58 protein-coding genes and 1 other annotated feature (2 of these 59 only partly in view) are annotated in these 55078 nt (G+C 56.7%); of the genes, 24 read left to right on the top strand and 34 right to left on the bottom strand.

The window, feature by feature from the left end:
* The 9 genes from btuC to thrS form a co-directional block, all read right to left on the bottom strand.
* Nucleotides 1–860, bottom strand: partial view of a vitamin B12 ABC transporter permease BtuC gene (btuC, locus tag KGP25_RS09545; RefSeq protein WP_223540312.1) — the 5' portion only. 121 nt of this gene lie to the left of the window's left edge; 860 of the gene's 981 nt are visible here — the first part of the coding sequence; it begins with the start codon at nt 858–860; its stop codon lies off the left edge, out of view.
* 103 nt (nt 861–963) lie between these two features.
* On the bottom strand, nt 964–1263 hold the full coding sequence (ihfA, locus tag KGP25_RS09540; RefSeq protein WP_003857805.1) for an integration host factor subunit alpha: 300 nt from the start codon (nt 1261–1263) through the stop codon (nt 964–966).
* Nucleotides 1264–1267: 4 nt separating this feature from the next.
* Nucleotides 1268–3655, bottom strand: coding sequence for a phenylalanine--tRNA ligase subunit beta (gene pheT, locus KGP25_RS09535; RefSeq protein ID WP_223540311.1), 2388 nt, complete (start codon nt 3653–3655; stop codon nt 1268–1270).
* A 15-nt stretch (nt 3656–3670) separates the two neighbouring features.
* Nucleotides 3671–4654, bottom strand: coding sequence for a phenylalanine--tRNA ligase subunit alpha (pheS, locus tag KGP25_RS09530; RefSeq protein WP_021241084.1), 984 nt, complete (start codon nt 4652–4654; stop codon nt 3671–3673).
* Nucleotides 4655–4716: 62 nt separating this feature from the next.
* Nucleotides 4717–4841 (bottom strand) — a sequence feature (Phe leader region).
* Complete coding sequence (gene pheM, locus KGP25_RS09525) at nt 4792–4836, bottom strand: pheST operon leader peptide PheM (RefSeq protein ID WP_001386830.1); 45 nt, start codon at nt 4834–4836, stop codon at nt 4792–4794. It overlaps the preceding feature by 45 nt.
* A gap of 117 nt (nt 4842–4958) precedes the next feature.
* Nucleotides 4959–5315, bottom strand: coding sequence for a 50S ribosomal protein L20 (gene rplT / locus KGP25_RS09520; RefSeq protein ID WP_000124850.1), 357 nt, complete (start codon nt 5313–5315; stop codon nt 4959–4961).
* A 49-nt stretch (nt 5316–5364) separates the two neighbouring features.
* On the bottom strand, nt 5365–5562 hold the full coding sequence (rpmI, locus tag KGP25_RS09515; protein WP_001124225.1) for a 50S ribosomal protein L35: 198 nt from the start codon (nt 5560–5562) through the stop codon (nt 5365–5367).
* A 97-nt stretch (nt 5563–5659) separates the two neighbouring features.
* Complete coding sequence (gene infC, locus KGP25_RS09510; protein ID WP_023616141.1) at nt 5660–6202, bottom strand: translation initiation factor IF-3; 543 nt, start codon at nt 6200–6202, stop codon at nt 5660–5662.
* 3 nt (nt 6203–6205) lie between these two features.
* Nucleotides 6206–8134 carry a threonine--tRNA ligase gene (gene thrS / locus KGP25_RS09505; RefSeq protein WP_025757343.1) on the bottom strand — a complete coding sequence of 643 codons (1929 nt, stop codon included), beginning with the start codon at nt 8132–8134 and terminating at the stop codon, nt 6206–6208.
* Between the two features lie 324 nt (nt 8135–8458).
* On the opposite strand from thrS, the gene yncL reads away from it, so the two are divergent.
* Both yncL and yniD read left to right on the top strand, forming a co-directional pair.
* Entirely contained in the window at nt 8459–8551 is a 93-nt protein-coding gene (yncL, locus tag KGP25_RS09500; protein WP_021241082.1) for a stress response membrane protein YncL, read from the top strand.
* 98 nt (nt 8552–8649) lie between these two features.
* The gene (gene yniD / locus KGP25_RS09495) at nt 8650–8757 is read left to right on the top strand and encodes a small membrane protein YniD (protein WP_008500658.1); all 108 of its coding nucleotides are present in this window, start codon (nt 8650–8652) and stop codon (nt 8755–8757) included.
* A gap of 80 nt (nt 8758–8837) precedes the next feature.
* On the opposite strand, the gene KGP25_RS09490 is transcribed toward yniD, so the two are convergent.
* The gene (locus KGP25_RS09490; RefSeq protein WP_021241081.1) at nt 8838–9596 is read right to left on the bottom strand and encodes a YdiY family protein; all 759 of its coding nucleotides are present in this window, start codon (nt 9594–9596) and stop codon (nt 8838–8840) included.
* A gap of 295 nt (nt 9597–9891) precedes the next feature.
* Here KGP25_RS09490 and pfkB point away from each other — a divergent pair, with 295 nt between their 5' ends.
* From pfkB to KGP25_RS09475, 3 genes are all read left to right on the top strand, one after another.
* The gene (gene pfkB / locus KGP25_RS09485; RefSeq protein WP_045910261.1) at nt 9892–10824 is read left to right on the top strand and encodes a 6-phosphofructokinase II; all 933 of its coding nucleotides are present in this window, start codon (nt 9892–9894) and stop codon (nt 10822–10824) included.
* Between the two features lie 106 nt (nt 10825–10930).
* Entirely contained in the window at nt 10931–11221 is a 291-nt protein-coding gene (ghoS, locus tag KGP25_RS09480; protein ID WP_008500661.1) for a type V toxin-antitoxin system endoribonuclease antitoxin GhoS, read from the top strand.
* A 105-nt stretch (nt 11222–11326) separates the two neighbouring features.
* Nucleotides 11327–12187 carry a fructosamine kinase family protein gene (locus tag KGP25_RS09475; RefSeq protein WP_008500662.1) on the top strand — a complete coding sequence of 287 codons (861 nt, stop codon included), beginning with the start codon at nt 11327–11329 and terminating at the stop codon, nt 12185–12187.
* 36 nt (nt 12188–12223) lie between these two features.
* Here the strand turns inward: KGP25_RS09475 and KGP25_RS09470 are convergent, their stop codons facing one another.
* Nucleotides 12224–12760, bottom strand: coding sequence for a YniB family protein (locus tag KGP25_RS09470; protein ID WP_048222644.1), 537 nt, complete (start codon nt 12758–12760; stop codon nt 12224–12226).
* A 148-nt stretch (nt 12761–12908) separates the two neighbouring features.
* On the opposite strand from KGP25_RS09470, the gene hxpB reads away from it, so the two are divergent.
* The 3 genes from hxpB (at nt 12909) to tcyP (ending at nt 15791) form a co-directional block, all read left to right on the top strand.
* A complete protein-coding gene (hxpB, locus tag KGP25_RS09465; protein WP_048027532.1) occupies nt 12909–13580 on the top strand; it encodes a hexitol phosphatase HxpB in 672 nt (223 codons plus the stop codon).
* A 101-nt stretch (nt 13581–13681) separates the two neighbouring features.
* Nucleotides 13682–14272: a metal-dependent hydrolase gene (locus tag KGP25_RS09460; RefSeq protein WP_032644865.1), complete on the top strand. Its 591-nt coding sequence runs from the start codon at nt 13682–13684 to the stop codon at nt 14270–14272.
* A gap of 127 nt (nt 14273–14399) precedes the next feature.
* A complete protein-coding gene (tcyP, locus tag KGP25_RS09455) occupies nt 14400–15791 on the top strand; it encodes a cystine/sulfocysteine:cation symporter (protein ID WP_111966872.1) in 1392 nt (463 codons plus the stop codon).
* Between the two features lie 48 nt (nt 15792–15839).
* On the opposite strand, the gene cedA is transcribed toward tcyP, so the two are convergent.
* Entirely contained in the window at nt 15840–16079 is a 240-nt protein-coding gene (gene cedA / locus KGP25_RS09450) for a cell division activator CedA (RefSeq protein WP_045336128.1), read from the bottom strand.
* A gap of 203 nt (nt 16080–16282) precedes the next feature.
* Between cedA and katE the strand changes: the two genes are divergently transcribed.
* A complete protein-coding gene (gene katE / locus KGP25_RS09445; protein WP_223540310.1) occupies nt 16283–18532 on the top strand; it encodes a catalase HPII in 2250 nt (749 codons plus the stop codon).
* Between the two features lie 88 nt (nt 18533–18620).
* On the opposite strand, the gene chbG is transcribed toward katE, so the two are convergent.
* The 7 genes from chbG to osmE all read right to left on the bottom strand — a co-directional run bounded on the left by chbG (nt 18621) and on the right by osmE (nt 24470).
* Nucleotides 18621–19370 carry a chitin disaccharide deacetylase gene (gene chbG, locus KGP25_RS09440; RefSeq protein WP_223540309.1) on the bottom strand — a complete coding sequence of 250 codons (750 nt, stop codon included), beginning with the start codon at nt 19368–19370 and terminating at the stop codon, nt 18621–18623.
* A gap of 11 nt (nt 19371–19381) precedes the next feature.
* Nucleotides 19382–20737 (bottom strand): 6-phospho-beta-glucosidase, encoded by a 1356-nt coding sequence (locus KGP25_RS09435; RefSeq protein ID WP_223540308.1) that lies wholly within the window; start codon nt 20735–20737, stop codon nt 19382–19384.
* Nucleotides 20738–20846: 109 nt separating this feature from the next.
* The gene (gene chbR / locus KGP25_RS09430; protein ID WP_029740446.1) at nt 20847–21665 is read right to left on the bottom strand and encodes a transcriptional regulator ChbR; all 819 of its coding nucleotides are present in this window, start codon (nt 21663–21665) and stop codon (nt 20847–20849) included.
* Nucleotides 21666–21694: 29 nt separating this feature from the next.
* Complete coding sequence (chbA, locus tag KGP25_RS09425; protein WP_032639846.1) at nt 21695–22042, bottom strand: PTS N,N'-diacetylchitobiose transporter subunit IIA; 348 nt, start codon at nt 22040–22042, stop codon at nt 21695–21697.
* Between the two features lie 46 nt (nt 22043–22088).
* Complete coding sequence (gene chbC / locus KGP25_RS09420; protein WP_023311283.1) at nt 22089–23447, bottom strand: PTS N,N'-diacetylchitobiose transporter subunit IIC; 1359 nt, start codon at nt 23445–23447, stop codon at nt 22089–22091.
* A gap of 79 nt (nt 23448–23526) precedes the next feature.
* On the bottom strand, nt 23527–23844 hold the full coding sequence (gene chbB, locus KGP25_RS09415; protein ID WP_008500676.1) for a PTS N,N'-diacetylchitobiose transporter subunit IIB: 318 nt from the start codon (nt 23842–23844) through the stop codon (nt 23527–23529).
* A 284-nt stretch (nt 23845–24128) separates the two neighbouring features.
* Nucleotides 24129–24470, bottom strand: a complete 342-nt coding sequence (gene osmE / locus KGP25_RS09410; RefSeq protein WP_008500677.1) for an osmotically-inducible lipoprotein OsmE — start codon at nt 24468–24470, stop codon at nt 24129–24131.
* A 221-nt stretch (nt 24471–24691) separates the two neighbouring features.
* Here osmE and nadE point away from each other — a divergent pair, with 221 nt between their 5' ends.
* Together nadE and cho are read left to right on the top strand one after the other, a co-directional pair.
* Nucleotides 24692–25516, top strand: coding sequence for an ammonia-dependent NAD(+) synthetase (gene nadE, locus KGP25_RS09405; RefSeq protein ID WP_023292679.1), 825 nt, complete (start codon nt 24692–24694; stop codon nt 25514–25516).
* 115 nt (nt 25517–25631) lie between these two features.
* Nucleotides 25632–26510: an excinuclease Cho gene (gene cho / locus KGP25_RS09400; protein WP_223540307.1), complete on the top strand. Its 879-nt coding sequence runs from the start codon at nt 25632–25634 to the stop codon at nt 26508–26510.
* Here cho and ves read toward each other — a convergent pair.
* The 7 genes from ves to KGP25_RS09365 all read right to left on the bottom strand — a co-directional run bounded on the left by ves (nt 26488) and on the right by KGP25_RS09365 (nt 34199).
* Nucleotides 26488–27045: an environmental stress-induced protein Ves gene (ves, locus tag KGP25_RS09395; protein WP_021241069.1), complete on the bottom strand. Its 558-nt coding sequence runs from the start codon at nt 27043–27045 to the stop codon at nt 26488–26490. The two genes, cho and ves, sit on opposite strands and share 23 nt — an antisense overlap.
* Before the next feature lie 297 nt (nt 27046–27342).
* Entirely contained in the window at nt 27343–27837 is a 495-nt protein-coding gene (gene spy, locus KGP25_RS09390; RefSeq protein ID WP_008500682.1) for an ATP-independent periplasmic protein-refolding chaperone Spy, read from the bottom strand.
* A 338-nt stretch (nt 27838–28175) separates the two neighbouring features.
* Nucleotides 28176–29141 (bottom strand): succinylglutamate desuccinylase, encoded by a 966-nt coding sequence (gene astE / locus KGP25_RS09385; RefSeq protein WP_223540306.1) that lies wholly within the window; start codon nt 29139–29141, stop codon nt 28176–28178.
* 10 nt (nt 29142–29151) lie between these two features.
* Complete coding sequence (gene astB, locus KGP25_RS09380) at nt 29152–30477, bottom strand: N-succinylarginine dihydrolase (protein WP_223540305.1); 1326 nt, start codon at nt 30475–30477, stop codon at nt 29152–29154.
* The gene (astD, locus tag KGP25_RS09375) at nt 30464–31951 is read right to left on the bottom strand and encodes a succinylglutamate-semialdehyde dehydrogenase (protein ID WP_223540304.1); all 1488 of its coding nucleotides are present in this window, start codon (nt 31949–31951) and stop codon (nt 30464–30466) included. The genes astB and astD overlap by 14 nt, the downstream gene beginning before the upstream one ends.
* Nucleotides 31948–32982 carry an arginine N-succinyltransferase gene (gene astA / locus KGP25_RS09370; RefSeq protein ID WP_008500686.1) on the bottom strand — a complete coding sequence of 345 codons (1035 nt, stop codon included), beginning with the start codon at nt 32980–32982 and terminating at the stop codon, nt 31948–31950. The genes astD and astA overlap by 4 nt, the downstream gene beginning before the upstream one ends.
* A complete protein-coding gene (locus tag KGP25_RS09365; protein WP_223540303.1) occupies nt 32979–34199 on the bottom strand; it encodes an aspartate aminotransferase family protein in 1221 nt (406 codons plus the stop codon). Before KGP25_RS09365 ends, astA begins: the two co-directional genes overlap by 4 nt.
* A gap of 433 nt (nt 34200–34632) precedes the next feature.
* Between KGP25_RS09365 and xthA the strand changes: the two genes are divergently transcribed.
* The 6 genes from xthA (at nt 34633) to KGP25_RS09335 (ending at nt 40808) form a co-directional block, all read left to right on the top strand.
* Nucleotides 34633–35439, top strand: coding sequence for an exodeoxyribonuclease III (gene xthA, locus KGP25_RS09360; protein ID WP_032667291.1), 807 nt, complete (start codon nt 34633–34635; stop codon nt 35437–35439).
* Nucleotides 35440–35445: 6 nt separating this feature from the next.
* On the top strand, nt 35446–36129 hold the full coding sequence (locus tag KGP25_RS09355) for a TVP38/TMEM64 family protein (protein ID WP_223540302.1): 684 nt from the start codon (nt 35446–35448) through the stop codon (nt 36127–36129).
* Nucleotides 36130–36135: 6 nt separating this feature from the next.
* Nucleotides 36136–37305 carry an ABC transporter substrate-binding protein gene (locus KGP25_RS09350; RefSeq protein WP_063621407.1) on the top strand — a complete coding sequence of 390 codons (1170 nt, stop codon included), beginning with the start codon at nt 36136–36138 and terminating at the stop codon, nt 37303–37305.
* A complete protein-coding gene (locus KGP25_RS09345) occupies nt 37278–38807 on the top strand; it encodes a thiamine ABC transporter permease (RefSeq protein ID WP_223540301.1) in 1530 nt (509 codons plus the stop codon). The genes KGP25_RS09350 and KGP25_RS09345 overlap by 28 nt, the downstream gene beginning before the upstream one ends.
* Nucleotides 38807–39427, top strand: coding sequence for an ATP-binding cassette domain-containing protein (locus KGP25_RS09340; RefSeq protein ID WP_223540300.1), 621 nt, complete (start codon nt 38807–38809; stop codon nt 39425–39427). Before KGP25_RS09345 ends, KGP25_RS09340 begins: the two co-directional genes overlap by 1 nt.
* 73 nt (nt 39428–39500) lie before the next feature.
* Nucleotides 39501–40808: a sulfurtransferase gene (locus KGP25_RS09335; protein ID WP_223540299.1), complete on the top strand. Its 1308-nt coding sequence runs from the start codon at nt 39501–39503 to the stop codon at nt 40806–40808.
* Here KGP25_RS09335 and KGP25_RS09330 read toward each other — a convergent pair.
* Together KGP25_RS09330 and KGP25_RS09325 are read right to left on the bottom strand one after the other, a co-directional pair.
* Complete coding sequence (locus KGP25_RS09330) at nt 40805–41422, bottom strand: CDP-alcohol phosphatidyltransferase family protein (RefSeq protein WP_223540298.1); 618 nt, start codon at nt 41420–41422, stop codon at nt 40805–40807. The genes KGP25_RS09335 and KGP25_RS09330 overlap by 4 nt on opposite strands.
* Nucleotides 41415–41984, bottom strand: a complete 570-nt coding sequence (locus KGP25_RS09325) for a carboxymuconolactone decarboxylase family protein (protein ID WP_024908562.1) — start codon at nt 41982–41984, stop codon at nt 41415–41417. The genes KGP25_RS09330 and KGP25_RS09325 overlap by 8 nt, the downstream gene beginning before the upstream one ends.
* A gap of 75 nt (nt 41985–42059) precedes the next feature.
* Here KGP25_RS09325 and KGP25_RS09320 point away from each other — a divergent pair, with 75 nt between their 5' ends.
* Nucleotides 42060–42479, top strand: coding sequence for a pyrimidine (deoxy)nucleoside triphosphate diphosphatase (locus KGP25_RS09320; RefSeq protein ID WP_276590488.1), 420 nt, complete (start codon nt 42060–42062; stop codon nt 42477–42479).
* On the opposite strand, the gene KGP25_RS09315 is transcribed toward KGP25_RS09320, so the two are convergent.
* Nucleotides 42436–42714 carry a DUF1496 domain-containing protein gene (locus KGP25_RS09315; protein ID WP_045910243.1) on the bottom strand — a complete coding sequence of 93 codons (279 nt, stop codon included), beginning with the start codon at nt 42712–42714 and terminating at the stop codon, nt 42436–42438. The two genes, KGP25_RS09320 and KGP25_RS09315, sit on opposite strands and share 44 nt — an antisense overlap.
* Nucleotides 42715–42943: 229 nt before the next feature.
* Between KGP25_RS09315 and gdhA the strand changes: the two genes are divergently transcribed.
* Entirely contained in the window at nt 42944–44287 is a 1344-nt protein-coding gene (gene gdhA / locus KGP25_RS09310) for an NADP-specific glutamate dehydrogenase (protein ID WP_008500700.1), read from the top strand.
* Between the two features lie 116 nt (nt 44288–44403).
* On the opposite strand, the gene KGP25_RS09305 is transcribed toward gdhA, so the two are convergent.
* The 3 genes from KGP25_RS09305 to KGP25_RS09295 form a co-directional block, all read right to left on the bottom strand.
* The gene (locus tag KGP25_RS09305; RefSeq protein ID WP_223540548.1) at nt 44404–46317 is read right to left on the bottom strand and encodes a DNA topoisomerase III; all 1914 of its coding nucleotides are present in this window, start codon (nt 46315–46317) and stop codon (nt 44404–44406) included.
* A 4-nt stretch (nt 46318–46321) separates the two neighbouring features.
* Entirely contained in the window at nt 46322–47365 is a 1044-nt protein-coding gene (gene selD / locus KGP25_RS09300; protein ID WP_223540297.1) for a selenide, water dikinase SelD, read from the bottom strand.
* A 116-nt stretch (nt 47366–47481) separates the two neighbouring features.
* Nucleotides 47482–48033, bottom strand: coding sequence for an NAD(P)H nitroreductase (locus tag KGP25_RS09295; RefSeq protein WP_023327148.1), 552 nt, complete (start codon nt 48031–48033; stop codon nt 47482–47484).
* 167 nt (nt 48034–48200) lie between these two features.
* Between KGP25_RS09295 and sppA the strand changes: the two genes are divergently transcribed.
* The 4 genes from sppA to KGP25_RS09275 all read left to right on the top strand — a co-directional run bounded on the left by sppA (nt 48201) and on the right by KGP25_RS09275 (nt 53262).
* Entirely contained in the window at nt 48201–50057 is a 1857-nt protein-coding gene (sppA, locus tag KGP25_RS09290) for a signal peptide peptidase SppA (protein ID WP_045910239.1), read from the top strand.
* A 63-nt stretch (nt 50058–50120) separates the two neighbouring features.
* A complete protein-coding gene (ansA, locus tag KGP25_RS09285; protein WP_008500705.1) occupies nt 50121–51137 on the top strand; it encodes an asparaginase in 1017 nt (338 codons plus the stop codon).
* Nucleotides 51138–51146: 9 nt separating this feature from the next.
* Nucleotides 51147–51788, top strand: a complete 642-nt coding sequence (pncA, locus tag KGP25_RS09280; protein ID WP_223540296.1) for a bifunctional nicotinamidase/pyrazinamidase — start codon at nt 51147–51149, stop codon at nt 51786–51788.
* A 220-nt stretch (nt 51789–52008) separates the two neighbouring features.
* Complete coding sequence (locus KGP25_RS09275; protein WP_223540295.1) at nt 52009–53262, top strand: glycoside hydrolase family 18 protein; 1254 nt, start codon at nt 52009–52011, stop codon at nt 53260–53262.
* A 51-nt stretch (nt 53263–53313) separates the two neighbouring features.
* Here KGP25_RS09275 and KGP25_RS09270 read toward each other — a convergent pair whose 3' ends face one another.
* Together KGP25_RS09270 and msrB are read right to left on the bottom strand one after the other, a co-directional pair.
* Nucleotides 53314–53586 carry a YeaC family protein gene (locus tag KGP25_RS09270; protein WP_023327144.1) on the bottom strand — a complete coding sequence of 91 codons (273 nt, stop codon included), beginning with the start codon at nt 53584–53586 and terminating at the stop codon, nt 53314–53316.
* A 41-nt stretch (nt 53587–53627) separates the two neighbouring features.
* Nucleotides 53628–54041: a peptide-methionine (R)-S-oxide reductase MsrB gene (gene msrB, locus KGP25_RS09265; protein ID WP_008500710.1), complete on the bottom strand. Its 414-nt coding sequence runs from the start codon at nt 54039–54041 to the stop codon at nt 53628–53630.
* A 341-nt stretch (nt 54042–54382) separates the two neighbouring features.
* On the opposite strand from msrB, the gene gapA reads away from it, so the two are divergent.
* Nucleotides 54383–55078: the 5' portion of a glyceraldehyde-3-phosphate dehydrogenase gene (gene gapA / locus KGP25_RS09260; RefSeq protein WP_014831506.1), read on the top strand. Its footprint extends 300 nt past the window's final position; only the first 696 of its 996 coding nucleotides appear in the window; it begins with the start codon at nt 54383–54385; the stop codon falls past the right edge of the window.

Genomic DNA, 55078 nt, shown 5'->3' with positions numbered 1-55078 from the left:
AGCGTGACGGCCCCGGCAACCGCCGAGGCCGGAAGCAAGGTTCGATGGTCCGTGAGGCCGCACAGACGGAGCATGTGCGGGATCACCAGGCCAATAAAGCCAATCGCGCCCGCCAGGGCCACGCTGACGCCGACCAGCCAGCCAATGGCGATCACCAGCGCATTACGCCAGAACCCAATCGGCATGCCCAGCTGGCGGGCTGAGGTTTCACCCAGCGCGAGCATATTCAGCGGCTGCGCCTGCAGGGCAGCCCACACGATGACCGGCACCAGCAGCGCCATCAGCCAGCCCTGCTGCCAGTCGACGCCGCCAAAGCCGCCCATCATCCAGTACATGAGCTGCCGCAGGTCAAAGGAGGTCGAGAAGTAGACCGCCCAGGTCATCAGCGCGCTGCAGATGATCCCCAGCGCAACGCCGGCAAGCAGCAGACGGCTGGTCGATAAATGCCGTCTGGCAAAACGAAGCAGGATGAGCGTTATCAGTAATGCGCCAAGGATCGCGCTCAGGCTAATACGCCATCCGGAGAGTTCGCCTCCGCCCAGCATTACCGCCGCAATCAGCCCCACGCCCGCACCGTTGGACACGCCGAGCAGCCCGGGCTCCGCCAGGGGATTCTCAAACAATGCCTGCATTATAGTGCCGCACAGCGCCAGCGCGGCGCCCACCAGCATCACCGCGACGGTACGCGGCAGACGAATTTGCCAGACGAAGAGCTGTCCGTCAGGCCCCCACCAGCTTTCGGGCCCTATCCATCGGTCACCGGCGCAGAGGCTAACGCCTGCGGCAACAATGAGCAGCAGCACCAGCAAAAGCAGGCGACGCCGATCGGAACGGTGCTGGTGATGGGCATAATCAAGCATGTGTACGGTTTTAGTAGCGTGAGATGTAATTGATTTTACGGCGGGTTTACCAAAGAGCGCAAAGAAAAAAGGCCGCGTGGGCGGCCTTTTTAGTTAGTTCATATTACTCTGCTTTGGGCGTTGCGTTTTCGACACGGCTTTTTAACTTCTGGCCGGGTCTGAAGGTCACCACGCGGCGGGCTGTAATGGGAATATCTTCCCCCGTCTTCGGGTTGCGGCCCGGACGTTGGTTTTTGTCGCGCAAATCAAAATTGCCAAAACCGGAGAGTTTTACCTGCTCACCATTTTCCAGAGCACGACGGATCTCTTCGAAAAACAGCTCTACCAGCTCTTTGGCATCCCGTTTGCTAAGCCCAAGCTTATCAAACAGATATTCTGACATTTCAGCTTTTGTAAGCGCCATAGGTTCAATCCCTCAATGATGCCTGGAATCGCTCTTTTAATGCCTCTACACATTTGGCGACGGTAGCGGCAATCTCCTCTTCTTCGAGTGTACGGCTGGTATCCTGAAGGATCAGGCTGATAGCCAGGCTCTTAAAGCCCTCTGCTACGCCCTTGCCGCGGTACACGTCAAATAAGTTTACGCCAACTACCTGATTTACGCCAACTTTCTTACATTCGGCCAAAATATCTGCTGCGGGCACATTTTCCGCGACCACAACCGCGATATCACGGCGGTTTGCCGGGAAGCGGGAGACGTCCTGAGCCTGAGGAATCACGCGGTCTGCCACCAGGTTCCATTCCAGCTCGAACACGATGGTACGGCCGTTCAGGTCCAGTTTACGCTCCAGCTCAGGGTGAACAACCCCAATAAAACCAATGCGTTTGCCGTCTAAATAGAGGGCAGCACTCTGGCCTGGATGCAGGGCCGGGATGGCTTCTGCGCGGAATTCAATTTCAGATAATTTACCGGTCAGATCCAGAATCGCTTCCAGATCGCCCTTCATATCGTAGAAATCAACCGTGCCTTTTGCCAGGTCCCAGTGTTCTTCATAGCGGTTACCGCTGATGGCGCCAGCCAGCATGAGATCCTGACGGATGCCTAAATTTGCCTGATTATCCGGTACAAAGCGCAAACCGCTTTCGAAAATTCGCACGCGGTTTTGCTGGCGATTCTGGTTATAAACGATAGTGCCCAGCAGGCCCGTCCACAGGGACAGTCGCATCGCGGACATTTCGCTGGAGATTGGGCTTGGCAGGATCAGCGCTTCCTGACCCGGGTGGATCAGCTGCTGCAGTTTTGGATCAACAAAGCTGTAGGTGATCACTTCCTGGTAGCCTTTGTCGTTCAGCATGGTTTTCACACGCTTCAGGGACAGGTCGGCTTCACGGTGGGTGCCCATCACCAGACCGGCCTGGACAGGCTCGTCAGGGATGTTGTTGTAGCCATAAACACGGGCCACTTCTTCCACCAGATCTTCTTCAATTTCCATGTCGAAACGCCATGACGGCGCAACGGCTTTCCACTCGCCCTGACCTTCGGTCACGTCGCAACCCAGACGCTTCAGGATATCGGTCACCTGCGCATCGGCAACATGGTGCCCAATCAGACGATCCAGCTTGCTGCGGCGCAGGGTGATGGTCGCACGCTTCGGCAGCGTCGCTTCGTTGGTGACGTCGATCACCGGGCCCGCTTTGCCGCCGCAGATGTCGATCAGCAGGCGGGTGGCACGCTCCATTGCTTTGTACTGCAGCGCCGGGTCAACGCCACGTTCGTAGCGATGAGACGCATCGGTATGCAGACCGTGACGGCGTGCGCGACCGGTGATAGAGAGCGGGCTGAAGAACGCGCACTCCAGCAGCACGTTTTGGGTTTCGTCGTTGACGCCCGAATGCTCGCCACCGAAGATACCGCCCATTGCCAGCGCTTTGCTGTGGTCAGCAATCACCAGGGTGTCGGCGTTCAGTTTCGCTTCGCTGCCGTCCAGCAGAACCAGGGTTTCACCCTCTTTCGCCATGCGCACCACAATGCCGCCTTCGATACGATCTTTATCGAACGCGTGCATTGGCTGGCCCAGCTCCAGCAGAACGTAGTTGGTCACGTCAACCACGGCGTCGATAGAGCGGATACCGCAGCGGCGCAGCTTCTCTTTCATCCACAGCGGGGTTGGCGCCTTAACGTTGATGCCTTTCACCACGCGACCGAGATAGCGCGGGCAGGCATCCGCAGCGTCAACCTGAATAGGCAGCACGTCACTGATGGTCGCTTCAACCGGCGCAATGTCTGGCGCGTTCAGTTCGGTCTGGTTCAGCACAGCAACGTCGCGCGCCACGCCGATGATCCCTAAGCAGTCGGCACGGTTTGGCGTGACGCTGATTTCGATGGTGTTGTCATCAAGCTTCAGGTACTCACGGATATCGGTGCCGATTGGCGCATCCAGCGGCAGCTCAATGATGCCGTTGTGATCGTCGGAAATACCCAGCTCGGAGAAGGAGCACAGCATGCCTTCAGACGGCTCGCCGCGCAGCTTAGCCGCTTTGATTTTGAAATCGCCCGGCAGTACCGCACCGACGGTCGCCACGGCCACTTTCAGCCCCTGACGGCAGTTTGGCGCACCGCAGACGATATCCAGCAGACGGTCACCGCCTACGTTTACTTTTGTTACGCGCAGTTTGTCCGCGTTAGGATGCTGGCCGCAGTCCACCACTTCGCCGACGACCACGCCGTTGAATGCGCCGGAAACCGGCTCAACGCCGTCCACTTCCAGACCTGCCATGGTGATCTGGTTAGAAAGCGCGTCGCTGTCCAGCGTGGTGTTTACCCACTCGCGTAACCACAGTTCACTGAATTTCATTGTTCTGTCCTGCCCTTATTTAAACTGTTTGAGGAAACGCAGATCGTTTTCGAAGAATGCACGTAAGTCGGTCACGCCGTAGCGCAGCATGGTCAGACGCTCCATGCCCATACCAAAGGCAAAGCCGGAGTAAACTTCCGGATCGATACCCACGTTACGCAGTACGTTTGGATGCACCATGCCGCAGCCCAGCACTTCCAGCCATTTGCCGTTTTTGCCCATGACGTCAACTTCCGCAGACGGCTCGGTGAACGGGAAGTAGGACGGACGGAAACGAACCTGCAGATCTTCCTCAAAGAAGTTGTTCAGGAAATCGTGCAGCGTGCCCTTCAGGTTGGTGAAGCTGATGTTTTTATCAACAATCAGGCCTTCCATCTGGTGGAACATTGGGGTGTGGGTCTGATCGTAGTCGTTACGATAGACGCGGCCCGGCGCGATAATACGGATTGGCGGTGCCTGATCCTTCATGGTACGAATCTGAACGCCGGAGGTCTGGGTACGCAGCAGACGCGTCGCGTCGAACCAGAAAGTGTCGTGGTCAGCGCGTGCCGGATGATGGCCAGGAATGTTCAGGGCATCGAAGTTGTGGTAATCATCTTCGATTTCCGGGCCAGTCGCCACGGTAAAGCCGAGCTCACCGAAGAAACTTTCAATGCGATCGATGGTACGGGTAACCGGGTGCAGACCGCCGTTCTCGATGCGGCGACCCGGCAGAGAGACGTCGATCGTCTCTGCGGCCAGACGCGCATTCAGTACCGCGCTTTCCAGCTCGGCTTTACGTGCGTTCAGCGCCTGCTGTACCTGTTCTTTGGCTTCGTTAATCACCGCCCCCGCTGCCGGGCGCTCTTCTGGCGGCAGCTCACGCAGGGTTGTCATTTGAAGGGTCAAGTGCCCTTTCTTCCCAAGATATTCGACGCGGACATTGTCTAACGCGGCAACATCTGAGGCCTGATTAATGGCGGCTGTTGCACTGGCAACCAGCTCTGCGAGATGTGACATGATTTTCCTCATTATGTCGGTGCAGACACCGATTTGGTGGAGTTATTCTCTCAAATTCAGGCACAAAAAAAGCCTCCATCGGGAGGCTTATCTGGCGCTGTTTTTCGTTTCATCTTTCACGCGCTAGCCTCCTGAAGTCAGGTGCTAAAGTAAAAGAAGAAGCGGAAAATAGCAGCATTCATGCTTGCGTTACCTTGTTGGGTAAAAACCGTTGAGACCTTATTGAAAAGCCTGCACGGGTAAATGTCAATCTTCTTACAGGGTTATATGAAAAGAGGGAGCCAGGCCCCCTCTCTCAACTGGCTTATGCCAGTGCTGCTTTCGCTTTTTCGACCAGAGCGGTGAACGCTACTTTGTCGAATACTGCGATGTCAGCCAGGATCTTACGGTCGATTTCAACAGAGGCTTTTTTCAGGCCGTTGATGAATTTGCTGTAAGAAATACCGTTCTGACGTGCTGCTGCGTTGATACGCGCAATCCACAGTTGACGGAACTGACGCTTACGCTGACGACGGTCACGGTAAGCGTACTGACCTGCTTTGATAACAGCCTGGAAGGCAACGCGGTATACGCGTGAACGCGCACCGTAGTAGCCTTTAGCTTGTTTCAAAATTTTCTTGTGACGTGCACGTGCAATTACACCACGTTTTACGCGAGCCATGTGTGCTCTCCTGTATCTATTCTAAGTTAAAAAAGTTAAACGAAACGACTTATGCGTACGGCAGGCACGCGATGACCAGGCCCAGATCGCCTTTAGAAACCATGGCTTTTGGACGCAGGTGACGTTTACGCTTGGTAGCTTTCTTAGTCAGAATGTGACGCAGGTTAGCGTGCTTGTGCTTAAAACCACCTTTACCGGTTTTTTTGAAGCGCTTAGCAGCACCGCGTACGGTCTTAATTTTTGGCATTTTAATAACTTCCACTTCGCATTGTTAAATAAACGAAACATAGGCGAACAAAACCTATGAAACCCGAAGGCTCCACAGATTTTGCTGCTTGAAGGCCTTACTGTTTCTTCTTAGGAGCGAGCACCATGATCATCTGGCGGCCTTCGATCTTCGTAGGGAAGGATTCGACTACTGCCAGTTCACTCAGATCGTCACGGACGCGGTTAAGCACTTCCATACCAATCTGTTGGTGGGCCATCTCACGACCGCGGAAACGCAGTGTGATCTTGGCCTTATCGCCATCTTCCAGAAAGCGAATCAGGCTGCGGAGTTTTACCTGATAATCGCCATCGTCGGTACCAGGACGGAATTTGATTTCCTTAACCTGGATAACTTTTTGCTTCTTCTTCTGTTCCTTAGAAGACTTACTCTTTTCATAAAGGAACTTGCCGTAGTCCATGATACGACAAACTGGCGGTTCGGCGTTAGGGCTGATTTCAACTAAATCTACTCCAGCTTCTTCAGCCTTTTCGATTGCTTCTCTCAGACTCACAATCCCCAGCTGCTCGCCTTCCAGACCTGTTAAGCGAACTTCCTGGGCGCGAATCTCGCCATTGATACGATTCGGACGTGCCGTTTGAACTCGTTTTCCGCCTTTAATACCTTATTCCTCCAGTTGTTGAAGACTGCGGCTGCGAATCTCTTGTTGCAGCTTCTCAATCACTTCACTTACGTCCAGGCTGCCCAGGTCTTTACCACGGCGGGTGCGAACGGCAACTTTGCCTGCTTCCACCTCTTTATCACCACAGACCAACATATACGGGACACGACGTAAAGTGTGCTCGCGGATTTTAAAGCCAATCTTCTCATTTCTCAAGTCTGCTTTTACGCGAATGCCCGCATTTTGTAGTTTCTGCGTCAATTCTTTAACGTAATCTGCCTGAGAATCGGTAATGTTCATCACCACCACCTGCACCGGCGCAAGCCAGGTTGGGAAGAAGCCGGCGAACTCTTCGGTCAGGATGCCGATGAAGCGCTCCAGAGAACCGAGAATGGCACGGTGAATCATTACCGGCACCTGACGCTCGTTGTCTTCGCCAACATAAGAGGCGCTTAAACGCTGCGGCAGGGAGAAGTCCAGCTGTACAGTACCGCACTGCCATGCGCGATCGAGGCAGTCATACAGGGTAAATTCAATTTTCGGACCGTAGAATGCGCCCTCGCCCAGCTGGTATTCGAACGGAATGCCGTTCTCTTCCAGCGCCACGGCGAGATCCGCTTCTGCGCGATCCCAGGTCTCATCGCTACCGATACGTTTTTCCGGACGCGTTGAGAGTTTGACCACGATCTTCTCGAAGCCAAAGGTGCTGTACATATCGTAGACCATACGGATACAGGCGTTAACTTCGTCACGAACCTGATCTTCGGTACAGAAGATATGCGCATCATCCTGCGTAAAGCCACGCACGCGCATCAGACCGTGCAGCGCACCTGATGGCTCGTTACGGTGGCAGCTACCGAACTCCGCCATACGCAGCGGCAGGTCACGGTAGGATTTCAGACCCTGGTTGAAGATCTGAACGTGTCCCGGGCAGTTCATTGGCTTGATGCAGTATTCACGGTTCTCAGACGAGGTGGTGAACATCGCATCTTTGTAGTTGTCCCAGTGGCCGGTTTTTTCCCACAGCACACGGTCCATCATGAACGGGCCTTTCACTTCCTGATACTGGTACTCTTTCAGCTTGGAGCGTACGAAAGTTTCCAGTTCACGGAAGATGGTCCAGCCGTCGTTATGCCAGAACACCATACCCGGCGCTTCTTCCTGCATGTGGTACAGGTCAAGCTGCTTACCGATTTTACGGTGGTCACGCTTCGCCGCCTCTTCCAGGCGCAGCAGGTAGGCGTTCAGGGCTTTTTTATCGGCCCACGCGGTACCATAGATACGCTGCAACATCTTGTTGTTGCTGTCGCCACGCCAGTAGGCGCCGGCGATCTTCATCAGCTTAAAGTGATGACAGAAGCGCATGTTCGGCACGTGCGGTCCACGGCACATGTCGACGTATTCTTCGTGATGGTACAAGCCAGGCTTGTCATCATGCGAAATGTTTTCGTCAAGAATCGAGACTTTATAGCTCTCGCCACGCTTCACGAAGGTTTCACGCGCTTCGTGCCAGCTGACTTTCTTCTTGATGACGTCATAGTTTGTTTCGGCGAGCTCGTGCATACGTTTTTCGAGCGCGTCGATATCTTCCTGAGTCAGGGTGTGGTCAAGGTCAACGTCGTAGTAGAAACCATTATCGATAACCGGACCGATCGCCATTTTGGTGTTTGGCCACAGCTGTTTGATGGCATGGCCTAACAGGTGCGCGCAGGAGTGACGAATGATCTCCAGACCTTCTTCATCTTTTGCGGTGATGATCGCAAGCGTCGCATCGTTTTCGATCAGATCGGAGGCATCTACCAGCTCACCGTTAACGCGGCCGGCGATAGTCGCTTTCGCGAGACCAGGACCGATGTCCAGGGCAACATCCATTGGGCTAACAGCATGGTCGAAATGGCGTTGGCTGCCATCAGGAAGAGTAATTACAGGCATTTTATATCCTTATTTGCAGTGATGCCCCACACATAAGAGCATATACAAAGAAAATAATCGTGATTTGACAATAGATTACGACACCATCTGACCAACAATCGTCAAATTGGTTCGTCATCATTCACCTGCCGGAAAATCAGACAACGCCGGATATACGGCAAGCCTTGCAATGTTAACACTAACAAAAGGGAGATTGCACCCTCTGCTGGCAGATTGATGTGCTGGCACTTTCGCATGAATTTGCAGGTCGCATGATCCCGGTGCTCGCATTTCAAAGATGCTGGGCTAATCTTGAACAGGTCTTTAAACCCAAAGGTGCATACTATGAACGTATCCAGTAGAACGGTTGTGATTTTAAACATCCTTTCCGCCACAGGTTTATTGTTGATTCTCGCCGAACGATTCCACTGGTTCTGAGCCGAACCCTGCGCTGGCATAACCCAATCGTTCCTGAGTAGGGGCATATTTCGGCCCTGTTTGGTAGACTGTGGGTATCAACGAACAAGGATTAGGTTATGCCAACAAAACGATTTGCCGTAAAACACTGGAAAATGGTGCTGGTGCTGATCGCCATCTGCGGCGCAATGCTGTTACTCCGTTGGGCGGCAATGATTTGGGGTTAGGGGCGAATACAGCTCATCAGAAGGGACATCACAAGACCAGACAGAATAAACGGGCCGACATGATCATCGGCCCGTCTTCATTACATTCTATAACCCAGTGAAACCGTGGTTCTGCGGTCGGTATGATCCGGTGCAGATTCGGGTGGTGAAGAGTTCCAGGTCACGTTGTAGGCGACTTTCAGACCAAAGTGTTCGTTAATGGCCACGTTCAGCGCCGTCTCAGAGTTCAGCGTCGTATCGTCGGCACCAAATACAGAAACACCCTGGGTAAATTTGGTGTTGTCAGTCATCTGCCAGGCATAGGTGCCGGAAGCGTAACCGAGCGGTTGGGTTTTGGTATCGCCATTGGTGTACTCGTCATAACGCACACCCGGACCGAATTCAAAACGGAGGCTGTGTACCGGACCGTTCAGGAACTGACGACCATAACCTGCGGTGAACACGTCACGCTGGCGATAACCATTGTAACGGTCGGTTAACCAGCTTGCCTGACCAAACAGGTAATCATAGTCGGTCATGTTGTAACGGCTACGTCCGCCAACCGCATATTTCTCGGAAGAACGTTCGTCATTAGCGGACGTATTGCTGGCATTACCCCACAGAGACCAGGCGGTGGTATTACCGTACCAGGTAAGCGTACTGTCCGCCGTCAGAGAAGAGCTTTTCGTGTTACCGGATTGTGCCAGGTACCCAGCGTTCAGGTTACCTTCAAACGGTTTTTTCGCGGTGGAGGGATCGTCCATGACAGTAAAAACGGAATCATCGGCGGTCGCGTTCATAGCCGCAAACACGCCACCCGCCAGCATCAGTGCAGCGGGAACTGTCTTTAAAAGCTTCATTTTATTAAGGAGTCCGTACAACAAAAAAAGAGACCACACGGTCCCGGAATCTTTCTTGAGGATCAATGACAAGGCGTCCAGAGAAAGGTAACAAATTATAAAAAGCCGCAAATAACATAGCAATGTTTTCTTATTTCATTTTTTGAATAAGAACGATCCCAAAAAGCGTTTTATTTTATATATCTCCGGTCTTACTTTTATTCAGTATTCATATTTAAAATCATACTGTTATTTACGTTGCCTTCCTGACAAATGGTGCCAGACTAAAAGGAACCCATGCTAAAAGGAGGTAATGATGGTTTCTATCTACACCCTGACGCTCTCCCCTTCCCTTGATTCCGCCACCCTGACGCCGCAGATTTACCCGGAAGGTAAATTGCGCTGTAGCGCCCCGGTCTTTGAGCCCGGCGGTGGCGGTATCAACGTGGCGCGCGCCATTACCCACCTCGGCGGCAAGGCCACGGCCATTTTTCCCGCAGGCGGTGCCACCGGCGAACACCTGGTCTCTCTGCTGGCAGATGAACAGGTTGCCGTAGAGACCGTCGAGGCGAAAGACTGGACGCGGCAAAACCTGCATGTCCACGTTGAATCCAGCGGCGAGCAGTACCGGTTTGTCATGCCGGGCGCGAAACTCACCGATGACGAGTTTCGTCAGCTTGAAGAGAAAGTACTGACCATTGAAAGCGGCGCGCTGCTGGTGGTCAGCGGCAGCCTGCCCCCCGGCGTCAGCACGGAAAAATTAACCGCGCTTATTCAGGCGGCGCAGCAACGCGGTATCCGCTGCATCGTTGACAGCAGCGGCGAGGCCCTGCAGGCGGCCTTAGTGCCGGGCAATCTTGAACTGGTCAAACCCAACCAGAAAGAGTTAAGCGCGCTGGTCAACCGCGACTTGACGCAGCCTGACGATGTGCGCACCGCCGCGCAGGAGCTGGTGCGCAGCGGCAAAGCGCGGCGCGTGGTGGTTTCCCTTGGTCCGCAGGGGGCACTGGCCGTCGATGAAACGTCGTCCGTTCAGGTTGTTCCTCCGCCAATGAAGAGCCAGAGCACGGTTGGCGCGGGTGACAGCATGGTAGGCGCGATGACGCTTAAGCTGGCGCAGGGCGCGTCACTGCAGGAGATGACGCGCTACGGAGTGGCGGCGGGTAGCGCCGCTACCATCAACCAGGGCACGCGTCTCTGTTCGCTGGCCGATACGCAAAAAATTGTCGATTATCTGTCCCGAAATTAACCCCTGTTCCCCTTCATCCTTATGGAGGGGAATGTCATCACCGAGTCGCCAAACGCAAACTATCGACTATGCTAAGAAAACTTCCATGATAACAATGAGGTGAATTATGAGCAGTGGTGACATCACCCGCTACGTCGTAACCGTCAACCTTCATGAAGCATCGCTGACCGAGCTGAATGAGCTCAACAACGCCTTCACCCGGGCTAATTTTCTCCTCACGCTCACGGATGACGAGGGCAATATTCATGATTTAGGCACCCTGGCATTTGGTCTGATAGGTGCCCTGAATAAAGAAGAGGTTCATGCGCTGGCCGCCAGTCTGGTGGAAAGTGTGACCGACAAGCCAGCCGAAATTGACGTCGACACCTGGGAAAGCTGGCAGAAAAAAGAACAATAAGTGCCCTGTATGAAATTAAACCGCTCAGGTGTGCGTTAGTTCGTATTTTTTTACCGCAATAATGCGCTAACTTTATGATCTGGCAGACAACATGGGAGAGTCAACATGTGGCAGGCTATCAGTCATCTTTTAAGTGAGCAGCTGGGTGAAGGTGAAATTGAACTGCGTAACGAACTGCCAGGCGGAGAGATCCACGCCGCGTGGCATTTACGCTACGCAGGGCGCGATCTCTTCGTAAAATGCGATGAACGTGAGCTGCTTCCGATATTTACCGCCGAAGCCGATCAGCTTGAACTGTTGTCGCGCAGTAAAACGGTGACGGTCCCGCAGGTGCTGGCCGTCGGTAGCGACCGCGATTACAGTTTTCTGGTCATGGAATATCTCCCCGCCCGTCCGCTGGATGCCCATAACGCTTTCATTCTTGGCCAGCAGCTAGCACGTCTCCATCAGTGGAGCGACCAGCCGCAGTTTGGTCTCGATTTTGACAATGACCTCTCCACCACGCCACAGCCCAATGCCTGGCAGCGCCGCTGGTCGACCTTTTTTGCCGAGCAGCGTATTGGCTGGCAGCTCGAGCTTGCCGCCGAGAAAGGGCTGGAATTTGGCAATATAGACGCCATCGTCGAGCACGTGCAGCAGCGTCTGGCCTCCCACCAGCCTCAGGCGTCTCTGCTCCACGGTGATTTGTGGTCCGATAACTGCGCGCTGGGCCCCAACGGCCCCTATATCTTCGACCCGGCCTGCTACTGGGGTGACCGAGAGTGTGACCTTGCCATGCTGCCGCTGCACCCTGAACAACCGCCGCAGATATACGACGGGTATCAGTCGGTTTCGCCCCTGCCGCCCGGCTTCCTCGACCGTCAACCGGTGTACCAGCTTTATACGCTGATGAACCGCGCCATACTTTTTGGTGGGGAACACCTGGTTAACGCACAGCGTGCGCTTGAGCGCATGCTTGCCGCCTGAGACGCGAACGGGTGGCCTTGCCGCCACCCGTATCGGTTACAGAAAACCGAGCAGTGAGAAGAAGAAGTATCCTGCCACAATGATAATCACGGGAAGGATATAGAGCGGGAAGATCTGCAGGAAAATGGTGTGACGCGGCACAACAATGCGGGATTCAATCTGCTCCCGGCTCATGCCTTCCGGGCCTTTGGCCTGCTCCAGAATGAGCTGGTCCTCAACACCCTCGCGTAAAAAGCGCGTCTGACGGCTCATTCGCGCGCCAGAGGCCTGCAGCGCCAGCGCAACAAAGATCAGGGCGTATATCACCCAAAAGCCGATATTCAGCTGATGGTGAAAATCCGGGGTGGGTGAGTTAAACCAGAAGACATTCAAGAATGGCGTATTAAAACGCATCATCTCAATCATCACATGCGCAAAATCAAGCATAACCGCATTGATACCCGGCTGTTTTTCGCTGTGATCGTACATAAATTTGAGTACAGAAATCAGCGTAGAAATGACGGCAGGAATAAAAATCACCCAGCCAGCAATACGTTTTAAGACCGCAATGCGTCCAGCTTGTTGATACGTCATCAGTTCCTCTTCATAAAGACGCGTTATTTGTGCCTAAGTCTACCTGCTGGTCATCAATTTCGCCCGCTCTTTAAAAGCAATATGCTAAATTGCAGAGTGTGCTTAGCACTTATCGTCTGTCGAACACCCTGGATAAGGAGACGTTGTGATGTCGACACCGCGCCAAATTCTTGCCGCAATTTTTGACATGGATGGATTACTGATCGATTCCGAACCGTTGTGGGATCGCGCTGAACTGGACGTCATGGCCAGCCTGGGCGTGGATATCAGCCGCCGTAATGAACTTCCCGATACGCTGGGCCTGCGCATCGATATGGTGGTTGACCTGTGGTATGCCCAACAGCCGTGGGCTGGACCAGGTCGTGATGAAGTGACCGCGCGCATTATCAGCCGCGCCATTTCGCTGGTAGAAGAGAGCAAGCCGCTGCTGCCAGGCGTACGTGAGGCAGTCGCGCTGTGTAAAGCCCAGGGACTGAAGGTCGGCCTGGCCTCGGCTTCACCGCTGCATATGCTGGAAAAAGTGCTCATCATGTTTGAACTGCGCGACAGTTTCGACGCGCTTGCCTCCGCTGAGAAATTGCCTTACAGCAAGCCGCACCCGCAGGTCTATCTGGACTGTGCCGCTAAGCTCGGTCTGGATCCCCTCAACTGCGTTGCGCTGGAAGATTCCGTTAACGGCATGGTGGCCTCTAAAGCCGCGCGGATGCGTTCCATTGTGGTGCCTGCGGAAGAAGGCCGCCACGATCCCCGGTTCGCGCTTGCCGATGTGAAGCTACATTCACTGGCAGAACTGACGGCGCGCCATCTGCAGGGCGGTTAACGCCCTCCTCCGGTTTGTGACAAACAGTTACACCGTCACCTCTTCCGCCTACTGTATAAAAACCCTATACTGTATGAATTGACAGTTTTGTGGGTTTTATCATGACGGCGGAAGGCCACCTGCTTTTTTCTATCGCGTGCGCAGTATTTGCCAAAAACGCTGAACTCACCCCCGTGCTGGCACAGGGGGACTGGTGGCATATCGTCCCTTCCGCCGTATTGACCTGTCTGCTGCCCGACATCGACCACCCCAAGTCCTTCCTCGGACAGCGCCTGAAGTGGGTATCGAAACCCATCGCCCGCGCGTTTGGCCACCGGGGGTTTACGCACAGCCTGCTGGCCGTGTTTGGCCTGCTGACGCTTTTCTATTTAAAAGTGCCCGAAAGCTGGATCGTCCCCGGTGATGCCATTCAGGGGATGGTGCTGGGATATTTAAGCCATATTCTGGCCGATATGCTGACGCCCGCGGGCGTACCGCTGCTGTGGCCCTGCCGCTGGCGCTTCCGTTTTCCCATTCTCGCACCGCAGAAAGGGAACCAGCTGGAGCGCGTCTTGTGCATGGCGCTGTTTGCTTACGCCGTCTGGATGCCGCAAACGTTGCCCGAAAACAGTGCAGTCCGCTGGTCTTCCCAGATGATTAATTCGCTGCAATTTCAGTTCAATCGCTTTATTCATCACCAGATTGAACAGTAAACCAACAAAATTATCCCATTTGTCATAACCCATTCCATTTGGATATAAGCGCTACATCACACTTCTGCTAACCTTCCGCCAACAGGATCGGTAAAAACCGACCCGATAATAAATCAGGAGAACGGGGATGAATTTTCCACTCATCGCGAACGTCGTTGTGTTCGCTGTATTGCTATTGCTTCTCGCGCAGGCGCGCCACAAACAGTGGAGCCTGGCGAAAAAGGTGCTGGTTGGTCTGGCCATGGGTGTCGTATTTGGTCTGGCATTACAGGCAATTTATGGCTCCGATAATCCAGTTCTGAAAGATTCCATTCAGTGGTTCAACATTGTCGGTAACGGCTATGTCCAGCTGCTGCAGATGATCGTTATGCCGCTGGTCTTCGCCTCTATTCTGAGCGCCGTTGCCCGCCTGCATAACGCGACCCAGTTGGGAAAAATCAGTTTCCTGACCATCGGCACGCTGCTGTTCACCACGCTGATTGCCGCGCTGGTGGGTGTGCTGGTCACTAACCTGTTTGGCCTGACTGCAGAAGGTCTGGTTCAGGGTACCGCTGAAACGGCGCGTCTGAACGCGATTCAGACCAACTACGTTGGGAAAGTGGCTGACCTGACCGTGCCGCAGATGGTGCTGTCCTTCATTCCGAAGAACCCGTTTGCTGACCTGACCGGTGCGAGCCCAACCTCGATCATCAGCGTGGTTATTTTCGCCGCGTTCCTGGGCGTAGCGGCGCTGAAGTTGCTGAAAGACGATGCGCCAAAAGGCGAACGCGTGCTGACCGCAATTGACACCCTGCAAAGCTGGGTGATGAAGCTGGTCCGTCTGGTCATGCAACTCACCCCTTACGGCGTGCTGGCGCTGATGACCAAAGTGGTTGCCGGCTCTAACCTGCAGGACATCATTAAGCTGGGCAGCTTCGTTGTCGCCTCGTATCTCGGCCTGGGCATTATGTTCGTGGTGCACGGCATCCTGCTGGGCGTGAACGGCGTCAGCCCGCTGAAGTACTTCCGTAAGGTCTGGCCGGTACTGACCTTTGCCTTCACCAGCCGTTCCAGCGCCGCATCTATTCCGCTGAACGTGGAAGCGCAAACCCGTCGTCTGGGCGTGCCTGAATCTATCGCCAGCTTCTCTGCCTCCTTTGGTGCCACCATTGGTCAGAACGGCTGTGCGGGTCTGTACCCGGCGATGCTGGCGGTAATGGTTGCTCCTACAGTCGGCATCAACCCGCTGGATCCGGTCTGGATCGCCACGCTGGTCGGGATTGTCACCGTAAGCTCCGCAGGCGTTGCGGGTGTTGGCGGAGGCGCAACCTTCGCCGCGCTGATTGTGCTGCCTGCGCTGGGTCTGCCCGTGACGCTGGTCGCCCTGCTGATCTCCGTTGAGCCGCTGATCGACATGGGTCGTACCGCGCTGAACGTGAGCGGCTCCATGACCGCCGGTACGCTGACCAGCCAGTGGCTGAAGCAGACCGACAAAGCGATTCTGGAAAGTGAAGACGACGCCGAGCTGGCGCACCGCTAAACACGTTAGAAATAAAAAAACCGCCTGATGGCGGTTTTTTTATGGCTGTTATTCTTCAACCTCTTCATCCTGGCGGATCTGCATCGCCCACCGCTGTGCGGACTCCGGCACCGTAAAGGTGGGAGAGCGACGGAAATGCTCGCCGACCAGCACAAAGGCCACGTATTTCCCCCGTAACTGCCACACATCGCGAAAGCCCTCCACTTTCAGGGCATGGTCTGGCGGCGCGGGCTCAACGCGGGGCACATAGCTAATAACCTGGCGGTTTTGTTGACGAAGAGGTTTCATAAGCAACGGATTCACTAAAGCAAATTCTTGAAGCAGGAAAATTCTATGATAGCCGATCCTGCTGCCTTCCGTCGCGCTCCGAGTGGGTGAGATGGCTCCTTTCGCTAATCACAGCATATGAAAACTCTTAGTTCGCGAACCATGTCGCGACATTGTTCTATCCTTAATAGGGTTTTTAGCAATGGATAAAGGAGAAGCGTGCAATGTCGAACAAAGATAAAACACATCAATCACCCATTCATGGCACTGAAGAATCTCAACCGGGTATGGACTCTCTCGCCCCTGCTGACGGCTCTCACCGCCCCTCCCCTGGTCCCTCCGCACCGGGCGAACAGCCTACCGCACCGGGAAGCATGAAATCGCCGGACACGGGAAACGAGAAGCTGAAATCTCTTGAACCACACCGAAAAGGCGGTGAAGGTTTCGCGCTCACGACCAATCAGGGCGTACGCATTGCTGACGATCAAAACTCCCTTCGCGCAGGCACGCGCGGGCCGACCCTGCTGGAAGACTTTATCCTGCGGGAAAAAATCACCCATTTTGACCACGAGCGGATACCGGAACGCATCGTCCACGCGCGCGGTTCCGCGGCGCACGGCTACTTCCAGCCCTACAAGAGCCTGAAAGCGATCACCAAAGCGGATTTCCTCTCCGACCCGGATAAAATCACCCCGGTGTTTGTGCGTTTCTCCACCGTGCAGGGCGGCGCGGGGTCAGCAGATACCGTCCGGGATATCCGCGGCTTTGCCACCAAGTTTTATACCGAAGAGGGTATTTTCGATCTGGTCGGCAATAACACGCCGGTGTTTTTCATTCAGGACGCGCATAAATTTCCTGACTTTGTCCATGCGGTAAAACCGGAGCCCCACTGGGCCATACCGCAGGGACAAAGTGCGCACGACACCTTCTGGGACTATGTTTCCCTGCAGCCTGAAACCTTACACAACGTGATGTGGGCGATGTCAGACCGCGGCATTCCGCGCAGCTACCGCACCATGGAAGGGTTTGGTATCCATACCTTCCGTCTGATCAATGCCGAGGGGAAAGCCACATTTGTCCGCTTCCACTGGAAGCCTGTCGCGGGTAAAGCCTCGCTGGTGTGGGACGAGGCGCAGAAGCTGACCGGGCGCGATCCGGACTTCCATCGCCGTGAGCTGTGGGAATCCATTGAAGCGGGCGACTTCCCGGAATACGAGCTTGGCCTGCAGCTCATACCGGAAGAGGACGAATTTAAGTTCGATTTCGACCTTCTGGACCCGACGAAGCTGATCCCGGAAGAGCTGGTGCCGGTGCAGCTGGTGGGTAAAATGGTGCTTAACCGTAACCCGGATAACTTCTTTGCCGAAAACGAGCAGGCCGCGTTCCACCCGGGGCATATCGTGCCGGGGCTGGACTTCACCAACGATCCGCTCCTGCAGGGACGCCTGTTCTCCTATACCGATACGCAGATTAGCCGACTCGGCGGGCCGAACTTCCACGAAATTCCGATTAACCGCCCAACCTGCCCGTATCACAACTTCCAGCGCGACGGGATGCACCGTCAGGATATTGATACCAACCCGGCAAACTATGAGCCGAACTCCATCAACGATAACTGGCCGCGTGAAACGCCTCCCGGACCGAAACGCGGTGGATTCGAATCGTATCAGGAGCGTATCGATGGCAATAAAATTCGCGAGCGCAGCCCCTCGTTCGGTGAGTATTACGCCCACCCTCGCCTGTTCTGGAACAGCCAGACGCCGATTGAGCAACAGCACATCATCGGCGGTTTCAGCTTCGAGCTGAGTAAAGTGGTGCGCACCTACATCCGCGAGCGCGTGGTCGATCAGCTGGCGCATATTGATATTCAGCTTGCCCAGAGCGTCGCGGATAACCTGGGCATTACGTTGACCGATGAGCAACTTAACCTTGCTCCGCCGAAAGAGGTTAACGGCGTGAAGAAAGATCCGTCGCTGAGCCTGTATGCGGTGCCGGGCGGCTCGATTAAAGGCCGCGTGGTCGCCATTCTGCTGAACGACAAAACCCGCGCCAGCGACGTGCTGGGGATTATGCAGGCGCTGAAAACCCAGGGCGTGCATGCCAAACTGCTCTATTCCCGCATGGGTGAAGTGACGGCCGACGATGGTTCTGTGCTGCCGGTCGCGGCGACCTTTGCCGGTGCGCCATCGCTGACCGTCGATGCGGTGATCGTGCCGTGCGGGGATATTGCCAGCCTGCTGACCAACGGCGACGCCGTCTATTATCTGCTGGAAGCCTATAAGCACCTGAAGCCGATCGCGCTGTCCGGCGACGCGCGACAGTTCAAAGCGCAGCTGAAGGTGGCCGATCAGGGTGAGGACGGGATTGTCGAGGGAGATAACGTTGACGATGCCTTTATGACGAAGCTGTTTGATTTGCTCGCCGCGCACCGTGTCTGGTCGCGAAGCAGCAAGATCGATCAGATTCCGGCGTAAAAAAGCCGGGTGGCGCTTGCGCTTACCCGGCTTACATGTCGATTGCTTTTGTAGGCCCGGTAAGGCGAAGCAGCCACCGGGCTTAATCTCAAAGATCCCCAAACGTCCCCAACCGATACCCGCGCTCGGCAATGGCGTATTTCAACGACGGCGACGTCAGCACATCCAGCTCCGCCAGACGCGGCCAGCAGTAGGCGCTTTTACGCACGGTGTTATCGACAAAGGCAGGATGTGCCATGACCTCCAGCGACCGTTCACCCCGCGCGGCGGAATCATCCAACACCTTCAGGAACAGTGCGTCGTCAATCTCGTCGCCGTAAAACGCGCTGCTGAACCCCTCAGTGGATGTAACGGTGCAGTCCGGCAATCCCTGCACCTCGCGATCCACGCGCATCGCCACGCCTTTGCGCTGTGCAAACCCGGCGACAAGCGGGAAAATCGCCGGGATCATATGCACGTGGTGATGGCTGTCGATATGCGTCGGCGCCTGACCAAACACATCAACGAAGCGGTTGAACTGACACTCCAGCTCGCGGTCAATCTCTTCGAGCGGCAGAGCCCCCTGCTCCGCCAGCTCCCAAATCCATTTACCCAGTTGGCCATCGCGCGTCAGGCCCGGCATTGGCGAAAGCGGCATCCCGAGCGTCAGCACAAAATGCATGCCGACGCCCAGCTCCGGCACCTCGCGGCTCAGCTGCGCCGCGTGTTCAACCGCCTCACCATTAACCAGCGCCGTTGTAGAGGTCACAACCCCCCGGCGACAGGCTTCAATAATGCCGTAGTTCTGGCCTTTCGAGAGGCCAAAATCATCAGCATTAACGATCAGCAGGTTTTCCATTGTGCGTCCTCTTATTGCTGTTTGAACTTCAGCTTCTCGATCGTGGCGGCAAAGTTCGGCAACCATTTTTCATGCGCCAGGATCATCTCGCTGGCCAGTTGCTCCGCGTCGCGGTCAGAATGCACCAGCGGGCTGAGGTTCAGGGCCAGCAGCACGTCATTGAGCTCACCGCTCAGCGCCGCGTTGCTTGCCGCCACTTCAAAGCCTTTGATGGTGTGGATCAGCCCCATGACCTTGTCATCGAAGTGGGTGATGCGTGGATGCGGTTTAGCGCCCTCGCGTCCCAGGATGCAGGTCATTTCGACGGCCCAGTCAGCCGGAATATTGTCGATATGGCCGTGGTGCGGCACGTTGACATAGTGCTCCGCCTGCTTGTCGTTGTAGATGGCGTTGATCACTTCACATGCCGCATCGGAGTAGTAGGCCCCGCCGCGCTGCTCCAGCTCTTTCGGTTTGACGTTCAGGTTCGGGTCTTTATACAAATCGAACAGTTGCTTCTCAACCTTCTGAACGATCTGCGCACGCGCGCCGCCCTTATAATACTCGCCCATTTCGATGGCCAGCATCTCTTTCTGCTTGAAGTAGTAAAGCAGGTACGAGCAAGGCAGCAGATTCAGCGAGCGGATCAGCCCTTCGCTGAACGGCAGGTCAAAGATGTTTTTCACCGATGCCGCCGTCAGACGACCGGAGGCCACGCCGTCGAGGAGCTCGGCAAAGCGCGATTTTCCGTTCACGATGACATCTTTAATAAACACCATGTGGTTCAGGCCGAACAGATCGATGGAGAGATCGTCGCTGTCGGTCAGCGCCAGCACGTCGCGGATAAACATCTTCATGCCGATCGGAATGTTGCAGACGCCGATAAAACGTTTGAAGCCGGTATGACGATAGACCGCTTCAGTGACCATGCCGGCCGGGTTGGTGAAGTTAATGACCCACGCGTTCGGGCAGATCTCCTGTACGTCTTTGACGATGTCGAAAATGACCGGGATAGTACGCAGGCCTTTAAACAGGCCGCCTGCGCCGTTAGTCTCCTGCCCCAGATACCCGTGGCTCAGCGGAATACGCTCGTCCAGCTCACGTGCCTTCAGCTGGCCGACGCGCAGCTGGGTGGTGACGAAATCCGCATCTTTCAGCGCCAGACGACGATCGAGGGTTTTATGCACGGTCAGAGGCACGCCCGCTTTTTCCACCATGCGCTTGCACAGATCGAAAATAATATTCAGCTTCTCCTGACCTTCCTCAACGTCCACCAGCCATAATTCGCTGACCGGTAATTCATGATAACGTTTCAGGAAACCTTCAAGTAATTCCGGGGTATAGCTGCTGCCGCCACCAATGGTTACGACTTTTAATTTCTTCTGCATAATATCTCCCTTAGCGTATCAGGTTAATCGCCTGCAAGGTATAGCGTGCTCTTCCCGCTATTTGGGCAAGCCATTAAAGCAATATTCGTGGCGGGTAATCCGCCGAAAGTTAATTAATTACCGTCAAATTTTTCCGGTAACTGTTCGGTGTGAATGACGTCAATTTCTTAAAGGTTTTAATAAACAGGCTGGGACTGCTGTATCCTGACTCGTAAGCAATATCGGTGACAGAATAGTTGGTAATTTCCAGCTGTTTTTTAGCAAAATTAATGCGGATTTCATTAATAATTTGCACGGGCGTTTTACGATAATAACGCTGCGTCGCACGGGTCAGATATTCCTGGGATTTGCCCGACAGAGAGACCATATTTTCCAGCGCATTTTCGCTGAACTGGCCTTTGTCGTGCATCAGCTCAACGGTGCTGCGTAGCCATTGCGGAATATCATCCGTCACCTGCTGCTCTTCACGATGATGACGCAGCCGGTTCATCACGTAGAAGGTCACCGTTTCAATAAACTCATCAAATTCATTGTCGCGGAAGTTAAGCGAGGCGATCACCGTTTCAATCCAGGTCATGAACTCGTTTTTGACCCGATAGACCTGAGAGGCCACAAAGCAGAACGGCACCAGCGGCAGATAGTGCTTCTCGAAGAAACGTCTGCTGACGCCCACATTCAGAATGCGGGTGGCACCAAATTCGTAAAAGCTCTGGTGATAAGACCCCATCGGCAGGAAGACGAAATCCCCTCGTTCAAGCAGGACGCGCTTACCGTTGATCTCCTGATAGTAGCGACCGGTCAGAACAATCGTGAATTCGTAGTAGTCATGCTGGTGCAGACCACTGGCGCTCTCCGTCTTGTTGTAGATAACCACGTGAAAATTTTTGCCATTAAACAGCTGCTGTTCAAGTGCGGTTTTAATTTCCATCGTGCTGACCTCCTGCTACTCAGTCTGACTTACTGCATCTTCTCGTGAAGCTCAATGAGCTCCGCCACCAGCTCACGTGCCAGCATCGAGGTCATCAGGTGATCCTGCGCGTGAACCAGCACCAGGCTGACCTTCATCTTCCCTTCGCCCTGATCGCTTTCAATCAGCTTTGTCTGCACCAGGTGCGCTTCGTTCAGCGCCGTGCGGGACTGTTCCATCATGGTTTTCGCCGCGGCGAAATCCCCCTGCTTGGCCTGCTTCAGTGCGGCATAGGCCAGGCTGCGGGCCTGCCCGGAGTTGATGATAAGCCCCATCACCACTTCTTCCAGATCGTTCTCGGCGGCGTCGTCTGCGACAATACTATCCAAATCTAACATGTTTAAGCTCCTTGTGGCTGGCGCGGGTTTCCCCGCGCCGTCAATCTTAGAATTTCAGTGAGAGGGCAATATCCTCTTCGCTCTCTTCTTCATCAATGATGGTGGCGGCTTTGTTCGCAATCGCCACGAATGGCATGTACAGCAGGGTGGCAATCCCGAGGTTGAATATCGCCAGCAGGAAGGCCGCGACGCTGCCGTTGGTGTTGAAGAAGGCGCCCAGACCCGCCGGCATGGTCCACGGTGCAATGTTGGTAACCGGTGGAATGATGCCCATGTAGTACGCCGTCAGGGTGATAGCGGCCAGCAGCGGCTGAATCAGGATGAACGGAATGAACATGACCGGGTTCATGATGATTGGCAGACCGAACAGGATCGGTTCGTTAATCTGGAAGATGCCTGATGGCAGCGCCAGCTTCGCCACCTGACGATAGTCAGCACGACGAGAGACAATAAAGACCGCGATGATCAGACCCAAGGTCGCCCCGGTACCGCCCAGGAAGATATAGGAGTCAAGCATCGGCTTCGCCCACACATGGAAGGTTTTACCCGCTGCCAGCGCCGCGTCAACGGAGCCGTACTGCTGATAAAGTGCAACGTTTTCCAGTGCCCATGGGGTCATAATTCCGCTGTCCAGCGCAGCCAGTGCCAGTGAACCATGCACGCCAAAGAACCACAGCAGAGAGGTGAAAATCACATACGCCCAACCGACCACGCCCCCCATCGACGCCAGCGGCGTAGAGATAGAGTCCATGATGATCTGGTGGAAGTTTGTGCCCCAGTGAGAGAGCGCCCAGGCAATAATCCCCATGATGGAGAGAATAATGAAGCCTGGAATCAACGCGGAAAATGAACGGGATACAGAAGCCGGTACGCTATCCGGCAGGCGAATCACCCAGTTTCGACGGATGATAAAGGTGAACATCTCTGCCACCACCAGGCCGATAACAATACCGGAGATGATGTTAGCCCCACCCAGCCAGTTGGCGCCAACGGCATAGGCTTCACCCACGCTGTAAGGCGTGACGGTCATAAAGGCGGCGACGGATAATAACCCGGCGGCCAGCGGATCGACCTTACGCTCTTCTGCCAGCGCCATCCCAATAAAGAAAGGCGCCATCAGCGACATAATCCCCAACGTACCGTTATAGACGTTGCCGCCGATGGCTTTAAAACCATTAAGGGTTTCAATAGTGGAAGCGTCTAACCGAATTCCTAATGAATAAAAGAAGGAACCTTCACCAAAGCTCAGAAAAACGTTGTTAATTAAAACGAACATGGCCCCGGCCAGCGTCAACGGCATTAATTTAATAAAGCCGTTTTTGATGGCATTAACGTGAGGCTGCTTTCCTATTTTAACAGCAAAAGGAAGGAGTACCTTTTCAAGTGAAGCGATGACTTTACTCATAGGAAAATACCCTTAAATGCCGTAACGCATGTTACGGCGTATTGTGTGTGAAATAACTCTTTGACGGGAAAAATAAAAATTAATTAGCAGCTTTTTTAATGGCTGCCACAGCAGCTTTAAGAACACCTAAACCATCAATCTTGCCGTACAGCCCCGAATCGATTACTTCGACCGGTTTATTAGGTAACAGTCGTTGAATTTCGGGCAACATATAGGCAATTTGCGGTCCCAGTAAAACAACATCGGCTGTCTGACCTTTTTCGCCCGCCAGCGTCTCGGGGAACGCTTCGATCACCACAGGGACTTCATACTTTTCAGCCTGCGCACGCATCTTTGAGACCAGAAGCGAGGTTGACATGCCCGCTGAGCAGAACAGGTAGATATGTTTCTTTTCCATCGTGATTTCCCTCTTGTATGACTACCTGCCATCGCGCTATCACTCGACTCGCTGTCCCGGCAGACAGGTAGTTTGCGTACTGTTGTTTATCGTTGGAGTGAGTATACGCAATGGTACAGACAGGGGATAATTCTGGATAGACTAGAATTGTCTCTCATTGACCTGGCTTGTTGACTACCCTCACATTTTGGGCAAATAATTCGCGAAAAGAAATAAGATTTTCTGATGCATAAAAAAACCGGCCCCGGGGCCGGTTTGTTAACATCCTCAGGCAAGCAGGGTGACTACGCCTTAGGTGCCTGCGGATCGGTGTCGTATTCAGCACAGGTCTGATAGCCGGAGTTGATCACATGACCGGTATCATCCAGGGCGACAAAGTAGGTTTCTGCCTTACCATCACGTTGACCCAGGATATAGGTCTGGCAGGTCCCTTTCGCATGAATCATGGTGACTTCAGAAGAAGGTTTACCGGCAATCGCAGCCACCTGCGAACGGGTCATCCCCTTTTTAACGTCTTTTACTACGGGCTGCGTAAACTGATCCTTGGTGCGATCGTAAGCCGTACACCCTGCCAGCATAGTCAGTACCGCCGCTGCGCTAAGAATTCCTGCTACGTTCTTGTTCATATTCCGTCCTCTTGTTTATCAGCGTGTTATCTAAGCATGGGATAAAAAGTACTATTGTTCAACTTTGTGCGTTACGCCAGACGAATTTCGGAAAATTCTAATAAAACAACGATAAGCTGCTAAATCGGCGCAAAATAGCGCACTCGAAACTGTGATCCTTGTCGTTTCTCGCCCAAAGGGTTAGTTTTAACAGTTAACACATTCTGTTTATGGAGAGCGTGATGACTCTGCAACAAGAGATTATCCAGGCGCTGGGCGCGAAGCCTGCGGTAGATGCAAATGAAGAGATCCGCCGCAGCGTGGATTTTTTAAAAGCGTATTTAAAGAAGAACTCTTTCCTGAAATCTCTGGTGCTGGGCATCAGCGGCGGCCAGGATTCAACGCTGACCGGCAAGCTCTGCCAGATGGCCATTTCAGAGCTTCGCGAAGAGACGGGCGATGAGACGCTGCAGTTTATCGCTGTGCGCCTTCCTTACGGCGTACAGGCAGACGAGCAGGATTGCCAGGATGCCATTGCCTTCATTCAGCCTGACCGCGTGCTGACCGTGAATATTAAAGGCTCGGTGCTGGCAAGCGAGCAGGCGTTACGCGAAGCGGGCATTGAGCTGAGCGATTTCGTTCGCGGCAATGAAAAGGCACGCGAGCGCATGAAAGCGCAGTACAGCATCGCCGGGATGACCAAAGGCGTCGTGGTCGGCACCGACCATGCGGCCGAAGCGATCACCGGCTTCTTCACCAAATATGGCGACGGCGGCACCGACATTAACCCGATCTTCCGCCTGAACAAACGTCAGGGCAAGCAGCTGCTTGCCGCGCTGGGCTGTCCTGAGCATCTGTATAAGAAAGCGCCGACAGCTGACCTTGAAGACGATCGCCCTTCCCTGCCGGATGAAGCGGCCCTTGGCGTCACCTACGACAACATTGACGATTATCTGGAAGGCAAAAAGCTGGATGAAGGCACCGCGAAGATCATCGAAGGCTGGTATTTGAAAACCGAGCACAAGCGTCGCCCACCGATTACGGTGTTTGACGACTTCTGGAAATAAATGCAAAACGGTAACCCCGTTTTGTAGGCCGGGTAAGGCATCGCCGCCACCCGGCTCTTTTTTAACCACCACACTCCTGCTACACTGTATACCTGAACAGTATATGGAGCAGTATGTGAGCAGGCGTCAATCCGCCCCGCGTCTTGAGTTTGAAGCGGCGGCTATCTACGAATATCCCGAGCACCTTCGCCCCTGGCTTGAAGCATTGCCTAAACAGCCGGGCGTGTACATCTTTCACGGCGAAAGCGACACCCTGCCGCTCTACATCGGCAAGAGCGTTAACATTCGCAGTCGGGTATTATCCCATCTGCGTACGCCGGACGAGGCCGCCATGCTGCGCCAGTCGCGACGCATCACCTGGTTCCAGACGGCGGGAGAAATGGGCGCGCTGTTGCTGGAGGCGCGGTTGATAAAAGAACAACAGCCGCTTTTCAACAAGCGCCTGCGCCGCAACCGTCAGCTCTGCTCCCTGCAGATCAACGAAGGCAAGCCACAGGTCGTCTACGCGCGCGACGTCGATTTTTCTCATGCCACGAATCTCTACGGACTGTTCGCCAATAAACGTGCCGCACTTCAGGCGCTGCAGACGCTGGCGGACGAGCTCCAGCTTTGCTACAGCCTTTTGGGCCTTGAGGCAACCACGCGCGGACGCGCCTGTTTTCGATCCGCGCTGAAGCGCTGTGCCGGTGCCTGCTGTGGGAAAGAGAGCGTTGAGGCGCACCACGCACGGCTCCTCTCCGGTCTGGGGGCCATCAGCGTGAAGTGCTGGCCCTGGGAAAGCGCCGTTGCGCTCAAAGAAGTGGGTGACGCGATGACCCAGTATCACATCGTCAATAACTGGCTCTGGCTGGGCGCTGTAGACGATATCAACGACGCGGCAACCCTGCTGCGCACGCCCGCCGGATTTGACCACGATGGCTACAAAATTCTCTGTAAACCTGTGCTGTCCGGTAAGTTTGAGATCATTGAACTCAATGGCCTGGCAGCCACGTGATTTCGCTGAACAATAAGGTACCCTGAGCCTCCAGCAGACGCAGCGTATGGGTACCCTCCTCCCAGCTGGCGCCCTGATCGGCCGTCAGCAATTTATCACCCAGCTGCCACGCCCCGCTTAACACAAACACCACGCCCCCGCGTGTACCAAAGGTGGTAAAGGTACGGTCAGCCACGCGCACCTTCGCCCGGCAGCAGTCGCGACGGGTCATGATGTTGAAGTCCATCGCCATCCGCCCATCGGACAGCAGCGCTTTCACCGGCAGGTCGCCGGCAAAGCTATAGGGCTGATGGTGCTTCAGGGTATGGAAGAACGCCTGACCGGCATCCAGCGTCACCTCCCCGCCTTCCAGCAAGGTAATCACCCGATCGACGCCGGGAAAAGAGGAGAATTCGCCGTTGCTGGCGATAGTCGCGATACTGGCACGCCAGTGAAAATCACGCGTCGCGGGAGGGAAACAACAAATCTCACGCGTTTCACCCGCACCATTGCGCCACAGGCTGACCGGCATTTTACGGATATCAAAGAACTCCATCACCACTCCTGAATGGCACAACCCGTGCCAGGGCAAGGATATTGCTATCGTTGCTGTCTTGTTTGTTATCGTTAGGTATTCACAGACACAGTATCGGCAGCAGAGCGGGCAGGCCTTAGCGGAACGTTAATAAAAATGCTAACGCCATGACTCTACAAACATTCTCTGATGCGACTACAGGAGCATACCGCGCTGGCGGCGGCAGACAAGAGGGCAGGAAAGAAAAACCGCCGGTCCTGTCCACAGCGTTTTCGCTTTTGTGGACAGGATCCCGGCGGTCTTAAGAGAGTGAACCGATTATTCGGTTGGTGCTGGCATTTTACCTTCCATCGCCGGACGTTCTGTCAGACGCTTCTCAAAATTCGCATTAAATTGTTTTTTCTGTTCCGGGGTCAGAATGTTGTAGATCTTATTCTGGGTTTCCAGGTGAGCCAGCATGCGGGCTTTGTGCTGCTCGGCCATTTTGTCGATCTGCGCTTCGGCTTTTGCCTTGTCGAAGCTGTCGCTGGCGATGATGTCATGCATGGCACGACGCTCTTCCAGCGGCGGACGTTTCATCTGGTCGCGTTCGCTTTTCCGGATATCGCGGATCTGCTGTTTCTGCGCATCCGTCAGGTTGAGATCCTTAAACATCATCATCTCGTTGTGCATACCTGGGCCTTTATGATGCATCATCATTTTGCCTTCAGCAGGCGCGGCAGCGGTTGTGGTCGCAGTATCTGCGGCGAACGCCATGCTGGTAGCGCCCAGAGCCAGGGTAGAAGCAACAAACAGTGCAGTAAACTTACGCATAATTTATTTCCTTTCTTTCAGTTATTCTTCGGCGCTATGCCGTGTTGACGAGATTAACTTTACGGGGTTTATCGTCAATTAGTCAGAGCAACGGTAAAACAATGAAAGTGTAAAAAACAAATTTTCGCCAAATGTGGAGGAAATAAGGATAAAGCGTGGAAAGTTGCAACAAAAAATATTCAATACAATGATTTTAAAGCGATTTAGCAAAAGTATAACGGAGTGAAGGTGAATAATAAAGCAATTCACCAGGAATATTCTGCAAAACACGGACAGGCGCTTTAATTGCTAAGAAAGGGTATTTTACTTCCCCTCCCGGATGAAGAGAGGGGAAAGGTTCAGGATATTTTTTCCAGCATCAGTCCGGCACGCAGGCCAAACGCCACGGTGGGATTAGGAAATAAAACATACTCGGTGGCTTTCTGCACCTCATAACGCTCCTCGCCATCCTCGGCCAGCAGCGCCCCTTTGCGGAACGGCGTGAAGTTCAGGGTATGCGCGGCCATATGGAGCAGGAAGGCATCGCTGCGGCGCGTGATCTGCTGGACGACCCGGTACCGCTCGACGGGCTGATGCGTAGGCTCGGGAGCCTTTCCTCCCAGCAGCGCCCGCAGGGCGAGATGCGTGGGTGCAAAGCGAGAGAGATCGTTTTGCCCAAACGGCAGCGCTTTCCCCAGCTCCAGCGTACAGGACAACGCACCAAAGTGCTCACAGGTGAAGTGCGTAAAGGTTCCGCCCGGCGACTGGTGAAACACCAGCGCCTCCAGCCCGGCGTCTCCCAGCCAGCTCAGAAACGCTTCATCCCACGGCTGATTGCGCTGCGGCAGCACGCCGAAGCGAACATGGTAGGATGCGCGGATGGCCGTATGGAGATCCAGATGCCAGCGCGCCGGTCCCTCAGCGGCAAAAAACGCGGTCACGACGTTTTCCAGCCACGCTGCCCGCGCCGTTTCGTCACTCTGCGGAAACTGCGACCAGCGGCCGCCGAACATGCGGTTAATGTCGCTCACCAGATACCGTTTGTTTTCCGCCAGCGCAGGCGGATTGCCGAGCACCACCAGCACGCGGCACGTCAGGGCAATCTCATTGCGATACAGCGCGCGCAGCAGCAGATCGACAATCTCAACCGGTGCCGTTTCATTCCCGTGAATGCCCGTTGAAAGCAGCAGCGACAGATCGCTTTTTGCTGTCGGCGTCAGCTCAAGCACCCCGCGCCCCAGCCATCGCCAGCGAAATGAGGGACCGTCCCCCTCTTTCTGTTCCGGCGTTTCATCGGCCAGGGTCAGCGCCAGTAAATTTTCCATATCCACTCCTTTAGCGCTGGAACGGATAAACCGATCCCAGTTGCAGGATTGTCGACAACGCGTCCAGCGCCTCGCGTCCTTCACGCAGAAGCTGCGGGTCAACCAGATCGGCCTGCGTTAGCCGGTCGCGATAGTAGCGATCGACCCAGTCATTCAGGCGTGTAAAAAGCGTATCGTTCATCATGACCGCCGGATTAACCGCCTGCATTTCGTCCTGAGTCAAGACCACGCGCAGACGTAAACAGGCTGGACCACCGCCGTTGGCCATACTTTCACGCAGGTCAAACACGCGCAGTTCGTCAATCGGGTTATCGGCCTTAACCAGCTCGGTCAGGTAGCGCCACACGCCCTGATGATCCCGGGACTCCTGCGGCAGAACCAGCATCATGCTGCCGTCATCGCGGCTCAGCAGCTGGCTATTGAACAGATACGTTTCGACCGCGTCCTGCACGCTTACCGCCGCCGTTGGCACCTGAATGGGCGTAAAGCCGCGTACGCGCTCATGCAGCGTGGCGAGCAGCTTTTCCTGATGGGCGAACGCCTGCTCGTGACAGAACAGCACCTGGCGGTTGGAAACGGCAATCACGTCGTTGTGGAACACGCCCTGGTCGATCACATGCGGGTTCTGCTGGGCGAAAATCACCTGGGAAGGATTGACCTGGTTCAGGCGGGCAACGGCCTGGCTCGCCGCCAGCGTCTGACGTGCAGGATAACGGGTTGGCGCGGCGTGGCCCCCCTCTTCGCGCCCGTAAATAAACAGCTGCAGACCCGGCTCGCCGTAATCGCCCCCCAGGCGGTTATGGTTGGCCGCGCCTTCGTCGCCAAACATCGCCACCTGCGGCAGGGCCTGATGTACCGTGAAATGGGCGTCCTGGTTGAAAATAGCGCGCAGCACGCGCTCGGTGGTTTCCGCTTCGGTGGCGCGGTGAAACTTGTTATTCAGGTTCGCCACCGTCAGGTGGACTTTGCCATCCAGCGTATCGGCGGACGGCGCGACGGTTGCCGCGTTGGCGACCCACATCGAAGAGGCGGAGCTTGCCGCCGAGAGCAGGTGCGGCGTCTGCGTCCCCGCTTTTTCGACCACCTGCTCATCGGTACCGCTAAAGCCGAGCTGACGCAGCACCGGCACGTTCGGACGCTCCTGCGGCGGGATCACCGCCTGCGGGAAACCGGCATCCGCCAGCGCTTTCATCTTAAGCAGCCCCTGCTTCGCCGCCAGCTTCGGGTTGGAAACCTGAAAACGGTGCTTCGTGGAGGCTTCATTACCAAAAGAGAGACCGGCGTAGTGGTGGGTCAGCCCCACCAGCCCGTCAAAGTTGACTTCACGCGCTTTCATGACGATCCCCTCCGGTAAAGTCCAGCCCCGGATTAAGCGTCTCCGGCAGCGTCAGCGCCGGGGTTTCCAGGCTCGCCATCGGCCAGGCACAGTAATCGGCGGCATACCACGCGCTGGCGCGATGGTTGCCCGATGCGCCCACGCCGCCAAACGGCGCGGTGCTTGCGGCCCCGGTCAGCGGTTTATTCCAGTTAACAATCCCGGCGCGCGCTTCCAGCAGCAGTTGTTCAAATTTCTCGCGATGCGGTGAAATCAGACCGCTCGACAGGCCGTAGCGGGTGTTATTGGCCATCGCAATCGCCGCATCAAAATCGTCGTAGCGCCAGACGCACAGCAGCGGGCCAAAGACCTCTTCATCCGGCACGTTGCTCGCGCCGCTCATCTCAACGATGCCCGGCGTCAGCAACGAGGTACCCGGCTGAACCTGCTTCGGTTCGAGCAAGGTTTTCGCGCCGCGCGCGACGTGGTCCTGCCAGGCCTTCAGCACGTTCAGCGCGGCCTGTTCGGAAATCAGCCCGCCGATAAACGGCTGCGGATCGGCATCCCACGCGGCTGGCACCAGGCGCGCGCTTACCTCTACCAGACGCTTCAGGAAAGCATCACCCTGTGCGCCTCTTTTCACCAGCAGGCGGCGGGCGCAGGTGCAGCGCTGTCCGGCGGTAATAAAGGCGGACTGAATCGTCAGGTGCACCGCGGCGTCAATATCATCCGGGTCTTCCACAATCAGCGGGTTGTTGCCCCCCATCTCCAGCGCCAGAATTTTTTCCGGCTGCCCCGCCAGCTGGCGATGCAACTGATAGCCCGTCCCGGCGCTGCCGGTAAACAGCAGGCCGTCGATATCGCTCAGCGCGCTCAGCGCCTGGCCGGTTTCACGTCCGCCCTGCACCAGGTTCAGCACGCCCGGCGGCAGGCCAGCCTTTTCCCACAGCTTAACCACCGCCTCGCCGGTGAAGGGCGTGAGCTCGCTCGGTTTAAAGATGACGGTATTGCCCGCCAGCAGCGCGGGCACAATGTGGCCATTCGGCAGATGCCCCGGGAAGTTGTACGGCCCAAACACCGCCAGCACGCCGTGCGGACGGTGGCGCAGCGTGGCCGCGCCGTCCGGCATCTCGGTGTGCTGTTCGCCGGTACGGGTGTGGTATGCCTTCACCGAAATGGCGATTTTGTTGATCATCGCCGTCACTTCGGTTGCCGCTTCCCAGCGCGGTTTACTGGTTTCTGACGCGATGATGCGCGTCAGCTCGGCCTTGTTTGCCTCCAGCAGCCCGGCAAACTTTTCAATAATTTCCTGGCGCACGGCGAAAGGCTGTTTTGCCCACGCCGGAAACGCGCGGCGAGCGGCATGGCAGGCTTGTTCCACCTGTGCAGCGCTGGCGTCATTCCCCTTCCAGAGCGCCTCTTTTCCCACCGGATTGGTCTTTACGCGCTGTTCGCCTTCGCCCGTGACCCAGTCACCGTTAATCCATAATGTCATGCTGTTTTCTCCTCAGGGCAGAGACGCACCAGGCGAACCTTATCGCCGGCGTTACATTTCAGGGCATCCAGTTCTGCAGCCGTCAGCACCAGACGTTCACATTTCGGGTTGGTCCGCACCAGCATGGCGCGGAAGTTGGCATAATTTTCGTTCGCCACCAGGCACGCCGGCCAGTCGCCCGGCGCGGGCTGGCCTTCAGAGACCTCAACCAGCCGGCTCTTACGGATCGCGCGCACGCGGTCGATATCACACTCAAGCGTAGGCCCACCATCAAAGATGTCGACATAGTTGCGGTAGCGGAAGCCTTCTTTCTCCAGCACCGCGCGGGCGGGTGCGGTTTGCGGATGCACTTCGCCGATCACCGCCTGTGCTTCCGGGCTGAGGAAATGGGTATAGATAGGATGCTTCGGCATCAGTTCGGCAATAAAGGCTTTCTGGCCGGTGCCGCAGAGATAGTCTGCCCGGCTGAACTCCATCGAGAAGAAGCGCTCGCCCAGGCTCTCCCAGAAGGGTGAATAGCCGGTGTCGTCGATCACGCCGCGCATCTCCGCGACCACTTTTTCGTTAAAGCGATCGCGGAAGGCGGCCATAAACATAAAGCGCGATTTGGAGAGCAGATAGCCGTTGCCCTCTTTGCGCCACGCCGGATCGAGGAACAGCGTGCAAAGCTCGCTGGCGCCCGTGTGGTCATTGCAGAGAAACAGCGTGGGCAGCGCGTTATAGACGTTCAGCTCTTTCGAGGCGTGCACCATGGTACCCACGCGGTAGTTGTACCACGGGTCGTTCAGCCCGACGGCCACTTCAATGGCGCAGATCCCAGCCACAGTTCCCGTGTCGGTGTCTTCCAGCACGAACACATACCCCTGTTCGCTTTTTGGCAACGTCCCCTGCCAGGTTTGCAGGGCGCGCTCAATGCGCGCCGACAGCGTTTTTTCATCGGCAGGAAGCGAGGTCAGCCCGCCTCCCGTCTTACCGGCAAGCTGCATGAGCCCGGCGAGATCGCCGCGCTCAACGGGACGGATGACCATCATGATGACACCCCGGATTTCACTTTTTCACACGCCAGCGCAAAGCGGTCCAGACCGGTTTGCACCTCTTCCTCGCTGACAATCAGCGCAGGAGCAAAACGCACGACATTAGCACCGGCAATCAGCACCATCACGCCTACTTTTGCCGCTTCCTGTGAAATAAGTTTAGCTTTTCCGGCAAACTCAGCGGTGAGCTCGCAGCCAATTAACAGCCCCAGGCCGCGAATTTCTTTAAACAGGCCAACCTTGCTGTTGATGGCATTCAGGCGCTCAACAAACCAGTCGTGGCGCTGCTTAACGCCCTTCAGCAACTCAGGGGTGTTAATGATGTCGAGCACCTGTCCGGCGACGGCGGTGGCCAGCGGGTTGCCGCCGTAGGTGGTGCCGTGGGTGCCGACGGTCATCACGCTGGCGAATTTATCGGTGGTCAGCGTCGCGCCAATCGGGAAGCCGCCGCCCAGCGCTTTGGCGGTCGACAGCACGTCCGGCGTCACGCCGTAGTGCATATAGGCATACAGCTCGCCGGTGCGGCCCACGCCGGTCTGCACTTCGTCGAAAATCAGCACTGCGTTGTGACGGTCGCACAGCTCGCGCAGCCCCTGCAGGAACGCTTTTTGCGCCGGAAGTACGCCACCCTCGCCCTGCATCGGCTCGACGATCACCGCGCAGGTGGTATCGTTAATCAGCTCGCTGGCGGACTGCAGATCGTTATAAATACCGTGACGAATATCCGGCGGCAGCGGCGCGAAATCCTGCGAGTAGGAAGGCTGCCCGCCTGCGCTGACGGTAAAGAGCGTGCGTCCGTGGAAGGCATTTTTGAACGCCACGATACCGCTCTTGTGGGTTCCAAATTTATCGTGCGCATATTTGCGCGCCAGCTTCAGCGCCGCCTCGTTGGCTTCCGCCCCCGAGTTACAGAAAAAGACTTTTTCGGCAAACGTCGCGTCGATCAGTTTTTTGGCCAGGCGCAGCGCAGGCTCGTTGGTAAAGCCGTTGCCGGTATGCCAGAACTTCGCCGCCTGATCGTTCAGCGCCTGACGCAGCGCCGGGTGCGCATGACCCAACGCGTTCACCGCAATCCCACCTGCAAAGTCGATATACTCTTTACCCTGCTGATCCCACAGGCGCGAGCCTTCCCCACGAACCGGAATAAAAGCCGCCGGAGCGTAAACCGGCATCATCCATTCATCGAAATTTTCACGCGTAATTGACAGAGACATAGCGACCTCATCCGGTAAATAAAAGGTTATTTGAATGTTAAATAATTGAGTGTTTGCACTGTGAATGTAGATTGCAGCCTTCGTGCCAGCCAGCGATAAAAATGCATAAACGGGTTGAGGTAACAGAATATCAATGAGTTACAATATGGAGTTATTCACTATTAGTGCATAAAAAGTGAATATTTTTACGACAAGCGGCGCTTTGCCGCATGAAAATCAGAAAGAGTATGCACAGGCCAAATATAATTCTGGAATTGTGATCGCTCGCGAAATTTATCGGCCATTTACGCCCTGTTTGGGGGCGAAGCGCGTCAGAATGGTGCAAATATTGCACCACCGGCATTATCTGTTGCAGTTATTGGTCGAAGCCGGTAACAGTTGACGCAAATTCTGCTACCATCCTTGCACTATTCACCTTGCACTGGCAGCGACTATGAAATTTGTCTCTTTTAATATCAACGGCCTGCGTGCCCGCCCTCATCAGCTTGAAGCTATCGTTGAGCAACATCAGCCAGATGTGATCGGCCTGCAGGAGACAAAGGTTCACGACGACATGTTCCCCCTCGAAGAGGTGGCGAAACTCGGCTACAACGTCTTTTATCACGGCCAGAAAGGTCACTATGGCGTCGCGCTGCTCACCAAAGCGCCGCCGGTTTCCGTGCGTCGCGGCTTCCCGGGCGACGGTGAAGAAGCGCAGCGTCGTATTATCATGGCGGAAGTCCCTTCTGCGATCGGGAATATCACGGTCATCAACGGCTATTTCCCGCAGGGTGAAAGCCGTGACCATGAAACCAAATTCCCGGCGAAAGCGAAGTTTTATCAGGATCTGCAGGACTACCTGACCACCGAACTCAAAAAAGAGAATCCGGTGCTGATCATGGGCGACATGAATATCAGCCCGACGGATCTCGATATCGGTATTGGCGAAGAGAACCGCAAACGCTGGCTGCGCACCGGAAAATGCTCCTTCCTGCCGGAAGAGCGTGAGTGGATGGAGCGCCTGCTGGGCTGGGGCCTGGTGGATACCTTCCGCAATGCCAATCCGGAAACGCAGGATCGCTTCTCCTGGTTTGACTATCGCTCTAAAGGCTTTGACGACAACCGCGGCCTGCGTATCGATCTTCTGCTCGCCAGTACACCGCTGGCCGAGCGCTGCATCGAAACCGGGATCGACTACGACATCCGCAGCATGGAAAAACCATCTGACCACGCGCCAGTGTGGGCTAAATTCAAGCTGTAATGACGCGTGAACATTCCAAAAACACTCTTCCTGTGCGCCCTTCTGGGCGAATTTATGTTGACGTTTGTCATGCTTCCCCCGGGAACCCTCTCCCTGGAAGGGATTAAAACGCACCACCAGGCGTTACTCGCCTATGTCGACCACGCGCCGCTGCGCAGCGCGCTGATCTTTTTTGCGGTCTATGTGGCGGTCTCCGCCCTCTCGATACCCGGCGCGGCGGTCCTGACCCTGCTGGGCGGGGCATTGTTTAGCCTGTGGGAAGGCACCGTGCTGGTCTCCTTTGCCTCCACGCTCGGGGCCACGCTAGCGATGCTCGCCAGCCGCTATTTTTTGCGCGACTGGGTGCAACGGCGGTTTGCCCGGCAGATGAGTACGGTGAATACCGGCATGGCACGCGACGGCGCGAACTTTCTTTTTGCCCTGCGCCTGATGCCGCTGTTCCCGTTTTTTCTGGTGAATTTGCTGATGGGGCTGACCCGGATTGGGGTATTTCGCTACTGGTGGGTCAGCCAGGTCGCCATGCTGCCCGCCACGATTATCTTTCTGAACGCCGGGCGCGAGCTGGGAAAAGTGACCTCGCTGCGCGATATTTTGTCGCCGGGCATGGTATTCGCCTTTACACTACTGGGGTTATTACCGCTGGTCACCCGCCGGCTGTTTTCCCGTTTTCTCCCGTCTGCTAAAAAGTGAGGCATTATGCGCCGTGTGCGTTTTTGCACGTTTCTGACCGGTCTGCTGCTGGCAGCCCCCCTATTTGCCGCCGACGGCTGGCAGGCCATTCAGCAACAGGCTAAAGGCCAGACCGTCTGGTTTAACGCCTGGGGCGGCGATCCGGCGGTCAACCGCTATCTGGAGTGGGTCAGCGGTGAGATGCAAACGCACTATGCCATTACCCTTAAAATTGTCCCGCTGGCGGATGCTGCCGACGCGGTAAAACGCATTCAGACCGAAGCCGCCGCGGGGCGTAAGACCAACGGCTCCGTCGACCTGCTGTGGGTTAACGGCGAGAACTTCCGCACGCTGAAAGAGGCAAACCTGCTGCAGACCGGATGGGCGCAGACGTTGCCCAACTGGCGCTATGTTGATACCCGCAAGCCCGTCACGGAGGATTTTGCTATCCCCACAGACGGCGCGGAATCGCCGTGGGGCGGCGCGCAGCTGACCTTTATCGCTCGCAAGGCCAGCATGCCGACGCCGCCTGTGGATCCTCAGGCGCTGCTGGCTTACGCGCAGCAGCACCCCGGCAAGATCAGCTATCCTCGCCCGCCCGATTTTACCGGCACGGCATTTCTTGAGCAGCTGCTGCTGACGCTGACCGCTCACCCGGACGCGCTGCAAAAGGTCCCCGATAGCACCTTTGCCAAGGTGACGGCGCCGCTCTGGGATTATCTGGACAAACTCCACCCGCTGCTGTGGCGCGAAGGGAAAGATTTCCCCCCTTCTCCTGCACGGATGGATGCCCTGCTTGCCAGCGGCAGCCTGAACCTGTCCCTGACCTTTAACCCCGCACATGCGCAACAAAAAGTGGCGAGCGGCGAACTTCCCGCCGACAGCTACAGCTTTGGTTTCCACGGCGGAACGATTGGCAATGTCCATTTTGTGGCGATTCCGGCCAATGCCAATGCCAGCGCAGGGGCGAAAGTGGTCGCCAATTTTCTGCTTTCACCGCAGGCGCAGATCCGCAAAGCTGACCCGGCCATCTGGGGCGATCCGAGCGTGCTGGATGCCAAAACGCTGCCTGAAGGTGAAGCCAGACAGCTGCTGGCCCACACGCCGCAGGAGCTGCCGAAGGTGCTTGCAGAGCCCCAGTCCGCCTGGGTAAATGCGCTGGAGCAGGAATGGCTGCGTCGTTACGGCACCCGCTGAGCGGGCTTGTCTGGCTGGCCATGGCGGTGATTTATCTGCCGCTTCTGCCCGCCGGCGCCATGCTGCTTGCCCCGGCGTTTTCGGTGACAAACTGGCAGCGGCTGCTGAACGATCCGCAGCTGCCTCAGGCAACCATTGCCACGCTGGTCTCAACGCTCATCGCCACGCTGGGGGCGTTGCTGATTGCCCTTCTCCTCGTCAGCCTTGTCTGGCCCGGGAAACGCTGGCGACGTCTCACAACCCGCCTGCCGTGGCTGCTGGCGATCCCCCATGTGGCGTTCGCCACCGGCGCGCTACTGCTGTTTGCCGAGGGCGGTCTGTTTTATCAGGTCTGCACCGTCTGTTCCCCACCGTTTGACCGCTACGGCGCCGGGCTGGGGCTGACGCTCGCGGTCAAAGAGAGCGCCTTTGTCCTGTGGGCGATTTACGCCGTGCTGCCGGAAAAACGGCTCGCGCAGCAGAAAATCGTCCTGCAGACATTCGGCTACGGCCGTTTTCAGACGCTCAGCTGGCTCATCCTGCCGGCTATCGCGCCCGTTCTCGGCGCGGTGATGCTGGCGGTGCTGGCGTGGTCGCTGTCGGTCGTCGATGTGGCGATCGTTCTCGGGCCGGGCAACCCGCCTACCCTGGCCGTGCTGGCCTGGCAGTGGCTGAGCCAGGGCGACGCGCAGCAGCAGGCAAAAGGGACGCTGCTGTGCCTGCTTCTCCTTCTGCTGCTGGCCGCGCTTGCCGCTCTGGGATACGGACTCTGGAAGGCATGGGTTCGCACGTTTGCGGATTTCACCGGAACGCGTCCCCGGTCTCGGCTCGCCCTGCCTGAGCGGGCACTGAGCGGGTTCCTGCCCACGTGCGGCGTGCTGTGCGCCGCGGTGCTGCTGATGCTGGCGCAACGGGAAGACGTTGGCCCGGTGGGGACCAGCCTGTCCTTCGGTCTGCTTTCAGCCCTGATCGCCCTGGTCGTCGGCTTACTCTGGCTGGAATGGGGTCCGCAGCGCGGCGCGCTGTGGGTATGGTTACCGCTCGCCCTTCCGGCCCTCCCGCTCGTCACCGGCCAGTATGCGATTGCATTGCACCTGGGCGTCGACGGGCACTACGTCGCCGTGCTCTGGAGCCACCTCCTGTGGGTATTGCCGTGGACGCTGCTGGTGCTGCAACCCGCCTGGCGCAAGATCGATCCCCGTCTGCTCCTCACCGCCAGAACCCTCGGCTGGCGACGGGCCAAAGTCTTCTGCCTGGTGAAATGCCCCCTGCTGGTGCGCCCTGCGCTACTGGCCTTTGCCACCGGCTTTTCCGTTAGCATGGCGCAATACATGCCGACGCTGTGGCTGGGCGCGGGGCGTTTCGCCACGCTGACCACCGAAACCGTGGCGCTGAGCAGCGGGGGCAGCATCCAGATTCTTGCTAACCGGGCGCTGGGATTACTGCTGGTCACGGGCACGGTGTTTGGTCTTGCCGCCCTGCTATCCCGGCTCTTGGGCCGCTACCGACAAGGGTTACGTTAATGCTGAAGGTAAAAGATCTTACCATCGAACCGCTTTTCCGCGAGGTCAGTTTTTGCGTGCCCCGGGGGGAGATCGTCACCCTGATGGGGCCGTCCGGTAGCGGCAAATCGACCCTTTTTGCCTGGATGGTCGGCGCGCTGTCAGACGATTTCCAGGCGCGGGGTGAACTGTGGCTCGACGCGCGTCGCTGCGATGCTCTTCCCGTGGAGTCCCGCGGGCTGGGTATTCTCTTTCAGGACGCGCTGCTGTTCGATCAGTTCAGCGTCGGGCAAAATTTGCTGCTGGCGCTGCCTGAGCGGATCGCTGGCAGCGCGCGGCGGGAAGCGGTCGCGCAGGCGCTGGATTCCGCCGGGCTGAGCGGCCATTACGACAGCGATCCGGCCACCCTTTCCGGCGGGGAGCGCTCACGGGTCAGCCTGCTGCGGGCCCTGCTCGCGGAGCCGCAGGCGCTGCTGCTGGATGAACCGTTCAGCCGCCTCGATAAAGCGTTACGCGCCTCATTTCGGGCATGGGTGTTTGACGCCGTCCGCGCGCGCAATATTCCGGTAGTGCTGGTCACGCACGATGAGGACGATATTCCGCCCGGCGGCGAGCTGATTGAGATTTCTCGCTGGCAATAATGTGCTAACGCAATGTTTTCCGATTCGGGAGAGACGACAATGCCCCCCTCTTTTACTGACGTCAGGTTATTCGATGAAACGTGTTTCTCAACTGACCGCGCTGGCCCTGCTCTGCGGCCTCGCTTCTTTTTCCTCACTGGCGGCTGAGATGCCCAACGCCACCACGCTGTCTCAGCTTCAGGCACAGCACGGCACGCCTGTCGACACACGCGCCAGCGCCTTCTATAACGGCTGGCCGCAGACGCTCAGCGGCCCCTCCGGGCATGAACCCGCCGCACTCAACCTTGCTGCCGCCTGGCTTAGCGCCATGAGCGACGAGCAGATTGCGCTGTGGGCCAAACAGCATCAGCTTACCCCTGCGACGACCATCGCCCTGTACGGCGACGAGAACGATAACCAGGCGGTGAAAGCCCGCCTGGAGAAAGCCGGATACCGCCACGTTTCGCTGCTCAGCGATGCACTGCAGATCCCAGACCGCCTTCAGCGTCTGCCCCATTTTGAACAGCTGGTTTACCCGCAGTGGATCCACCGGCTCCAGCAGGGTAAACCCGTGACTGCCGCACCGGCGGGCGACTGGAAAGTGATCGAAGCCGCCTGGGGTGCACCGAAGTTTTACCTGCTGAACCACATTCCCGGTGCGGGCTATATCGACACCAACGAGGTGGAAAGCGAACCGTTGTGGAATAAAGTCTCCGACGACAAGCTGAAAGCGATGCTGGCGAAGCACGGGATCCGTCACGACACCACTGTCATCTTGTATGGCCGCGACGTCTACGCCGCCGCGCGCGTGGCGCAGATTATGCTGTATGCGGGCGTGAAGGATGTGCGTATTCTCGACGGCGGCTGGAAGGCGTGGTCAGATGCAGGCCTGCCGGTTGAGCGCGGCACGCCCGGTAAAGTAATGCCAGCCCCCGATTTTGGCGCGCCGATCCCCGGTCAGCCGCAGCTGATGGTGGATATGGAACAGGCGCGCGGCATGCTGCACCGTCAGGATGCCTCACTGGTCAGCATTCGCTCGTGGCCGGAGTTCATCGGCGAAACCAGCGGCTACAGCTACATCAAGCCAAAAGGTGAAATTGCCGGTGCCCGCTGGGGCCACGCGGGCAGCGATGCTACCCACATGGAGGATTTCCATAACCCGGATGGCACCATGCGCAGCGCAGACGACATCGCCGCACAGTGGAAGCGCTGGAATATTCTGCCGGAACAGCACGTCGCGTTTTACTGCGGCACCGGCTGGCGGGCCTCCGAAACCTTTATGTACGCCCGGGCGATGGGCTGGAAGAATATCGCCGTCTATGACGGCGGCTGGTACGAATGGAGCAGTCACCCGCAGAACCCGGTGACGACCGGTGAGCGCGGGCCTGAAAGCGCGCGCTAAGGGTTGAGTGACTTCAGCGTCACGTAGCCGCTCCAGATGCGCGTTGTGGTGGTCAGCCAGCACAGCGCGCCAAATACCCACGCGAAGAGCGTAAAGTGCGCCGGAAAGAGGCAGCACAGCACAAACAGCGCGAGGGTCTCCGTTCCTTCCGTTAACCCGCCGATGTAATAAAACGACTTGTGCGCATAGCCGGGGTTGTCGATGTCGTGCTTCGCGGCCAGCGCCGCAAACGCCAGAAAACTGCTGCCGGTCCCGATAAACGCAAACAGCAGCCAGGCCGCGGCCAGCGCATTCTCAACGGGTGCTGCCAGCGCAAAGCCAAACGGCACCAGGGCGTAGAACAGAAAATCGAGCGCAATATCGAGAAATCCCCCCGCATCGGTCAGCCCTCTGCGGCGCGCCAGCGCCCCATCCAGACCGTCCAGCAGGCGGTTCAGCACGATGATGACCAGCGCCGCCGGATACCAGCCAAGGGCCAGAAACGGCAGCGCCAGCACGCCGATGGCAAACCCGGTCAGGGTTAATCCGTCGGGCGTTATTCCCGGTCGGTCCAGCACAGAGACCAGACGATTCAGAGCCGGTTTTATCTGCGGATGAAGGTGGCGATCAAGCATGAGGCGTCTCGTTAAAGGTGGCGCACAGCCCCTGCGCCGGAATATCCAGCGCGGCGTTAAAGCGGGCAGAGAGATTCTGAAAGGCAATGAGCGCCGTCATCTCGGTGATAGCGTCATCCGTAAAATGGCGCTTCAGCGCCGCTCTGATGGCCTCATCCGCCCGGGGCGGCGTGGCGGTCACCGCCTCGGCGTAGGCCAGCGCCGCGCGCTCCTGCTCCGTGAACAAGGCGGAACCCTGCCAGTCGCTCACGGCCTGCACCTTATCCAGCGCCCCGCAGCGCTCGGCCAGCCGCAGGCTGTTGGCATCAATACAGAAAGCGCAGTGGCAGAGCTGGGACACCCGCGTCATGAGCAGCGAACGAAGCACGGGCGTCAGGCGCGCGCGACGACGCTCCAGAAAACCGACGAACAGCGCCACCAGCCAGAACAGACGCGGCATGCGCCCCCACCAGCGCGTGGGATTCAGCACGGCGCCAAAATGCTTTTTCTGCATCACGGCAATGGGTTTAAGGCTGGCGGGAAGGGATTCGATAGGGGCAACCCAGGCGGTAGTCTCTTTCACCTGATTCTCCTGATAGCTGGACTCTGAGAAAGGGCACGATAATATGTCTTTTTTCGCTATCAATTATTGACGACCATGCTGAAAACACTCGATGTCGTTGCCGCCATCATCGAAAAAGACGACAAAATTTTACTGGCACAGCGCCCTGCCCACGCCGACCAGCCGGGCATGTGGGAATTTGCAGGCGGCAAAGTCGAGGCGGGAGAAACCCAGCCCGAGGCGCTTATCCGCGAGCTGCGTGAAGAGTTAGGTATTGAAGCACGCCCTGCGCAATACGTGGCCAGCCACCAGCGTGTAGTCTCGCAGCGGTTAATCAACCTGCACGCCTGGCACGTTCCTGCGTTTAGCGGTGCGCTCACGGCGCACTACCACAGCGCGCTGGCGTGGTGTACGCCGGAAGAGGCGTTTGGCTACGCCTTAGCCCCTGCGGATATTCCCCTTCTGGAAGCGTTTATTGTTTTACGCGACGCCAGACCAGCGGGTTCGTGCCAATAACGCGCTCGTCGCGCTGGCACTGCAGCAGAACGCCCTCCGCTTTCACCACGGCCCCTTCCGAGTAGTTCTGATTCTGATAGATGCAGCACTGATTACAGGGCTGCACCGTTTGATTCTGGCCGCTGGAGCTAAACACTTCCGGCGGCACATTCACTTCCACGTCCGGGCGAATGCGGTCAGCCTGCGCACCTGCGGTAAAGATCACACATAATGCGGTCAGTAGATAACGGTTCATAGACACATCTTCCTGTTGTTCCCTTGATAATGACTATAACGGTAAACCAGCGCGGAACCTTTAATATATCTCGTCATCGCTTTTGGTTATGACGCAGCGCATTTCATTAATTTCCCTTTCGCCCTGAATTTCTGCTTGCCAGACAAAGCAGTACGGGTGGTATAGTCAAAAAAACAACACAAAACGCATAAGTCATATACAAACATTATTATAAGAGGTTCTTATATCTATGGATCAGACACGCTCTCTGGAAAGTTTCCTTGCCCATGTTCAGCAGCGCGACCCGCACCAAAGCGAGTTCGCCCAGGCCGTGCGTGAAGTGATGACCACCCTGTGGCCCTTCCTTGAACAAAACCCGCGCTATCGCCAGATGTCTTTGCTTGAACGCCTTGTCGAGCCAGAGCGCGTGATCCAGTTCCGCGTGACGTGGGTGGACGATCGCAACCAGGTGCAGGTTAACCGCGCGTGGCGCGTACAGTTTAACTCGGCCATCGGTCCGTTTAAGGGCGGCATGCGTTTCCATCCGTCCGTGAACCTGTCGATTCTGAAATTCCTCGGCTTCGAGCAGACCTTTAAAAACGCGCTGACCACGCTGCCCATGGGCGGCGGGAAAGGCGGCAGCGATTTCGACCCGAAAGGCAAAAGCGAAGGCGAAGTGATGCGTTTCTGCCAGGCGCTGATGACCGAACTCTATCGCCATCTTGGTCCTGACACCGACGTGCCTGCCGGTGATATCGGCGTGGGCGGGCGTGAAGTAGGCTTTATGGCCGGGATGATGAAAAAGCTCTCCAACAATAGCGCCTGCGTCTTTACCGGCAAAGGGTTGTCGTTTGGCGGGAGCCTGATCCGCCCGGAAGCGACCGGGTACGGTCTGGTTTACTTCACCGAAGCCATGCTCAAGCGTCACGGCCTGGGCTTCGAAGGTATGCGCGTCGCGGTGTCCGGCTCCGGTAACGTGGCGCAGTACGCAATTGAGAAAGCGATGCAGTTTGGCGCTCGCGTAGTGACCGCCTCTGATTCCAGCGGAACGGTGGTGGATGAAGCGGGCTTCACGGCAGAGAAGCTGGCGCGCCTGTGTGAAATCAAAGCCAGCCGCGATGGACGCGTGGCGGATTACGCCCGGGAGTTTGGCCTGACCTACCTGGAAGGGAAACAGCCGTGGGGCGTGCCGGTGGATATCGCCCTGCCGTGCGCCACGCAGAACGAGCTGGATGCTGAAGCCGCGCGCACGTTGATTAGCAATGGCGTAAAAGCGGTGGCCGAAGGGGCGAACATGCCGACCACGATCGATGCGACGGACCTGTTCCTGGAAGCGGGCGTGCTGTTTGCACCGGGCAAGGCCGCTAACGCGGGCGGCGTGGCGACCTCCGGCCTCGAGATGGCGCAAAACGCCGCGCGTCTCGGCTGGAAGGCGGAAAAAGTGGACGCGCGCCTGCACCATATCATGCTGGATATTCACCATGCGTGCGTGGAGTACGGCGGTGAAGCATCGCAAACCAATTACGTGCGCGGGGCGAATATCGCCGGGTTCGTGAAGGTAGCGGATGCGATGATTGGGCAGGGTGTGATTTAAGTTTTCGCTGCGTTCTCGCCCTGTAGGCCCGGTAAGGCGTAGCCGCCACCGGGCTTTTTTCAAGCCGCAGAGCTGTCTTTCGCCGGGTGGCGGCTTTGCCTTACCCGGCCTACGGGTTAAGAGGCGGCCGCGCTCTTCTTCTTTTTAAACGGTTTCTTCGCACCCGCGCCTGGTGCAACCATCCCTCTGAAGCGCTTCACCGGCGTGCTGCGCGCCTGATCGATCAGCTGGTAAAGCGTCCCCACCAGCGGCTGCATAAAGTCCTGATAGCGGCACTGCTTCTCGCTAATCTGCGTCAGCACCGACTCCCAGTGCGCGGTCATGTCAGGCCTGGCGGCAAGCTCAGGCAGGGAGTGAATCAGCGCGCGGCCCGGCTCGGTCGAATGGATGTAGCGCCCCTTTTTCTCAAGAAAACCGCGCTTAAAGAGCAGCTCGATGATCCCCGCGCGGGTCGCCTCCGTGCCCAGACCGTCGGTGGCGCGCAGGATCTTCTTCAGATCTTTATCATGCACGAACCGGGCGATGCCGGTCATCGCGGACAGCAGCGTCGCATCGGTGAAATGGCGCGGCGGCTGAGTCTGACGCTCAACCACTTCGCCCTTCTCGCACAGCAGTTCGTCATCTTTAGCAACCACAGGCAGCGGCGTGCCGTCGTTCTCCTCGTCACGCTCTTTGTTCCCCAGCAGCGTGCGCCAGCCTGCTTCAGCAAGGAAACGGGCTTTCGCAATGAATTTCCCTTTCGCGATTTCCAGTTCGATCACGCATTTGCGGAACACCGCGTCCGGGCAGAACTGCATCAGGTACTGGCGGGCGATCAGGTTATAGACCTTTGCTTCGTTGTCGGTCAGGTTGACGTTGCTGGCGCGCGCCGTCGGGATAATCGCGTGGTGGGCGTCCACCTTTTTGTCGTCCCAGCAGCGGTTATGGGTGTCCGGGTTCACCACCGGCTGCGGCAGCAGATCCGGCGCATGCACGCTAATGGCGTTCATCACCGAATGACGACCGGCAAAATGCTCTTCCGGCAGATAGCGGCTATCTGAACGCGGATAGGTGATGAGCTTGTGGGTTTCATAGAGCTTCTGGCAGATGTCCAGCACGTTCTGCGCGCTGAGGCCAAAGCGCTTCGCGGCCTCAATCTGCAGGGCCGACAGCGAGAACGGCAGCGGCGCGGGTTCTGATTCCCGTTTATCGTTATAGCTGGTAACGATAGCCGGCTGTCCGGTAATGCGATTAACCACATGATCCGCCAGCGGGCGGTGCAGCAAACGCCCCTCTTCATCCTGATACGATTCGCAGGCATCGCTCGGCTGCCAGACGGCGGTGAAGCGCTCGTCTTTAGGCGTGACGATATGGGCTTTCACCTCAAAGAAATCTTTAGCGACGAAGTTCTCAATCTCTTCGTCACGACGCACGACCAGCCCCAGCACCGGCGTCTGCACGCGCCCCACGGAGAGCACGCCCTGATAGCCCGCGTTGCGCCCGAGGATGGTGTAGGCGCGGGTCATGTTGATACCGTACAGCCAGTCGGCGCGGGCACGCGCGAGCGCCGAGACGCACAGCGGAATAAACTCGCTGTTGGCGCGCAGGCGCGAAATGGCTCGCTCCACCGCCTGCGGGTTGAGGTCGTTGATCAGGCAGCGCTGCACCTGCTGGCGCTTTTCCGGCGCCAGTTCAAGATAGTCCAGCACCTCATCCACCAGCAGCTGTCCTTCCCTGTCCGGGTCACCCGCGTGCACGATTTCTTCGGCTTCATGCAGGAAGCGTTTGATCACGTTGAGCTGTTTGGTGACTGAAGGCCGGGGCTGCAGGCGCCATTTTTCAGGCACGATGGGCAGATCGTTCAAATTCCAGCGGGCGTAGCGGCTGTCGTAGACATCCGGCTGCGCCTGCTCAAGCAGGTGACCGATACACCAGGTGACCACCTGCCCGTTACCGCATTCGATAAAGCCGTCGCCCTTGCGATGCGGCTTGGGCAGCACATCGGCAATGGCACGGGCCAGGCTCGGCTTTTCGGCAATAAACAACCGCATCGAATTAACGGATCTCAATCATCGGTCGGCCACCGCGCGCGGTTACCAGCTCGCCAATCGCCGTCAGGGTAATGCCTAACTCGGCGGCCGTGGCCTGGACCTCGGCTTCGGACTCCGGCGTCACCGCCAGCAGCAGGCCGCCGGAGGTTTGTGGATCGCACAGCAGGTTGCGCCATTCTTCTGGCATTTCGCCCATCAGGTGACCGTAGCTGGCGAAGTTACGCTGGGTACCGCCCGGGACCGCGCCCTGAGCAATGTACTCTTCCACGCCCGGCAGCTTCGGCACGTCCTGATACCAGACCTGCGCCTGCACGCCCGCGCCCTGACACACTTCGGAGAGGTGCCCCAGCAGACCAAAACCAGTCACGTCGGTCATCGCCTTCACGCCGTCGATATTGGCGAACGCCGCACCGGCGAGGTTCATCTGGCACATGACTTCGGTTGCCAGCCCTTTGTGCTCCGGTTTCAGCAGGGACTTTTTCTCGGCGGTGGTCAGCACGCCAATACCCAGCGGCTTGGTGAGGAACAGCTTGCAGCCCGCCTGTGCGGTGCTGTTGCGCTTCACGCGTTCGGTCGGCACCACACCGGTGACGGCCAGGCCGAAGATAGGCTCCGGCGCATCGATAGAGTGACCACCGGCCAGCGCAATTCCTGCCTGCTGGCAGGCGAAACGGCCGCCATCAATCACTTCACGGGCCACTTCCGGCGGGATGGTGTTGATCGGCCAGCCCAGAATGGCGATCGCCATAATCGGCTTACCGCCCATGGCAAAGATATCGCTGATGGCGTTGGTGGCCGCAATGCGCCCGAAATCGAACGGATTGTCGACAATCGGCATAAAGAAGTCGGTGGTACTGATAATGCTGGTGCCGTTACCTAAGTCATAAACTGCAGCATCGTCGCGCGTTTCATTGCCGACAAGCAGGTTCGGGTCGACAAACTTCGCCTGTTCACTGTGCAGGATGGTCTCCAGCACCTTCGGGGAAATTTTACAACCGCAACCGGCTCCGTGGCTGTACTGCGTTAAACGAATGGTTTGCTCGCTCATGGACGTCTCCTGTCATCTCAATCGCGCTATGGTAGCGCTCATTCCATAAAGAGGTAAGTATGACTGTCTGAATTCTGCGGCAGATGCTCAGAATCCAGACAGTTTAGCGTGCGTTATCAGAAGCGGCTGACGAAAGGCGTGGTGTCCGGCACGCTGATGGTGCTGGAGGCTTTAAGCTGCGGGGTGCCGAGGTAGAGGAAACCGACAATTTTGTCATGCTCACCGCAGCCAAAACCGTCACGGACCGCCGGGCTTTCGGTCAGCGCACCGGTGCGCCAGATACCGTTGAAGCCTTGCGCGACGGCGGCCATTTGCATCGCCATCACCGCACAGCCCGCAGACATTTCCTGTTCCCAGACCGGGACTTTATGGCCCGCCTGGCATTTTGCCACGACAGCGATGATCATCGGGGCGCGGAACGGGGCATTGCGCGCCTTGTCGATCCCCTTCTCATCCTGCCCTGCGGCCACCGCCCCCTGTTCCAGCAGTTGGCTGAAACGATCGCGTCCTTCGCCTTCAATTACAAAGAAGTGCCACGGCTGCAGTGTGCCATGATCGGGGGCACGCATGCCGGCACGCAGAATGTTCTCCAGCTGCTCGCCTGCCGGGGCAGGTTCGGCCAGACGGGAAGCGCTACGGCGGTTAACAAGCAGTTCGAGTGCGTCCATTGGTTAACTCCTTTCTTGAAATTTACTCACAAAATTAACACGACGGCAGATTTTGTTACAGCCTGGCAGGCGATTCCTGCTGACAAGTGGCGGTTGGGTCATTACGATAACCCAACATTACCGTCCAGTGGCGACGGAAACAGTCATTTTCTGGTTAGGGAGAATACATGCGAACCCTTTGGCGAATTATTGCCGGTTTCTTTAAATGGACGTGGCGACTGCTCAACTTCGTCCGCAACCTGGTGATGAACATCTTCTTCATCCTCCTGGTCCTGGTTTGCGCGGGTATCTGGATGCACATCAGCAACGCGAATCAGGCGCAGCATTCGACTCGCGGGGCCTTGTTACTTGATATCACCGGCGTAATCGTTGATAAACCGTCAGCCAGCAACCGTCTGGGCGTAATCAGCCGTCAACTGTTTGGCGCCACGTCAGACCGTCTGCAGGAAAATTCCCTGTTCGATATCGTCGATGCCATCCGTCAGGCCAAAGATGACCGCAACATCACCGGCATCGTGCTGGATCTGAAAGATTTTGCCGGCGGCGATCAGCCGTCTATGCAGTACATCGGTAAAGCGCTGCGCGAATTCCGCGACAGCGGCAAGCCGGTCATTGCCGTGGGCGACAGCTACAGCCAGGGACAATATTATCTGGCGAGCTTCGCCAATAAGATCTGGCTCTCCCCACAGGGTACGGTCGATCTGCACGGCTTTGCCACCAACGGCCTGTACTACAAATCGCTGCTCGATAAGCTGAAGGTCACCACCCACGTCTTCCGCGTCGGTACGTACAAATCTGCCGTGGAGCCGTTTATCCGCGACGATATGTCCCCTGCCGCCCGCGAAGCGGACAGCCGCTGGATTGGCGAGCTGTGGCAGAACTATCTGGGCACCGTTGCCGCGAACCGTCAGATTACGCCTGAGCAGGTGTTCCCTGGCGCGCAGGGCGTGCTGGCAGGCCTGCGTAAGGTTGACGGCGATACCGCGAAATATGCGCTCGATAACAAACTGGTTGATGCCCTGGGCACCAGCGCCGAGATTGAAAAATCCCTGAGCAAACAGTTTGGCTGGAGCAAAGAGGACAAAAATTACAGCGCCATCAGCATGTATGATTACTCGACGAAGAAACCGGATGAGAACGGTGACAGCGTCGCGGTGGTCTTTGCTAACGGTGCGATCATGGACGGTCAGGAGACCCCGGGGAACGTGGGCGGCGATACCACCGCGTCACAAATCCGCGATGCGCGCCTGGATCCGAAAGTGAAGGCGATTGTCCTGCGGGTCAACAGCCCTGGCGGTAGCGTCAGCGCCTCCGAAGTCATCCGCGCTGAACTGGCCGCGGCGCGCGCCGCCGGTAAGCCGGTCGTCGTCTCAATGGGCGGAATGGCCGCCTCCGGAGGTTACTGGATCTCCACGCCAGCCAACTACATCGTGGCTAACCCAAGCACGCTGACCGGCTCGATTGGTATCTTCGGGGTGATCAACACCGTAGAGAACAGCCTGGATTCTCTGGGCGTGCATACCGACGGCGTAGCGACTTCTCCGCTGGCGGATGTCTCGGTGACCAAATCCCTGCCGCCGGAAGTCTCTGAGATGATGCAGCTCAGCATTGAGAACGGCTATAAACGCTTTATCACCCTGGTCGCAGACTCGCGTAAAAAGACGCCTGAGCAGATCGACCAGATTGCACAGGGCCACGTCTGGACCGGTCAGGATGCGAAGAGCAACGGACTGGTGGACAGCCTGGGTGACTTCGATGACGCGGTGAAGAAAGCCGCCGAACTGGCGAAGCTGAAGCAGTGGCATATCGAGTATTACCAGGACGAACCGTCGTTCTTCGATATGGTCATGGACAGCATGTCCGGCTCGGTACGCGCCATGCTGCCGGAGGCGCTGCAGGCTTACCTGCCTGCGCCGGTCGCCACGGCGGCAAAAGCGATGAAGGCGGAAAGCGATAAGCTTGCGGCCTTTAACGATCCACAGAGTCGTTACGCGTTTTGTCTGACCTGCGCGAACGTCCGTTAAAAACCGTCCCCTCTTCCCGCGAAGAGGGGATTTTTTTCTTTTGAAGAACAAGAACTCACTACCATGCAGAAGAAATCGATTTATGTAGCCTACACTGGCGGTACCATCGGTATGCAGCGCTCCGAAAACGGCTACATCCCCGTCTCCGGCCACCTTCAGCGTCAGCTTGCGCTGATGCCCGAATTCCACCGTCCGGAAATGCCTGACTTTACTATCCATGAATACGAGCCGCTGATGGACTCCTCCGACATGACGCCGGAAGACTGGCAGCACATCGCGGATGACATTAAAGCCCATTACGACCAGTACGACGGCTTCGTGATCCTGCACGGTACCGACACCATGGCGTTTACCGCCTCGGCGCTCTCCTTCATGCTGGAGAACCTGAGCAAGCCGGTTATCGTCACCGGGTCGCAAATTCCGCTGGCGGAACTGCGCTCCGACGGGCAGATCAACCTGCTGAACTCCCTGTACGTGGCGGCGAATTACCCGATTAACGAAGTGTCGTTGTTCTTTAACAATCGTCTTTATCGCGGTAACCGCACCACCAAAGCCCACGCCGACGGCTTTGACGCCTTTGCCTCACCTAACCTGCAGCCGCTGCTGGAGGCCGGTATTCATATCCGTCGTCTGGGAACCCCTCCTGCGCCGAACACCGCGGGCGAGCTGATTGTTCATCCGATTACTCCGCAACCGATTGGCGTGGTCACCATCTATCCGGGTATCTCTGCGGACGTGGTGCGTAACTTCCTGCGCCAGCCGGTGAAGGCGCTGATCCTGCGCTCCTACGGCGTGGGCAATGCGCCGCAGAACGGTGAATTCCTGAAAGAGCTTCAGGAAGCCAGCGAGCGTGGAATTGTGGTGGTGAACCTGACCCAGTGTATGTCCGGTAAAGTGAATATGGGCGGCTATGCCACCGGCAACGCGCTGGCGCATGCGGGGGTGATCAGCGGTTTCGATATGACCGTTGAGGCAACGCTGACTAAACTTCACTATTTACTGAGTCAGGATCTGGACATTCAGTCCATTCGCAGCGCGATGATGCAAAACCTGCGCGGCGAACTGACGCCTGACGAATAAGGAGGTCTCATGAAGCAACGCGCCCTGCTCCTGGTCGATTTGCAAAATGATTTCTGCGCGGGCGGTGCGCTGGCCGTCGCCGAAGGTGACAGCACCGTTGACGTGGCCAACACGCTGATTGACTGGTGCAAAGCCCGCGGTGAAGCGGTTGTCGCAAGCCAGGACTGGCACCCGGCAAATCACGGCAGCTTTGCCAGCCAGCACAACGTCGAGCCGTTCACCCAGGGTGAACTCGACGGGCTGGCGCAAACCTTCTGGCCGGATCACTGCGTACAGCAGACGGAAGGCGCGGCGCTGCATCCGCTCCTGAATCAAAAGGCCATCGATGCGGTGTTCCACAAAGGCGAAAACCCGGCTATCGACAGCTATAGCGCGTTTTTTGATAACGGGCATCGTCGGAAAACCGCTCTCGATGCGTGGTTACGTCACCACGAAATCACGGAGCTGATTGTGCTGGGGCTGGCAACGGACTACTGCGTGAAGTTCACCGTGCTGGACGCGCTTCAGTTAGGCTACACCGTCAGCGTCATCACCGACGGCTGCCGCGGGGTGAACATTCACCCGCAGGACAGCGCCCAGGCGTTTATGGATATGGCAGCGGAAGGCGCGACGCTGTATACGCTCGAAGACTGGCTGGAAACGCAGGCTTAGGCCTTTTAAGCCGGGTGGCGGCTGCGCCTTACCTGGCCTACTTCTTTGGTTTTGTAGGCCGGGTAAGCGTCAGCGCCACCCGGCAAACCCCCTCCGATCTCCCATAAAGTGAACTCCCTCGCAACCTCAGCGAAGCGGCAATGCTATTCTCTTTAGGCTGTTTTTTCGCCACGCCTTTTCCGTGGCGTGGTTAATTTTATTAAGTCAAAGAGGAACTTGTATGAAACGTTTGCCCTTGCTGGCAGCATTACCCTTGCTTTGCGCGTCAGTTGCCTCCGCCAGTTCCCTGATGTCCGTGGGCTACTTTAACGGGGGCGGCGATGTCACCGCCGGACCGGGTGGCGATATCAATAAACTGGACGTTCGCCAGATCACCCACCTGAACTACTCGTTTGGTCTGGTCTATAATGACGAAAAAGACGAAACCAACGCCGCGCTGAAAGATCCGGCGAAGTTGCATCAAATCTGGCTATCGCCAAAAGTGGCGTCCGATCTGGCCTTAATCCCCACTCTGCGTAAGCAAAACCCAAATCTTAAGGTCCTGCTCTCCGTCGGCGGCTGGGGCGCGCGTGGCTTCTCTGGCGCAGCGGCAACCCAAGAGAGCCGCGCGGTGTTCATCCGCTCCGCACAGGAGATTGTCGAAAAATATGATCTGGACGGGATCGATCTCGACTGGGAGTATCCGGTCAACGGTGCCTGGGGGCTGGTGGCAAGCCAGCCCGCCGACCGGGATAACTTTACCGCCCTGCTGAAGGAGATGCGCGACGCGTTCGGGCACAAAAAGCTGGTGACCATTGCGGTAGGCGCGAATGCGGAAAGTCCGAAAAGCTGGGTGGATGTGAAAGCCATTGCGCCTCTGCTCGACTACATCAACCTGATGACCTACGACATGGCGTACGGCACGCAGTACTTCAATGCCAACCTGTATGACTCCAGCGCCTGGCCGACGGTGGCCGCCGCAGACAAATACAGCGTCGATTTTGTGGTGAACAACTATCTGGCCGCCGGGCTGAAGCCGCAGCAGATGAATCTCGGGATTGGTTTCTATGGCCGCGTACCGAAACGCGCCGTAGAGCCGGGCATTGACTGGACGAAACCCGATGCGCAAAAAAATCCGGCCACTCAGCCCTACTTCGGGCCGCAGGAGATTGGGTTGTTCAAGTCACTCGGCTATGACCTGACCAAAGATACCTACGTGAAGTACAACGATATCGTCAAAAAGCTGCTGAACGATCCGCAGAAACGCTTTACTGAACACTGGGACGACCAGGCAAAGGTGCCGTGGCTCTCGGTGAAAGGTGCCGATGGCAGCGCGCTGTTTGCGATTTCGTATGAGAACCCGCGATCCGTGGCGATCAAAGCGGACTACATCAAAGAGAAAGGGCTCGCCGGAGCGATGTTCTGGGAGTACGGCGCGGATGACGAAAACCAGTTAGCGAAGCAGCTGGCGGCGTCGCTCGGGATCCCACACTAAGGTGTAGTGTGCCGGGTGGCGCTAGCGCTTACCCGGCCTACAGGGAGAGCCTTATTTGAAAGTCGCAATCGGCTTCGGCGTGATACCGAAGTCCTCTTTCAGCTCACGCTTGCTCTTCATCACCATCTGACCACGGGTGTCGATCGTCATGTGCTGCGCGTCAGTGTTGTTGCGCGCCTGCCACAGCATCACCAGCTGCAGGCTGTTCTCTTTCTGCTCCGGGGTCAGCGCGACGCCATCGGGCCATTTTCCCAGCTCTACGGCGGTGACCAGACGCTGATAAATTTCCGGCGTCATCCCGCTAATCATGTCTTCAATATTCACAATCCCGCCCTTTCGAAGGAATAATTTGCTGAATCGTTTTTTCAACCCTTGATCTGGTCGCCGTTTTCGTCGTCAGTGAAGCTCATTGAGGCTGAATTCACGCAGAAACGCTCGCCCGTTGGCTGAGGGCCATCCGGGAAGACGTGGCCAAGGTGCGCATCGCAGTTGCCGCAGCGAATTTCGGTGCGCACCATACCGTGCGACGAGTCGGTCAGATAGCGGATAGCCTCATCGCTCACCGGCTCGTAAAAGCTCGGCCATCCGCAGCCCGAATCAAATTTCGTTTGTGAATTAAACAGCGGGGCATCACAGACCAGGCAGTGGTAGACACCGTCCCGCTTGTTGTGCAGTAAACGCCCGGTGAACGGGGGTTCCGTTCCGTGGTTCTGCGTCACGTAAAACTGCATTTCTGTGAGGTTTTTTTTCAAATCGTCAGGGTTACGTTGGTTCGACATATGCTTACATCTCGCTGTAGAAACAGACATCTTTTACCCCGCATTCTAACAAAACATTAACACCCTTGCGTGCACTTTTGATCTAAACTTATGTGTCGCGAAAAGGCGGTCAGGCAATTGTGATCACATTCACATTTTTATCCTGCGAGGACTTTAAAATTCCGGGCGCAGCCCCCATGTGGTTGCAAGCTCAAAGGGAAAGTGAGGCGAGTCAGTCGCACAAACGTTAGTCACAGGATTGATTTGTCGCAATGATTGACACGATTCCGCTTGACGCTGCGTAAGGTTTTTGTAATTTTACAGGCAACCTTTTATTCACTAACAAATAGCTGGTGGAATATATGACTATCAAAGTAGGTATCAACGGTTTTGGCCGTATCGGCCGTATTGTTTTCCGTGCTGCTCAGAAACGTTCTGACATCGAAATCGTTGGTATCAACGATCTCCTGGACGCTGAATACATGGCGTACATGCTGAAGTACGACTCAACTCACGGTCGTTTCGACGGCACCGTTGAAGTGAAAGACGGCCACCTGGTTGTAAATGGCAAAACCATCCGCGTTACTGCTGAGAAAGACCCAGCTAACCTGAAATGGAACGAAATTGGTGTTGACGTTGTTGCTGAAGCAACCGGTATCTTCCTGACCGACGAAACTGCACGTAAACACATCACTGCTGGTGCGAAGAAAGTTGTTCTGACTGGTCCTTCCAAAGACAACACCCCAATGTTCGTTCGTGGTGCAAACTTCGAAACTTACGCTGGCCAGGATATCGTGTCTAACGCATCCTGCACCACCAACTGCCTGGCACCGCTGGCTAAAGTTATCAACGACAACTTCGGCATCATCGAAGGTCTGATGACTACCGTTCACGCAACCACCGCTACTCAGAAAACCGTTGATGGCCCGTCTCACAAAGACTGGCGCGGCGGCCGTGGCGCGGCTCAGAACATCATCCCATCCTCTACCGGTGCGGCTAAAGCTGTAGGTAAAGTACTGCCAGAACTGAATGGCAAACTGACTGGTATGGCGTTCCGC

The organism is Enterobacter sp. JBIWA003, from assembly GCF_019968825.1.
GTDB lineage: Bacteria > Pseudomonadota > Gammaproteobacteria > Enterobacterales > Enterobacteriaceae > Enterobacter > Enterobacter quasiroggenkampii.
This window is presented reverse-complemented; position numbering and strand designations above follow the sequence as displayed.

Excerpts from the sequence above, each read along its gene's own strand:
- ihfA (WP_003857805.1), bottom strand. The coding sequence starts at position 1,263 with ATGGCGCTTACAAAAGCTGAAATGTCAGAATATCTGTTTGATAAGCTT.
- pheT (WP_223540311.1), bottom strand. The coding sequence starts at position 3,655 with ATGAAATTCAGTGAACTGTGGTTACGCGAGTGGGTAAACACCACGCTG.
- pheS (WP_021241084.1), bottom strand. The coding sequence starts at position 4,654 with ATGTCACATCTCGCAGAGCTGGTTGCCAGTGCAACAGCCGCCATTAAT.
- rplT (WP_000124850.1), bottom strand. The coding sequence starts at position 5,315 with ATGGCTCGCGTAAAACGTGGTGTAATTGCACGTGCACGTCACAAGAAA.
- rpmI (WP_001124225.1), bottom strand. The coding sequence starts at position 5,562 with ATGCCAAAAATTAAGACCGTACGCGGTGCTGCTAAGCGCTTCAAAAAA.
- thrS (WP_025757343.1), bottom strand. The coding sequence starts at position 8,134 with ATGCCTGTAATTACTCTTCCTGATGGCAGCCAACGCCATTTCGACCAT.
- yncL (WP_021241082.1), top strand. The coding sequence starts at position 8,459 with ATGAACGTATCCAGTAGAACGGTTGTGATTTTAAACATCCTTTCCGCC.
- yniD (WP_008500658.1), top strand. The coding sequence starts at position 8,650 with ATGCCAACAAAACGATTTGCCGTAAAACACTGGAAAATGGTGCTGGTG.
- KGP25_RS09490 (WP_021241081.1), bottom strand. The coding sequence starts at position 9,596 with ATGAAGCTTTTAAAGACAGTTCCCGCTGCACTGATGCTGGCGGGTGGC.
- pfkB (WP_045910261.1), top strand. The coding sequence starts at position 9,892 with ATGGTTTCTATCTACACCCTGACGCTCTCCCCTTCCCTTGATTCCGCC.
- ghoS (WP_008500661.1), top strand. The coding sequence starts at position 10,931 with ATGAGCAGTGGTGACATCACCCGCTACGTCGTAACCGTCAACCTTCAT.
- KGP25_RS09475 (WP_008500662.1), top strand. The coding sequence starts at position 11,327 with ATGTGGCAGGCTATCAGTCATCTTTTAAGTGAGCAGCTGGGTGAAGGT.
- KGP25_RS09470 (WP_048222644.1), bottom strand. The coding sequence starts at position 12,760 with ATGACGTATCAACAAGCTGGACGCATTGCGGTCTTAAAACGTATTGCT.
- hxpB (WP_048027532.1), top strand. The coding sequence starts at position 12,909 with ATGTCGACACCGCGCCAAATTCTTGCCGCAATTTTTGACATGGATGGA.
- KGP25_RS09460 (WP_032644865.1), top strand. The coding sequence starts at position 13,682 with ATGACGGCGGAAGGCCACCTGCTTTTTTCTATCGCGTGCGCAGTATTT.
- tcyP (WP_111966872.1), top strand. The coding sequence starts at position 14,400 with ATGAATTTTCCACTCATCGCGAACGTCGTTGTGTTCGCTGTATTGCTA.
- cedA (WP_045336128.1), bottom strand. The coding sequence starts at position 16,079 with ATGAAACCTCTTCGTCAACAAAACCGCCAGGTTATTAGCTATGTGCCC.
- katE (WP_223540310.1), top strand. The coding sequence starts at position 16,283 with ATGTCGAACAAAGATAAAACACATCAATCACCCATTCATGGCACTGAA.
- chbG (WP_223540309.1), bottom strand. The coding sequence starts at position 19,370 with ATGGAAAACCTGCTGATCGTTAATGCTGATGATTTTGGCCTCTCGAAA.
- KGP25_RS09435 (WP_223540308.1), bottom strand. The coding sequence starts at position 20,737 with ATGCAGAAGAAATTAAAAGTCGTAACCATTGGTGGCGGCAGCAGCTAT.
- chbR (WP_029740446.1), bottom strand. The coding sequence starts at position 21,665 with ATGGAAATTAAAACCGCACTTGAACAGCAGCTGTTTAATGGCAAAAAT.
- chbA (WP_032639846.1), bottom strand. The coding sequence starts at position 22,042 with ATGTTAGATTTGGATAGTATTGTCGCAGACGACGCCGCCGAGAACGAT.
- chbC (WP_023311283.1), bottom strand. The coding sequence starts at position 23,447 with ATGAGTAAAGTCATCGCTTCACTTGAAAAGGTACTCCTTCCTTTTGCT.
- chbB (WP_008500676.1), bottom strand. The coding sequence starts at position 23,844 with ATGGAAAAGAAACATATCTACCTGTTCTGCTCAGCGGGCATGTCAACC.
- osmE (WP_008500677.1), bottom strand. The coding sequence starts at position 24,470 with ATGAACAAGAACGTAGCAGGAATTCTTAGCGCAGCGGCGGTACTGACT.
- nadE (WP_023292679.1), top strand. The coding sequence starts at position 24,692 with ATGACTCTGCAACAAGAGATTATCCAGGCGCTGGGCGCGAAGCCTGCG.
- ves (WP_021241069.1), bottom strand. The coding sequence starts at position 27,045 with ATGGAGTTCTTTGATATCCGTAAAATGCCGGTCAGCCTGTGGCGCAAT.
- spy (WP_008500682.1), bottom strand. The coding sequence starts at position 27,837 with ATGCGTAAGTTTACTGCACTGTTTGTTGCTTCTACCCTGGCTCTGGGC.
- astE (WP_223540306.1), bottom strand. The coding sequence starts at position 29,141 with ATGGAAAATTTACTGGCGCTGACCCTGGCCGATGAAACGCCGGAACAG.
- astB (WP_223540305.1), bottom strand. The coding sequence starts at position 30,477 with ATGAAAGCGCGTGAAGTCAACTTTGACGGGCTGGTGGGGCTGACCCAC.
- astD (WP_223540304.1), bottom strand. The coding sequence starts at position 31,951 with ATGACATTATGGATTAACGGTGACTGGGTCACGGGCGAAGGCGAACAG.
- astA (WP_008500686.1), bottom strand. The coding sequence starts at position 32,982 with ATGATGGTCATCCGTCCCGTTGAGCGCGGCGATCTCGCCGGGCTCATG.
- KGP25_RS09365 (WP_223540303.1), bottom strand. The coding sequence starts at position 34,199 with ATGTCTCTGTCAATTACGCGTGAAAATTTCGATGAATGGATGATGCCG.
- xthA (WP_032667291.1), top strand. The coding sequence starts at position 34,633 with ATGAAATTTGTCTCTTTTAATATCAACGGCCTGCGTGCCCGCCCTCAT.
- KGP25_RS09350 (WP_063621407.1), top strand. The coding sequence starts at position 36,136 with ATGCGCCGTGTGCGTTTTTGCACGTTTCTGACCGGTCTGCTGCTGGCA.
- KGP25_RS09345 (WP_223540301.1), top strand. The coding sequence starts at position 37,278 with ATGGCTGCGTCGTTACGGCACCCGCTGAGCGGGCTTGTCTGGCTGGCC.
- KGP25_RS09340 (WP_223540300.1), top strand. The coding sequence starts at position 38,807 with ATGCTGAAGGTAAAAGATCTTACCATCGAACCGCTTTTCCGCGAGGTC.
- KGP25_RS09335 (WP_223540299.1), top strand. The coding sequence starts at position 39,501 with ATGAAACGTGTTTCTCAACTGACCGCGCTGGCCCTGCTCTGCGGCCTC.
- KGP25_RS09330 (WP_223540298.1), bottom strand. The coding sequence starts at position 41,422 with ATGCTTGATCGCCACCTTCATCCGCAGATAAAACCGGCTCTGAATCGT.
- KGP25_RS09320 (WP_276590488.1), top strand. The coding sequence starts at position 42,060 with ATGCTGAAAACACTCGATGTCGTTGCCGCCATCATCGAAAAAGACGAC.
- KGP25_RS09315 (WP_045910243.1), bottom strand. The coding sequence starts at position 42,714 with ATGAACCGTTATCTACTGACCGCATTATGTGTGATCTTTACCGCAGGT.
- gdhA (WP_008500700.1), top strand. The coding sequence starts at position 42,944 with ATGGATCAGACACGCTCTCTGGAAAGTTTCCTTGCCCATGTTCAGCAG.
- KGP25_RS09305 (WP_223540548.1), bottom strand. The coding sequence starts at position 46,317 with ATGCGGTTGTTTATTGCCGAAAAGCCGAGCCTGGCCCGTGCCATTGCC.
- selD (WP_223540297.1), bottom strand. The coding sequence starts at position 47,365 with ATGAGCGAGCAAACCATTCGTTTAACGCAGTACAGCCACGGAGCCGGT.
- KGP25_RS09295 (WP_023327148.1), bottom strand. The coding sequence starts at position 48,033 with ATGGACGCACTCGAACTGCTTGTTAACCGCCGTAGCGCTTCCCGTCTG.
- sppA (WP_045910239.1), top strand. The coding sequence starts at position 48,201 with ATGCGAACCCTTTGGCGAATTATTGCCGGTTTCTTTAAATGGACGTGG.
- ansA (WP_008500705.1), top strand. The coding sequence starts at position 50,121 with ATGCAGAAGAAATCGATTTATGTAGCCTACACTGGCGGTACCATCGGT.
- pncA (WP_223540296.1), top strand. The coding sequence starts at position 51,147 with ATGAAGCAACGCGCCCTGCTCCTGGTCGATTTGCAAAATGATTTCTGC.
- KGP25_RS09275 (WP_223540295.1), top strand. The coding sequence starts at position 52,009 with ATGAAACGTTTGCCCTTGCTGGCAGCATTACCCTTGCTTTGCGCGTCA.
- msrB (WP_008500710.1), bottom strand. The coding sequence starts at position 54,041 with ATGTCGAACCAACGTAACCCTGACGATTTGAAAAAAAACCTCACAGAA.